Origin of the sequence: Paenibacillus hebaui (assembly GCF_051934385.1) — a bacterium.
GTDB lineage: Bacteria > Bacillota > Bacilli > Paenibacillales > Paenibacillaceae > Paenibacillus.
Genome location: NZ_CP196836.1, coordinates 3,690,975 through 3,748,645, shown reverse-complemented (window position 1 = coordinate 3,748,645; position 57,671 = coordinate 3,690,975). Strand labels below are relative to the sequence as shown.

Annotated in this window: 43 protein-coding genes and 2 pseudogenes (1 of these 45 only partly in view); 4 read left to right on the top strand and 41 right to left on the bottom strand. The window is 43.1% G+C overall.

The genetic code is table 11. The features are described 5' to 3' along the window. From ACR32F_RS16355 to ACR32F_RS16325, 7 genes are all read right to left on the bottom strand, one after another. Window positions 1-539, bottom strand: the 5' portion of a protein-coding gene (locus ACR32F_RS16355; protein WP_440108751.1) for an ABC transporter ATP-binding protein. Its footprint begins 244 nt before the window's first position; the window shows 539 of its 783 coding nt (coding positions 1-539); its start codon is at window positions 537-539; the stop codon falls past the left edge of the window. A gap of 2 nt (window positions 540-541) precedes the next feature. Next, the gene (locus tag ACR32F_RS16350) at window positions 542-1,393 is read right to left on the bottom strand and encodes an ATP-binding cassette domain-containing protein (protein WP_440108748.1); all 852 of its coding nucleotides are present in this window, start codon (window positions 1,391-1,393) and stop codon (window positions 542-544) included. Beyond that, a complete protein-coding gene (gene nikC / locus ACR32F_RS16345; RefSeq protein ID WP_440108745.1) occupies window positions 1,359-2,201 on the bottom strand; it encodes a nickel transporter permease in 843 nt (280 codons plus the stop codon). The genes ACR32F_RS16350 and nikC overlap by 35 nt, the downstream gene beginning before the upstream one ends. 2 nt (window positions 2,202-2,203) lie before the next feature. Further along, window positions 2,204-3,139, bottom strand: coding sequence for a nickel ABC transporter permease (gene nikB, locus ACR32F_RS16340; RefSeq protein ID WP_440108742.1), 936 nt, complete (start codon window positions 3,137-3,139; stop codon window positions 2,204-2,206). A 2-nt stretch (window positions 3,140-3,141) separates the two neighbouring features. Continuing rightward, a complete protein-coding gene (gene nikA / locus ACR32F_RS16335) occupies window positions 3,142-4,650 on the bottom strand; it encodes a nickel ABC transporter substrate-binding protein (protein ID WP_440119902.1) in 1,509 nt (502 codons plus the stop codon). Between the two features lie 459 nt (window positions 4,651-5,109). Then, window positions 5,110-6,294 carry an MFS transporter gene (locus ACR32F_RS16330; protein ID WP_440108739.1) on the bottom strand — a complete coding sequence of 395 codons (1,185 nt, stop codon included), beginning with the start codon at window positions 6,292-6,294 and terminating at the stop codon, window positions 5,110-5,112. Window positions 6,295-6,451: 157 nt separating this feature from the next. Beyond that, complete coding sequence (locus tag ACR32F_RS16325; protein ID WP_440108736.1) at window positions 6,452-7,216, bottom strand: MBL fold metallo-hydrolase; 765 nt, start codon at window positions 7,214-7,216, stop codon at window positions 6,452-6,454. 508 nt (window positions 7,217-7,724) lie between these two features. Here ACR32F_RS16325 and ACR32F_RS16320 point away from each other — a divergent pair. Continuing rightward, entirely contained in the window at window positions 7,725-8,138 is a 414-nt protein-coding gene (locus tag ACR32F_RS16320) for an Lrp/AsnC family transcriptional regulator (RefSeq protein ID WP_440108734.1), read from the top strand. A 282-nt stretch (window positions 8,139-8,420) separates the two neighbouring features. Here the strand turns inward: ACR32F_RS16320 and ACR32F_RS16315 are convergent, their stop codons facing one another. From ACR32F_RS16315 to ACR32F_RS16240, 16 genes are all read right to left on the bottom strand, one after another. Beyond that, complete coding sequence (locus ACR32F_RS16315; RefSeq protein WP_440108732.1) at window positions 8,421-8,546, bottom strand: hypothetical protein; 126 nt, start codon at window positions 8,544-8,546, stop codon at window positions 8,421-8,423. A 343-nt stretch (window positions 8,547-8,889) separates the two neighbouring features. Beyond that, entirely contained in the window at window positions 8,890-9,156 is a 267-nt protein-coding gene (locus ACR32F_RS16310; RefSeq protein ID WP_440108730.1) for a hypothetical protein, read from the bottom strand. Between the two features lie 352 nt (window positions 9,157-9,508). Continuing rightward, window positions 9,509-9,940: a universal stress protein gene (locus tag ACR32F_RS16305; RefSeq protein ID WP_440108728.1), complete on the bottom strand. Its 432-nt coding sequence runs from the start codon at window positions 9,938-9,940 to the stop codon at window positions 9,509-9,511. A 2-nt stretch (window positions 9,941-9,942) separates the two neighbouring features. Next, a complete protein-coding gene (locus ACR32F_RS16300) occupies window positions 9,943-11,178 on the bottom strand; it encodes a CynX/NimT family MFS transporter (RefSeq protein ID WP_440108726.1) in 1,236 nt (411 codons plus the stop codon). Between the two features lie 211 nt (window positions 11,179-11,389). Then, window positions 11,390-11,956, bottom strand: coding sequence for a helix-turn-helix domain-containing protein (locus ACR32F_RS16295; protein ID WP_440108724.1), 567 nt, complete (start codon window positions 11,954-11,956; stop codon window positions 11,390-11,392). 951 nt (window positions 11,957-12,907) lie between these two features. Further along, window positions 12,908-14,221, bottom strand: a complete 1,314-nt coding sequence (locus ACR32F_RS16290; protein WP_440108722.1) for an ABC transporter substrate-binding protein — start codon at window positions 14,219-14,221, stop codon at window positions 12,908-12,910. Between the two features lie 24 nt (window positions 14,222-14,245). Beyond that, a complete protein-coding gene (locus ACR32F_RS16285) occupies window positions 14,246-15,070 on the bottom strand; it encodes a carbohydrate ABC transporter permease (protein ID WP_440108720.1) in 825 nt (274 codons plus the stop codon). Window positions 15,071-15,089: 19 nt separating this feature from the next. After that, window positions 15,090-15,962: a carbohydrate ABC transporter permease gene (locus ACR32F_RS16280; RefSeq protein WP_440108718.1), complete on the bottom strand. Its 873-nt coding sequence runs from the start codon at window positions 15,960-15,962 to the stop codon at window positions 15,090-15,092. Continuing rightward, complete coding sequence (locus tag ACR32F_RS16275; RefSeq protein WP_440108716.1) at window positions 15,959-17,047, bottom strand: ABC transporter ATP-binding protein; 1,089 nt, start codon at window positions 17,045-17,047, stop codon at window positions 15,959-15,961. Before ACR32F_RS16275 ends, ACR32F_RS16280 begins: the two co-directional genes overlap by 4 nt. Window positions 17,048-17,071: 24 nt before the next feature. Further along, window positions 17,072-17,908, bottom strand: coding sequence for a metallophosphoesterase family protein (locus ACR32F_RS16270; RefSeq protein WP_440108714.1), 837 nt, complete (start codon window positions 17,906-17,908; stop codon window positions 17,072-17,074). A gap of 37 nt (window positions 17,909-17,945) precedes the next feature. Then, window positions 17,946-18,779, bottom strand: a complete 834-nt coding sequence (locus ACR32F_RS16265; RefSeq protein WP_440108712.1) for an HAD-IIA family hydrolase — start codon at window positions 18,777-18,779, stop codon at window positions 17,946-17,948. An 18-nt stretch (window positions 18,780-18,797) separates the two neighbouring features. Continuing rightward, on the bottom strand, window positions 18,798-19,511 hold the full coding sequence (locus ACR32F_RS16260; RefSeq protein WP_440108710.1) for a glycerophosphodiester phosphodiesterase: 714 nt from the start codon (window positions 19,509-19,511) through the stop codon (window positions 18,798-18,800). Window positions 19,512-19,650: 139 nt separating this feature from the next. After that, window positions 19,651-20,190: a glycerol-3-phosphate responsive antiterminator gene (locus tag ACR32F_RS16255; protein WP_440108708.1), complete on the bottom strand. Its 540-nt coding sequence runs from the start codon at window positions 20,188-20,190 to the stop codon at window positions 19,651-19,653. A 1,001-nt stretch (window positions 20,191-21,191) separates the two neighbouring features. Then, a complete protein-coding gene (locus ACR32F_RS16250; RefSeq protein WP_440108706.1) occupies window positions 21,192-21,446 on the bottom strand; it encodes a hypothetical protein in 255 nt (84 codons plus the stop codon). A gap of 30 nt (window positions 21,447-21,476) precedes the next feature. After that, window positions 21,477-21,683 carry a hypothetical protein gene (locus tag ACR32F_RS16245; protein ID WP_440108704.1) on the bottom strand — a complete coding sequence of 69 codons (207 nt, stop codon included), beginning with the start codon at window positions 21,681-21,683 and terminating at the stop codon, window positions 21,477-21,479. Window positions 21,684-22,323: 640 nt separating this feature from the next. Beyond that, on the bottom strand, window positions 22,324-24,063 hold the full coding sequence (locus ACR32F_RS16240; protein WP_440108702.1) for an ABC-F family ATP-binding cassette domain-containing protein: 1,740 nt from the start codon (window positions 24,061-24,063) through the stop codon (window positions 22,324-22,326). A gap of 311 nt (window positions 24,064-24,374) precedes the next feature. Here ACR32F_RS16240 and ACR32F_RS16235 point away from each other — a divergent pair, with 311 nt between their 5' ends. After that, complete coding sequence (locus ACR32F_RS16235) at window positions 24,375-24,707, top strand: hypothetical protein (RefSeq protein WP_440108700.1); 333 nt, start codon at window positions 24,375-24,377, stop codon at window positions 24,705-24,707. Window positions 24,708-25,174: 467 nt separating this feature from the next. On the opposite strand, the gene ACR32F_RS16230 is transcribed toward ACR32F_RS16235, so the two are convergent. The 9 genes from ACR32F_RS16230 to ACR32F_RS16190 form a co-directional block, all read right to left on the bottom strand. Further along, the gene (locus ACR32F_RS16230) at window positions 25,175-26,107 is read right to left on the bottom strand and encodes a hypothetical protein (protein WP_440108698.1); all 933 of its coding nucleotides are present in this window, start codon (window positions 26,105-26,107) and stop codon (window positions 25,175-25,177) included. 331 nt (window positions 26,108-26,438) lie between these two features. Beyond that, on the bottom strand, window positions 26,439-31,502 hold the full coding sequence (locus ACR32F_RS16225) for a golvesin C-terminal-like domain-containing protein (protein ID WP_440108696.1): 5,064 nt from the start codon (window positions 31,500-31,502) through the stop codon (window positions 26,439-26,441). Window positions 31,503-31,774: 272 nt separating this feature from the next. Further along, window positions 31,775-32,986 (bottom strand): GDSL-type esterase/lipase family protein, encoded by a 1,212-nt coding sequence (locus ACR32F_RS16220; RefSeq protein ID WP_440108694.1) that lies wholly within the window; start codon window positions 32,984-32,986, stop codon window positions 31,775-31,777. A 14-nt stretch (window positions 32,987-33,000) separates the two neighbouring features. After that, complete coding sequence (locus ACR32F_RS16215) at window positions 33,001-35,217, bottom strand: FAD-dependent oxidoreductase (RefSeq protein WP_440108692.1); 2,217 nt, start codon at window positions 35,215-35,217, stop codon at window positions 33,001-33,003. A gap of 99 nt (window positions 35,218-35,316) precedes the next feature. After that, window positions 35,317-36,939: a response regulator transcription factor gene (locus ACR32F_RS16210; protein WP_440108690.1), complete on the bottom strand. Its 1,623-nt coding sequence runs from the start codon at window positions 36,937-36,939 to the stop codon at window positions 35,317-35,319. Beyond that, window positions 36,939-38,678 carry a sensor histidine kinase gene (locus ACR32F_RS16205; RefSeq protein ID WP_440108688.1) on the bottom strand — a complete coding sequence of 580 codons (1,740 nt, stop codon included), beginning with the start codon at window positions 38,676-38,678 and terminating at the stop codon, window positions 36,939-36,941. Before ACR32F_RS16205 ends, ACR32F_RS16210 begins: the two co-directional genes overlap by 1 nt. Before the next feature lie 91 nt (window positions 38,679-38,769). Then, window positions 38,770-40,356 (bottom strand): extracellular solute-binding protein, encoded by a 1,587-nt coding sequence (locus ACR32F_RS16200; protein WP_440108685.1) that lies wholly within the window; start codon window positions 40,354-40,356, stop codon window positions 38,770-38,772. Between the two features lie 65 nt (window positions 40,357-40,421). Next, window positions 40,422-41,291, bottom strand: coding sequence for a carbohydrate ABC transporter permease (locus tag ACR32F_RS16195; RefSeq protein WP_091030152.1), 870 nt, complete (start codon window positions 41,289-41,291; stop codon window positions 40,422-40,424). A 13-nt stretch (window positions 41,292-41,304) separates the two neighbouring features. Then, entirely contained in the window at window positions 41,305-42,252 is a 948-nt protein-coding gene (locus ACR32F_RS16190) for an ABC transporter permease (RefSeq protein WP_440108682.1), read from the bottom strand. 941 nt (window positions 42,253-43,193) lie between these two features. Between ACR32F_RS16190 and ACR32F_RS16185 the strand changes: the two are divergent. Then, window positions 43,194-43,598 (top strand): annotated as a pseudogene (locus ACR32F_RS16185) (VOC family protein). Between the two features lie 63 nt (window positions 43,599-43,661). Here the strand turns inward: ACR32F_RS16185 and ACR32F_RS16180 are convergent. The 7 genes from ACR32F_RS16180 to ACR32F_RS16150 all read right to left on the bottom strand — a co-directional run bounded on the left by ACR32F_RS16180 (window position 43,662) and on the right by ACR32F_RS16150 (window position 54,191). Then, the gene (locus tag ACR32F_RS16180; RefSeq protein ID WP_440108680.1) at window positions 43,662-45,329 is read right to left on the bottom strand and encodes a glycoside hydrolase family 13 protein; all 1,668 of its coding nucleotides are present in this window, start codon (window positions 45,327-45,329) and stop codon (window positions 43,662-43,664) included. Between the two features lie 52 nt (window positions 45,330-45,381). Then, window positions 45,382-47,010, bottom strand: a complete 1,629-nt coding sequence (locus tag ACR32F_RS16175; RefSeq protein WP_440108678.1) for a glycoside hydrolase family 13 protein — start codon at window positions 47,008-47,010, stop codon at window positions 45,382-45,384. 69 nt (window positions 47,011-47,079) lie between these two features. Continuing rightward, window positions 47,080-47,973 (bottom strand): carbohydrate ABC transporter permease, encoded by an 894-nt coding sequence (locus ACR32F_RS16170; RefSeq protein WP_440108676.1) that lies wholly within the window; start codon window positions 47,971-47,973, stop codon window positions 47,080-47,082. Between the two features lie 13 nt (window positions 47,974-47,986). Further along, window positions 47,987-48,901, bottom strand: coding sequence for an ABC transporter permease (locus ACR32F_RS16165; RefSeq protein WP_440108674.1), 915 nt, complete (start codon window positions 48,899-48,901; stop codon window positions 47,987-47,989). Window positions 48,902-48,961: 60 nt separating this feature from the next. Further along, entirely contained in the window at window positions 48,962-50,701 is a 1,740-nt protein-coding gene (locus ACR32F_RS16160) for a sugar ABC transporter substrate-binding protein (RefSeq protein ID WP_440108672.1), read from the bottom strand. A 374-nt stretch (window positions 50,702-51,075) separates the two neighbouring features. Next, on the bottom strand, window positions 51,076-52,482 hold the full coding sequence (locus ACR32F_RS16155) for a response regulator transcription factor (RefSeq protein ID WP_440108670.1): 1,407 nt from the start codon (window positions 52,480-52,482) through the stop codon (window positions 51,076-51,078). Continuing rightward, window positions 52,479-54,191 (bottom strand): histidine kinase, encoded by a 1,713-nt coding sequence (locus ACR32F_RS16150; RefSeq protein ID WP_440108668.1) that lies wholly within the window; start codon window positions 54,189-54,191, stop codon window positions 52,479-52,481. Before ACR32F_RS16150 ends, ACR32F_RS16155 begins: the two co-directional genes overlap by 4 nt. A gap of 554 nt (window positions 54,192-54,745) precedes the next feature. On the opposite strand from ACR32F_RS16150, the gene ACR32F_RS16145 reads away from it, so the two are divergent. Continuing rightward, window positions 54,746-56,416: an FAD-dependent oxidoreductase gene (locus ACR32F_RS16145; protein ID WP_440119900.1), complete on the top strand. Its 1,671-nt coding sequence runs from the start codon at window positions 54,746-54,748 to the stop codon at window positions 56,414-56,416. A 386-nt stretch (window positions 56,417-56,802) separates the two neighbouring features. Here the strand turns inward: ACR32F_RS16145 and ACR32F_RS16140 are convergent, their stop codons facing one another. Both ACR32F_RS16140 and ACR32F_RS16135 read right to left on the bottom strand, forming a co-directional pair. Beyond that, a complete protein-coding gene (locus tag ACR32F_RS16140) occupies window positions 56,803-56,928 on the bottom strand; it encodes a family 1 glycosylhydrolase (protein ID WP_440108666.1) in 126 nt (41 codons plus the stop codon). Window positions 56,929-57,317: 389 nt separating this feature from the next. Further along, a pseudogene (locus ACR32F_RS16135) lies at window positions 57,318-57,491 on the bottom strand (RNA chaperone Hfq); the annotation flags it as partial. Window positions 57,492-57,671 lie beyond the last annotated feature (180 nt).

The following is a 57,671-nucleotide window of genomic DNA, read 5'->3' as shown; positions in this document are numbered from 1 at the left end:
TCATCCATGATGATCAGGGCTGGCTCGCTGCTTACCGCTCTGGCAATAGCGACCCGCTGCTTCTGTCCTCCACTCAGCTCATGGGGATACTGATGCAAGATATGCCCTGGCAGATCCACCATATCCAGTAGCCGTTCGGCACACTTCAGCCTGTCCTGTCTGTACTCCTTTAGGATTGCCGGTGTTCGATTCTTGAAGGTATCCAGCGGTTCCATCACGGAATCGATGATCCGTAGCCTGGAATTGAGACTGGACGCGGGATTTTGGAATACGGCCTGAACTTGACCCTGAATGGCTCGGTAGGCGGAATCAGTTCGTGGTTTTAACATCTCTCTTCCCTGAAACCACATTTGTCCGGAGTCCATTTTCTCCATGAGCAAAATACACCGTGCCAGCGTACTCTTGCCGCTCCCGCTTTCTCCAATCAGTCCTAGGCATTCTCCTGGCAGGATGTTGAAGGATATTCCGTTCATCGCACTTATATTTCCAGGATAGGTCTTGTTCAGTTTTTGGACAGCAAGTACAGCTTCTTGTTTCATAACTATTCCCCCCTCATCGTTGGTATTTCAGGTTCAGCATAAGTTAGTACCGACTCTGCTGCCAGAAGCGTTCGTGTATACGGATGTTCAGGCTGCGCTAGCACATTTTCAACTTTGCCTGATTCAAGAATTCGTCCTTCTTTCATAATAACGATCTGATCCGCGTAGCGTCTTGCCAGTTTCAAGTCATGTGTAATGAACATAATAGCGCAACCCGTTTTCTGCCTTAACCGGGTTAACAGGTTTAAGATTTCTGCTCCGCTCATCCAGTCCAGCGCAGATGTTGGCTCGTCCGCTATCAATAGTTTTGGCTCTAGCAGCATGGCCGTCGCGATAGATACACGTTGTAATTGTCCGCCACTCAGCTGAAACGGGTAGCTGAGAACAACCCGTTCTTCAGGCAAGGAAACGTCATTTAGGGACTGTAGGATTCGTTCTTTACGCTCCTTACGTCCCCAGTTATAATGAACCCGAAGTGTCTCATCCATCTGCTTGCCCAATGGAAGGAATGGGCTGAATATACCAGCGTACTCTTGAAATACATAGGAGATTTCTCTCCCCCGTAACCGTTGCATCTTTTTGTTGGAGAGGTCGGATAAAGACTGACCGTTGAACGTTATTTGTCCTGCTATATGGCGGATTCCGTTTGGAAGCAGACGACCGATCGAAAGTCCTGTTATCGTTTTTCCACTCCCACTTTCCCCAATGACAGCCATCCATTCGCCAGAGTCAATAGACAGGTTAATGTCGTGAACGAGGGTCTTCTCTCCTGCCGCAAGGCGGAGTCCGTTCATATTGAGTATAGTCGTCATTCCTTGTTCATCCCCTATTCCGTTTATTATCCATTCGATCACGAATACGATCTCCTAACATGTTGGACCAGAGAACTACAAGCATGATGGCAAGTCCAGGGGCTATCATAAGGTAGGGTACACTATGAAAGTGTACCCGTCCCTCGTTCAGCATCGCCCCCCATTCTGGTGCAGGGGGCTGCGAGCCAAGCCCGATATAGGAGAGCGAGGCAATCATGAGAATGATTTTACCAATATCCAGCGAAGCGATCACAATCACCTGAGACAGCGCATGTGGCAACATATGCTTCCACAAAATCTGATGAGGACGTAATCCGCTCAGGCGGGCAATCGTAACATAGTCCTGATTCTTCTCCGCGATAACGCTATTGCGAACGATCCGGGAATACGTAATCCATTTGACCGAAACGATGGCAATCATCAGGTTGAAGATGCCTGGTCCCATCAGCCCACTGAGCACAATGGCAATGATGAAATCTGGAAATGCAAGAAATGCATCCGATATTCGTTTATAGATTCGGTCTATCCACCCTCCTGCATACCCAGCCATTAATCCTGCGGGAATCCCGATCGCCAGTGCACTCAGGAGCACAATCAGACTGGTTCCTACCGTATTCCTTCCACCGAGCAGCAGACGTGAGAACAGATCTCGACCGAGATCATCGGTCCCTAGCAGATGTTTCATATCTGGGGGCAGAAGCCTTATCGCTAAGTCTACCGCATATGGGTCATGAGGAACAAAATAAGGCGAACAGATCAAAGTCAAGACAACAACTATCATAATGATGATGTGAACTCTATTATTTGATGCTCCAGCAGTAGAGGCAACATGTGATTTAGCCTTAAACATGATTATCGTTCCCCCTTCAGTCGGATCTCAGGGGTTAAATAGTCATTTAGAAGGTCAACCAAAATGTGGATTATCGTAACGATCAGACCCATCAGAACCATATAACCCTGAATAACCGGGTAATCACGACTCTGAATAGCGTCAACAATGAATTTTCCCATACCCGGATAAGCGAACAACACTTCTATCACAACCGTTCCCCCGAGCAAGCTTCCGATACTTACACCAAACATCGTGATGACGGGAGTTAATGCATGTCGAAAGGCGTGTCGAGTGAGTATACTCGCTTCCCCTATTCCTCTGGATCGGGCACCCCGAACAAAATCCTGATCTAAACTTTTCAGCAAACTGGAACGAATGAGACGAACGTAAACGGCTGCCATGGTCAATCCCAGTGTTAACGATGGAAGCACAAGGTGTGCGATGGTCCCCATTCCCATAGAGGGAAACAGATGAGTTCTCACAGAAAAGCCTTCTATAAAAAGAAGCCCCAGCCAGAAGCTAGGGACTGAGGTACCTAATACAGCCAAAAGACGACTGAACCGGTCTATAATGCGATTGGGATATAAAGCAGAAAGCGTACCAAGAGGAATGGCAATGAGCATTAATACTAGCAGCGAAGTACACGTCAGCAGTAATGTTGCAGGTAACTTGCCCAGCAATTCCTCCGTTACGGGACGATTAGTCATGTACGAATTACCCAAATCCAGTCGCACAAGACGCGAAAGCCATTGCCCGTACTGCACGAGCACAGGGTCATTAAACCCCAACGCTTCTCGTTGCTTTTCTATTTCGGAAGTGGTCACGGCCACATCATCCGAACGCAATAATTCCCTTACTGCATCACCAGGAGCTAATTTCACAAAAACAAAGCTTATAAAGGATAGAAGTAAAATAAAGAGGATGAATTCTAAACTTCGTTTCAAAAGCTTGTTCATACCTACTCCACATCCAATTGATTCGTCAGCATGTAATACTCACTTTTGCTGGTTATCCAATTTTTCACACGATCTTTGTACACAACGAGTGTATTAGGATGAACCAAGTAGGAATAATATGTCTCCTGATCAATATGCATCAGAATTTTTTCAATTAATGCATTACGTTTATTGGTATCCACCATCTGATCCAACTGATCAATCCACTGGATTAATTCCGGGTCATTGATTTTGCCGAAATTCAGTGTACCGTCAGGTTTGAAGACTACATTCAGGAAGTAACTTGCATCTCCGCGTGGTGCAATCAATGGACTATATGTGCCCAAATCCCAGTCATCTTTGGTGAGCAGATAATCTTCATAATTATCCACGTACTGAATCGTAATGTTGATGCCGATTTTCTTCGCTTGCGCTTGTAATACTTGAGCAAATAGCGGGAATTCAGCCCGTGATGTATACGTTACAAGTTTCAGGTTGAGCGGCTTTCCGTCTTTACTGACATTGCCTTGTTCCACCTGATACCCAGCCTTTTCAAACCATGTCAATGCTACTTCGGATCCTGTCTTTTTGGCTTCATATGAAGGAATAAATGAGAAACCTGGCATGAATGGCCCCGTTGCAAGCGTAGCCTGTCCACCCATAATCACGTCCTTCAATTCTTCACGATTCACGAGGGCATCGAAGGCTTTTCTTACATATTTGTTTTTGAATTCAGGTTGGTTTGTATTGAAAATAAGCTCGTGTGTCCGCAAGCTTGTGACCGATTCCATATGAAGGGTCGAGTCACTTTTCATTGTGTCCAGGCTCTCGGTTGGCGGACGATACACAATATCGGCATCTCCGGACATTAACGCGGAAAGGCGGGCACTCGGATCTTCATTGAAGTTGAATGAAGCGCGACTGAGCTTGGCAGCCCCACCCCAATATTCATTATAGCGATCCACCTTGAGCGTGCTTCCGGATGTGAAGGACGTGACTTTGAAAGGTCCGGTTCCAACTGGTTTTTTGTCCGGATCAGGCGCGTTTACATCAAGAATCGATGCGTTCGGGTGAACAAGCTCTGACGGAAATTGAGGGAATGCCTTCTCAGTCGTAATGTTAAGTGTCTGGCCTGATGCACTCATTTCCTTGATCTTCAACACCTGCTCTACACCAGGATTAACCTTGATTGCCCTTTCCAAAGATTGTTTCACGGCTTCTGCATCAAGGGTCCGTCCATCCTGAAAGGTTACGTTCTTTTTAATCTCAAATGTCCAGTGCTGTCCATCCGCGGTGTCCCATTTCTCAGCCAACCAGGGCTCGATCTGAAGATCTTCCCCCAGTTTAACAAGGGTTTCTGTAACTCCAGCCCTTAGCGGAGTATAATCCAGATGGGGATCAATCGTCTGGCTTGCAAAGTTGAACAAAAACGTAACTTCCTTGTCTTCAGTTTCTGCAGGTTGCGTTGTTGCATCCTTGGGTGCACTGGAACAAGCAGAAATTAAAAGAATTAAGCATAGAACCAAAATCATCGTTATTTTTCTCTGTGTGTGCAACGTTGTCTAACCTCCACTGATAAAGCTTTCAGATGATATAAAAACAATACGTTTTATATCGTACTTGATGATATGTATATTCGTAATAGCCCCAATGAGCTATTATCGCTAAAAATTGTGACAAAAAACTCAAGCTATTGAAATCAATCGCTTGAGTTAATATTTTTCTACATATGATTTTTGGAACGTAGTAAGGATAAGAATAACGGAGCACCGATCACCCCATGATGATGCCTACTGGAAGTTCGATAAGAGCAAACAGGAGTCTCGCAATGAAATCTGATATTTCCAAATCAATAACTCCCAGCAGTTTGATAAAAATAATAATTCGCTCTGGCTTTTTCCCGTTATCACTCTCTTTCAGTACAGTCTGATCCTCAAAAGATAAATGATGCCACCACGCATCCCGCGGATAATGTAAGTCAATGGTGTTATTTAGTTAATCAATTGTTTTTTACTGTTACGTTCTTTCTTTCCATACAAATAGTGATAAAAAGGAACTGACGCTAGTATAATTAATCCTAATACTACATACAGACCTTTATAGCCTGTAACTGGAATCAATAACCCGATAATAGATGGTCCAAAACCGTTCCCAAGATCATAAAATATAAAAAAAGTCGCAGTTGCTAAACCAATTCTATGGGGTTCAGCTAAACTGATTGCTATAGATTGGGATATCGATGAAATATTCCCAAATCCTAAAGCAACTAATGCACCAGCTATTAAGAGTGAAACACCAGTAGTAACTGAGCTTAAAAGAAGCATGCCTGCTCCGAATATAAGAAGAGCTGGATAGATGATAATGTTTGCACCTTTCCTGTCCATTATTCGTCCTGTAAAAGGTCTTGATATCAATACAAACACTGTATAGACCATAAAGAAGAAACTTGCGGTGTCTAATAATCCGATTTCTGAAGCATAAACATTCAAATATGAAACTATACCCGAGAAAGAAAAAGCCATAATGAACATTAAAGTTGCTATTGGTATCACTTTAGGCTCAATAAAGTCAGAGATTTTCAGTCTCTGTCCTTTTTTTATCTCAGTTATATTGCTTGTAGGAAACTTTATTAAAACTGCAATTATTAAATTAATAATCCCAAGCAAAAGAGAAAATGAAAAAATCATATCAAAGTTTGCGTTTTGGCTCATTTTCAAACCAATTAAAGGGCCAATCCCCGTAGCGAGAGCAGTACTAATTGCAAAATAACTGATTCCTTCACCTTTACGTGAAACAGGAAGGCTAAGTACTGCACTTGTACTAACGACAGTAGTTACTACCCCTACTGTGATACCGTTCAGAAATCGGCTTAATATGAGAAATGCAATATTTAAATGGGTGAAATAAAGTAAAGTTGTGAAAATAAAGAAAAGCAACCAGGTCATCAAAACCTTTTTGGTTAGTATAAGACGTCCTATAAATAAACGCCCTAATAATGAACCGATAATAAAAATACCTGCAATGATCCCAGCTTGGCTGGTAGACGCATTAAATTCATTAATTGCATATAGGATGATTGTTGCATTTAATAAGAAGAAAATTAATGTCATAGTAAAGTTGACTGACGAAAGAGCAATAAAGTTTTTCGTCCACAATTTAGGATTCGTTTGGTTCATAGCCGTTCTCCTGTCTCAGTTAGATTATAACCTCTTGGTGTAACAATCTATATTGCGGGTCTAAGTAACTGTTTGAGTAATCATATATAAAATGAGACCCTTAAGGGTCTCATTACTTGTTAAAATCTTAATAGTGACTTAAGCATCATTTTCATTATTAAAAAGTGTACGACTCGCCATCTTCAGGAATTAATAAACTAGAAGAAAAACCCTTTTCATCTGCATAGCGTTCAAGTTCTTCTCTAGATAAAGTCCAGTGGTTAACAGCTTCCATGTGAACAGCTATAATTTTAGACTTAGGAGCTGCCTTCAATACCTCATAAACATCTTCTTTACCCATAATAAGCGAGCCCATACTTTGCCAAACATTGTTTCCAGCGTTTACAACAATAACGTCAGGAGTGTGTGCATCAATTTCATTTTGGATACCATCATACCAAACGGTGTCTCCAGCTACATATAATGTCTTTTCGCTGCGATGATTGAAAACAATACCACAAACCTCTCCCATAGCCTTTAGTAATTCTTCTCCTCTTCCGTGTTCACCTTGTGTTTTAACTAACTGGATTCCTTCAAAAACTGTATTTTCAGTGAGTACTTCCACTTGTTGAAAACCATCATTCATAACTTGTTTTGCATCCTTTTCATCTTGAACGAAAACTTTAATACTCTTGGGAAGCACTTTTTTTGCTACATCATCATAATGATCCTGGTGCAAGTGAGTTAAAATGATTGCATCGACGTCCTTGATAATATCGTCAACCGACATTGGCAAATCAATTATAGGATTCCTTACGTCTTCTCTGAACCCTGCAGGAAATGGAGAATACGCACCCTTGTCCGCGAGCATTGGATCGACTAGAAATTTTTTCCCTGCATATTGTACATTGATTGTGGCATTTCGAATTTGTTGAATCTTCATTATATATGGATTCCCCTTTGTTTTTGTTTTACAAGATCGATTTTATACCAATCGCACTGTCCATATACATCGATTAAATAAAGCGTTTTGACCGGTTTACTTCATTTATTAAAGAAAGTCATGTTTGCTGGATAAATACAGACAAAAAACAATGTAATTGAAGATATAATAACGCTAACGGCTGCCCCACCAAAATGGTTTATACATTCATTAAGTGGTAAAGGCTACAATCACATTAATGATAATTTCAATTGATGTGGGCAAACTGAATTTAAGAACATGATTTCGTTGTTATCAAACTTTGGAAAAGTTAGTACATACCTCTTTTAGATAACCTGCGCTCTAGTATAGTTTTAATTTACTTATTCGATAGTAATTATTCGTGTAATGTTACGATTCGAACTCTTTTCTTTCATTTAAAGTTAGTTTATATTATGAATAATCATTAAAAGCAGAGACACTTAAGTCTTCCAAACAATGAACTTCATTTTTGAAAGGATACAGATCGATGTTAGATTCCACGGATAAACTTATCATAGATGAACTTTCAATAAACAGCCGAATTACGATGAAGGAATTAGGTAGAAAAGTTCACTTGACTGGTCCAGCCGCAGCAGCTAGAGTGGCAAAACTAGAGGATAGAGGAGTAATTGAAAGGTATACAATCCAAGTAAATCAGAATGAACTCGGTTGTTGGGTACATGCCTGGATTACAATTTTTACAAAAAGCACATCCCATCAGCCTTATCTTTCGCTTATAAAAGAACAAGAAAAATTTGTGTTGAACAACTACAGAATAAGTGGTGATGGTTGTTACCTTTTGGAATGTAAATTCCAGTCTAATGAGGTGTTAGACCAGTTTTTAATAGATTTAAACAAACATGTTAATTATAAGATATCGATTGTAATTAATAAACTTTAAAAAATATTAGAAATACCTTTTTCGGTGGAATAACGAAGCATGTTTTATCTAGTGCCGAAAACCCTTGAATATAGTGGGTTTTCGGAGTTTCTTACATAATCCTATTTGATCGTCGTTGACGGTTCCTAGCTCGTTGCGTCGTAAAAGAAGTGGATCATTCTTTATGGTGAATTGCTAAACGCGAATGAAAACTTGCACATACATAAGACAATACTGCAAATATAGTATCTGCTCTGATGCCTTCTACTGGCTTGAGAAAGAAGCATAGCTCTAGCCAGCCTTCTATATAACAGATGTTTGTAAATAGAATGGGACGGCGAGAATAAAACACACTTCAGAAATCTGAGATATGGATAATAAGATGGATGAATACTGTACCACAAGACTATCTTTAAATTCAGGATCCAAGTACCCTATGTAAAGGACACTTCTAAAAAAACTACATGGCTTGAAGAAGATGATCTCTTTATTCTACAGCGGTCATCCTTTTTAAGTTCCACTGGTATCTGTAGTGGTTTATTAGGTCTACAGGCTTTGGTTTGCAGTTTAACCTCATATGAAGGTTTCGAACGTGTTTCCTACTCGACTCTTAATCCATCATTCTCCCTCCCTTCGAGTTCCGATCCTCAATCAGAAAAAATAAACGACCGTTCCCCGTTAGAATATCGGGAAAAAGTCGCTGCTTGAATTTCGTCTATTTTGTACTGTCTACTTGACAGGGGTGATAGTATCATAATTAAATGTTTGCTTACTAATGGGACAACACATATTGATCGACATATGCTGGACTGTCATTCCAAAAGTTCGTCAATTCCAGATGGATACCGCGTGCAGCTTCTTCGATGGAGATTCCAGTAACAGATTGGACTATATCCACGGGCTTCTCTACGGATTCCTCTGTGAGTTCCTCTTCTGTTTTATTCCGAATACATTCCAGGAATTCTTGTGTGTCCTCATCTCCCGGCTCCAGTCGATCGGCTGCTTCAAAAGCTTCACGCGCGTTCTCGTACTGCTCCAAATAATAATATGCCAGACATATACGGTAATGCCAAAGCGGGTCATCCTGTCCCTCTTCTAAAGTTCCCTACCACAAAATGACTCCTTTTCGACTGTTAGATTTCTTTAATCATCGTTTTAACAAAATCTAAACCCGTTGGACTTTTAGTGCTCGGTAACGCTGGTCACTCTGGGTTTCCCGGACGGTGTTGATCGTTGTGGAGCACCGTTCCTCCCTCCATTCCTCTTCAGCGTCAGCATTTGAGCGCTAAAGGGATATAGAAACAGCGGCATTGTAGGACACAAATATCCTAGAATGCCGCTGTACGTTCCCCGTTTGTATATCAATGCATCATCTCTGCAGTACCGAGGAGTTAATGTACATTTAGGACTGGGCAACTTGATAGCTGTGAAACCTTGTGGCTGACACTCCCAAGCATCATTTCTTTTATGCCCCTTAGCCCACGGCTTCCGATAATAATAAGTTGCTGCTCGGTATCCTTTGCATAATTTAATATTTCATGTGCAGGATCACCCTTAAGATGAACTGTTTCCGTGTTAATCCCCGCAGATTTTAATTTAGATTTGGTTTGTTGCAGCTGTTCCAAACTCGCTTTCTCCATTTCGTTCAATAATTCTTCCAAGAAATTCTCGGGTACATATGTCATGCCATTCGGCACATATTCCTGGCTGACATTAACCAAGGTAACTTGAGTTGGTTTGTTTCGTGCTATTTCAATGGTTGCATCAAGGAGTTTGTTCGTTGTCTCAGCTTTATCAATGGCCACCATAATTTTGTCAAACATATTTATCGTCCTTTCCGTGGTAGTTCGTAACTATTTGGGCAACCTACAAAACGGTTTCTTGCTGCTCCTATACCGACTAAAAAGAGTAAGACCGATGCGCCAAGCAGAATGAAAAGTGGCAGGTTCCAACTATTTGTCGCATCATGCAGATATCCTATAAGGGCAGGACCGATTGCGGCAAGAAGATATCCGATCGATTGCGCCATGCCAGACAGTTCCGCTGCTTGGTGCGCATTTTCAGTACGTAACCCGAAAAACATCATGGCCAAACTAAAGGCGAAGCCTCCACCAATTCCGAGTATTATGATCCACAACAGAATGACATTGGAGCTTCCGTAAAGAAGTCCGAGCGTCCCCGTCAAAAGCAAAATGGTTGTGATGACCACTAACAAACGTTGGCTAGACATACGCCCAGCAATAACGGGGACAATAAAGGTAAATGGAAGCATAGCTAACTGCATGATCGAGAGGTACCATCCAGATTGGTTGGAGTCAATTCCTTGCTGCTTTAAAATTTCAGGCAACCATGCGATCAACACATAGAAAACCATGGACTGTATACCCATAAACATGGTTACTTGCCAGGCAAGCGGGGATCGCCAAACATTCACATCGTTGCTGGCCATCTGTTGACTCGTCGTGGCTGTTTGTTTCGTTTGATTTCTTAATTGGGGTAACCAACAGAGGATCGATACAAAGCTTAGTATCCCCCATATCCCCATTGCTCCCTGCCATTTTAGCCCTGCGTTCATGGCTAGCGGTACACTGATTCCCGATGCGATTGCTCCACATAAATTCATTGAAATGGAGTAAACTCCTGTCATGGAGCCAATTTTATGTGGGAAATCCCGTTTAATTATACTGGGCAATAATACATTACAAACGGCAATTGCGAATCCAAGAACTGCTGTCCCAATAAACAGATTAACTGCGCCAGATAAAGATCGTATTACAATACCAACAGTCAGAAAGATTAGGGCAATCAAAATGATACGCTCAACCCCATACCTTCGTCCTAATTTTGGTACTAGAGGCGATAATAAAGCAAAGGCAAGCAAGGGTACCGTTGTGATCAGGCCTGCTAATGTATTTGAGATATGAACGTCATCCCTTATAAGGCCCACTAAAGGACCAACTGAGGTTAAGGGAGTACGTAAATTAGCAGCAATAACAATAATGCCGAGAATGATCAGCCCTATAGAGGATGGCACGAATTTTTTATTTTGTTTTTTCGGCATTCTTTTTCTCCTTCCTGAATTCATACGTATTATTTGTTTCTATATGACAATAACATCACATCCGCGCGAATAACAAAAGTATATTATAATATATTATAATTAACAATAATTATTTTATAATATACCAAATCTCATCTAAACAACAAAAATACAACTCTGAATTCACGCCATGAATTCGGAGTTGTATTTAATAAGTAGAAATTATCGACTTTTAGAAACCATATTTTAAGGATATATGGAGCACTGTTTCGCTTTCCGTATGGTTGGTATAAGAGTGAGGATAATCTGCTCGAAAACTGATCGTATCATATTGATTCAATGTGTAAATCTCTCCATTGACTTGAATTTCAATGGAGCCAGTCATTACTGTCGCAATTTCAGTTGTATTCACATGATGACCTTCGGGGTGATACGAGCTATTCGGCTGTAAGTAAGCCCGACACATTTCAATATCGTTGCTTGCGTTTTTAAAAACTGGTTCAATGATCCAATTTTTTTGATCATTAGAAAACCGCAGTCCCTCGCCTGCTCGATACAAATTAACAGGGTCTTCTGATTTGAACAAAGCAAATAGCGGTAAAGATATGCCTTTTGAAATTTTCCATATAATCGCCAAAGTTGGATTTGTTTCGCCACGTTCGATATTCCCCAGAGTAAGTTTGCTTACGCCCGTTAATTCCGCTAAGTCGTCTAAGCTCATATTTTTTTCTTTTCTGTACTTTTTCAAGGCACCGCCCATTAGTAATACAATTTGTTTTGATTCATTGACTTCATCCATTTAATATTCACCTCAACAATAAACTGTTATAGCTAGTATATTGATAATCTAGATTCTTTTCCATATAGTATTTTCAACAGAGGCGTAAGCCTGCCTCAACTCTTTCACCATGATCTTTCACTGACGGCCACCTTCACCGGATCCGAATATCGCCCGAAGCTGCCCGTACCTTGATAACGTCCGTCGTCTCTTGCGGGGATTCGGGCGTGTTGCGCCGCCAATTCTTCCATTTCAACAGTATCTCCAGCCTGCCGCCCCGATACAGCCATGCGTAACAGCACCATTTCTTCAGTAAGAACGGTTTAATAGTGACATTAGGCTACACGATTTCTCGCACCACAAACGCCACATCCATCTCGCGCCGCCCAATACTATCAAAAGCTTCCTGAGTACAAGGCTTGTTTCATGCATTTATGTGGTCTCCATTGTTTTATTACAATCTTATGCTATTCTTCTATTAAATATGATAAATGAGGCATGATGTTCTGCGAGCCGTCAGATAGATCACGCCATAGAATGCCTTAACGTGCTACCCAAAACATCCCATGGTAACATGATCCGTTTTTCCAATGCGGGACGTCCTCATTATTCGGATGAATCACAAAATAACTAAGTCAAAAGGCCGCATCGTTGCGGCCTATGTGGAAAAACTGATCCCTTTATGCAGTTGCCCAACCCTCTCCATTTATGCGATGACTCGTTATTTTCTGACAACAGGAATCCACTCGGGAACCTGCACTTTAATTAGATGATTATCTAATCAATAATCGAACCATGTTCTTGTCCCTCGACAACAACTGGAGCCTTCTGGAATAATCTCTAATCCGTTACTCGGGCCTTCGGTCTTTATTCATCAATAACCGAGGTATGTATAGCACAAGCACACCAACAAAACCAAGGAGCTAAGCGGGACATATACCGCCTAGCTCCTTGGTTTTTCAAATTATAATTCTATTTATTCAGCAAGGCATCGGCCTTCTTCGCCGCTTCAGCCACAGCTCCCTCTGCGGAAACGGACGAATCAACCACCGCGCGAAGAATCTCATCCTTGATCATCTCACCAATCTCCGGATAAACCTTCTGCATTGGACGTGGACCCGCATATTCCAGTTGGTCTACCGCCACCTTGAACAGCGGCTTTTCCTCATAAAGCTTCTTCATTTCATCGCTTTCCACCGCACTGATTCGGCTAGGCAAATAACCCGTGAAGGAACTTGCATAAATCGTTTGCTCTTTGGAGGTCATCCACTTAATAAACTTCCACGCCGCCTCCTGCTTTTCTAGAGACAGTCCAGAAGTCATCACCAGGTTGGCACCGCCTGTCGGCACTCCATACGTATCATTTGCAGGCATAAATGTCGTTCCAAGTTCAAAGCCCTGCTCTTCTGCAACCTTCATATTATTGGTCAAGTCTGCAGTTGAAGCGAACAGCATTGCTGAACGTTGATTGTGGAAATCCGTCTTGGCTTGCGTACCCGCATCATCGGTTGTACCGATGCTCATTATGCCTTCATCCTTCATCTTCAGCCACAACTTCACTGGTTCAATTCCGGTTTCATTATTGAATGCCGCACTTTTTCCATCCTCGCTAACCATTGTTCCTCCGCTCTGCCTAACAAAAGCCTCATAGAACCAAATATCAACAGGCATCGAGATACCATAGCGTTGATCCTTAATCGTTAGCTTGCGTGCATAATCTTCAAATTCCGTCCAATTCTTCGGTCCAGCAGGATCAAGTCCCGCCTCCTTCATCATCGTACGATTAAAGTACAGGATTGGTGTACTGCGTAAATAAGGAAGAGCATACAGTTTGTCATTCACGTAGGAATTTCCCATTAGTCCTTGAATGAAATCATCTGTATCAAGCTGATCTTTCTCAACAAAAGAAGTCAACTCCTGCGTCATGCCGGATTCGGCAAATACACCAACCGAAGCAATTTCATTTTGCCATACTTCGGGTGCATTGCCCGCTGCGAAAGCAGCCTGTGCCTTAGAATGCTGATCTGCATACGATCCCTGATATTCCGCCTTCACGATCACTTCATTTTGGGATTCATTAAACATTTTAACCAAGTTCTCATTGTTCTCGGCGATTTTGTCTCCCCATGAGTACCAATATGTAATCTCTATGGGTTTATTGGCTGTGCCATTGGAATTGCTCCCCGAAGCAGCATTATTAGTCGAACCAGCAGAGCTGGAATCAGCGCAAGCAGTCAAAGTAAGTGCAAGCGTTGCCGCTAACAAAATGGATCCAAATTTTTTCATGGTTAAGTCCTCCCATTAAATCGATTATTTTACACCCGAATAGACAAATGCTTTAATAATTTGACGTTGTCCAAATAAGAAAACAATAAGGATCGGAACGACTAGAATCATGTTGCCAGCCATCAAAATATGCCAAGCAGCTCCTCCATCAACTTCGCGCAGCTTAGAAATCCCAATCGGAAGCGTTCTTGCTGCATCCGAGGTTGTCATCACGAGCGGCCAGAAATAATCATTCCAGTGTGCAATGAAGCTGAATAACGCAAAGGTCACCAGCGTTGGGCGGGCCATGGGCACCATGATCTTAAGAATAATCTTCCATTCCGGCGTTTGGTCAAGCCGTGCCGCTTCTATAAGCTCTTGCTGTACTTGCTTGAATGACTGCCTGAGCATGAATATGCCAAAAGCGCTGGAAGAGAAGGGCAGAATGAGTGCCAGCAAGTTGTTAATGAGTCCCCACTTGCTCAACAACAAATACACAGGCAGGAAAATAAGCTGACCAGGAATCATCAAGGTCACCATCGTTATCCCGAATAACAGCTTGTCTCCTTTGAAGGAATACCTCGCAAACGCATAGGCTGCCAAAATAATAGTTGTGAATTGAAGAATGAGTATACTGACTGATACGACAACGCTGTTCATTAGATATTTCAAAAAAGGCCCCGATTCCCACGCCGCTTGAAAATTGCTCCACATCACCTTGGAAGGAATCCACTTGGGTGGAAAGATTACCGTTTCCGGGTAAGACTTCAATGATGTTGAAATCATCCATAGAAAAGGGACTGCAAAAATCGCAACCAATGCTATCGTGGCAGTAACATTCAGGATACGCAGCAATGATTTCCTTGCCATAAAATTCCGCTTCTCCTCTCTATTGGTAGTGAACCTTGCGGCTCAGCAACTTGAAGTAGACTAGTGTAAGCAAACCAACGACAACGAGCAATATAACTCCCGCTGCCGAAGCGTAACCGATTTTGAAGTAGCGGAATCCATACTCGTAGATGTAAAAGACGAGCGTGTTGGTTGAATTGATCGGACCCCCGTTCGTCATAATGGCAATGGTCTCAAACACTTGGAATGAACTGATCAGATTAATGATGATTAAGAAAAACAGGGTCGGCGAAAGCATGGGCAGCGTAATTTTGTAGAACTTCCGCCACCAATTGGCCTCGTCCAGAGCTGAGGCTTCATAGACATCCTTGGGGATGCTCTGGAGACCAGCGATGAAGATGAGAGCGTTGTAGCCCACGCCTTTCCAGACCGAAACAAGTACAAGCGACAGTAATGAACTGTCGGGACTACTCAGCCATTCCAGCTTGGGCAAACCAACCATATCCAGCAGAGCGTTAAGCAAACCGAATTTGGGATCCATCAGCCACATCCACACGAGGGATACAGATACAAGCGAAACAATATGTGGACTGAAAAGTGCGCCCTGGACAAACCCATACCACGCTCCTTCCCGATTCAGCCATATCGCTAGCAGAAGCGAAATCACAATGGATAAGGATACGGAAAGAAGCGTATAGTTCAAGGAGTTGCTCAGCACCTGAAGAAACGCACTATCCTTAAATAACTCGATAAAGTTGTTGAAGCCCACGAACTCCTTGACCGGATTAATGAAATCCCAGTTGTAAAAACTTAAAAAGATCATATAGAAGATTGGATAAATGAAAAAAATGGAGAATATCACGATGGAGGGAGCCACCATGACATAGGGGCGAAACCTGGACCAAACGGTCATGAATAGTTCCCTCCCAGGACAACAAGCTCTCTAGCTTCGGACCGCTCATGATGACGAGCACGCACTCCGTTCCGATCAAAATAGTACAGGTCCTGCATAGACACGGAGATGTACACCTCTGAGGCAGACTCCAAAGGCTTCAAAAAACTCTTCACGGCGACAGGTCCAAGCACGGTATCCAGTTGATAGATAATTTCTGCCCCCAGTGTCTCACGTGTCAGGATACGAGCCGGGAATTGCACATGTCCAGGTTGCAGCCTGTTTTCAAGCATCATCGTCGTTTTCTCTGGACGGAAGCCTATCTGCCCGATTTTGTCATGCAGCTGCCCATTCATAAACGGCAGGATCTGTTCACGATCAATCACATTCATCGGCGGTGTGCCGATAAACTGGGCTGTGAAAACATTATCCGGATCATCGTAGATTTTCATTGGACGATCTGCTTGTTGAATACGCCCTTTATTCATGATGACGATACGATCTCCCATCGACATTGCCTCAACCTGGTCATGAGTAACAAAGACAAAGGTTGCGCCTAGCCGTTTGTGCAGCTGAATTAGCTCTGTTCGCATCTGATGGCGAAGCTTGGCATCCAGATTGGACAATGGCTCGTCCATCAGGAAAACTGCAGGATTTTTAACCATTGCCCGAGCCAAGGCAACCCGCTGACGCTGACCTCCGGACAGAGCCTGGGGCTTCTTATGCAAATACTCGGCTAGGCCGACGACATCGGTGATCTCCTTAACGAGACGCTCTCGCTCGGGCCGAGGCACTTTACGGTTCACTAATCCGAATTCGATGTTCTCCTTGACCGTCATCATTGGATATAATGCATAGTTTTGAAATACCATGGCGACATTGCGCTTGCCCGGCTCCACTCCATTGACACAATGGTCTCCGATCCAAATTTCACCGCCAGACTCCTTATCAAGTCCTGCGATCATGCGGAGTGTCGTCGATTTTCCACAGCCGGACGGGCCGACCAATACCGTAAAGGAACCTTCCTCAATAGTCAGATCGAGACCCTCGATGACTTTATCCTGCTTGAAGTTTTTTTCAATTTGCTTCAATACAATTTGTGCCATGCTATTCCCTCCTTTTTCTTCACATTATTGTGCGGCAGATGCTAACTGAACGGATAAGATAAGGTCGCTTTCTTCTCCCAATGCATCAGCGACAGGTTCAAAGCCCGGCATATCACAACAAAAGCTCTGAATATCATCGATGAGACCAGTCCCCTGTATAAGTCGGTGCGTTATCGCTACTTTTCCCTCATGAACTTCAATAACACGGTATGCTGGCACATCAAGACAAGCTGCGGTCTGTACATAATGCCAGTTACCTTGCTTCACGATGGAGTTCATATGATTATGCCCGCAGAAATAGATGCCTCCCTCTGGCCGACTATTGAATATGCCTTTCAGTTCATCCTCCGGTCGGATGTATAACTTATCGAGCGTCGAGCGTGCAGTCGTATTGAATACTGGATGATGACCGAAAAGGAGCACTTGCTTCCCATGCGAATCAGCAAGCTGGACTTTGAGCCATGCCAGTTGCTCTTCATCTAGCTCCCCTCCCCAATCCTCACGGTTCATTTCCTGGGTAGTATCCAGAAAAATCAGCCTGGCATGAGGCGTAGCAATGACTTGATAGCGCGCCTGACCTGTTAGCGTGGAAATTTCATGCTTTGGCATCGAATATGTATCATGATTGCCCAGCACATGAATGAATTTCCGTTCACTTTTTGCAAGAATGGAGAAAATCGATTGAAGTTCCTGAGCCGTTCCTTCATGCGTTAAATCGCCAATAGAGATATGAAAGTCCGCCTTCTCCTCCAGAAAAGCCTTGAGCATATGCTCGTATGCCCGGACTCTCGCAGCCTTCATTTCTTTGGTCCCATGACTCATGCTTGAATAGTGAAAATCACCAAGTAACGCCAGATGCATAAACGCCACCTCCATCTTTAGTTTGGAAACTTACTGCTCAAGTCCTCTCCACTTGCAACACATTTGAAGGCTTTACATGGATCTGCTGCTCCATGATGCACTCGTTGAAGGAAGGCCATATATAATCCGGAACGATATCTGTCTTTCCGACATCCTCTCTTGAGGAGATGCCCGTAAGTACTAGGGCAGTCTTCATTCCATTCTGCTGTCCAAATAAAATGTCTGTTTCCAGCCGGTCACCGATCATGAGGCATCGGTTGCTATCCACATCCAAAAGCTGAAACACCTTCTCTGCATAGTATCGGGAAGGCTTGCCAATCACGACCGCTGCTTTTTGCTGGCTTGCCGCCTCAATCGAGCTTAGAATGGCACCGGTGTCCGGAATAATGTCCCCTTGGACGGGACAGCAATTGTCTGGATTCGTGGCGAGCAGAGCTGCTCCATGGCGTACTGCTTTTGCCGCTAAATGAAGCTTATCGTAATGAAATTGCCGATCCATTCCGACTAACACATGCGTTGATCGGTACGGGTCCTCGGAAATGACGATCCCCATGGCCTGAAGTTCTTTCCGTAGTGCCTCCTCCCCTACAACCAGCACCCTGGCTTCCGGCGCATGCTCTGTAAAATAAAGTCCCGACACGTAACCTGCAGTCAGAATTTCATCAAGCTGGCACGAAATACCCAAACCCAGCAGCCGATTGTAACAATCCTCTCTGGTATGAACGGGAGTATTTGTAAGGAACAACAGACGCTTGCCTCGTGACCGCAAGCTACTTAAAAAGCTCTTTACACCAGGCAGCCTCATTTGGTCAATATAAATCGTCCCGTCTAAATCGAAGCAGTAAGCATCGTAAGCATATAAATTCTTCATGACCTTACTCCTGCCCGCTCACACTGAGCTGGACAACTCCGATACATCTATGAAGCATTCCAGTTCGTCTGTGCAGACCCATACGGACGGATACTCCTGAAATTTTTTCATGATGGAAGTCTCGTTTATTGTCCAAGCCATAAGTTGAATTCCCGATTTTTGACATTGATGAATGTAATGCTCGGTCACAAAGGCATGGTGCATGGACAAGAAAGTCGCCCCCATCTCTAACGACCAGTTAAGAATAGCCTTCGAACAGCCAAAGGTGATGAGACCGATGCGTACATCGCCAGATCGTTGCCTGATCTTCTCCAGGGCATCAAAATCAAATGACGTAATTACCACCTGATCCAGCATGTTAAATTCCTCGATAACTTCAAGTACCCTTTCCTCCAGCTGAGGATAATACTCTCCCATCTGCTTTAGCTCAATGTTAAGTTGAATCTTACCCTTTAGCGCACGCAGTACCTCTTCAAGGGTTGGAATATGCTCATCTTGCTCCATTTTGAATGATTGCAGCTCTGAAGCTGTATAATCAGCTACCCTCCCTGTTACATTTGTCATGCGATCAAGAGTATGGTCATGAATGACAACAGGAACTCCATCCTTGCTGAGATGAACATCCAGTTCGAGATGTGTGAACCCAAGCTCTACCGCTTTTAAAAAGGAAGACAACGTATTTTCAGGATACTTCTTTGGATAGCCGCGATGAGCAACTGCTTGAATGATCATGCTCTATTACCTCCCGTTGTATTTTTTGGACAACACAAAAAACCCAGCAGCAAATCACCCTCCTTCAACATCAAGGTTGTATTGATTTACTTACCACCGGGTTTTCTCGTCGTCTCCACCCAAGGATAAATGTATGAAATTAAGTCCAGAATTTCTCATGGCCTACCGAAACAAAATCTGCCCCGGCCTTTAATGCTTGCTTTATTTCTTCCTCATGCCGGATAAGGCCTCCCACAATCAATGGCTGCGAGATGCGTTCTTTCAGTTCTTGTATGATTCGAGGCATAAGCCCCGGCATCAGTTCAACTTCATCAGGCTTGTAGCTTTTAATCATCCGAACCGCAGTCTCTATTGCCGCCGTATCAATGGCAAATATGCGCTGAATGCTTAATATGCCCGCTTGCTTTGCTGCAGAAACCGCATTGCTCTTCGTCGTCACGATCCCGTCAACTTTAAACACATCAGCAAGATACTGAATTGCGGAAGCATCTCGTCCAATTCCCGATACCATCTCGGTATGCACATAAGCCTGTTTCCCGCTTTGATGCAGACTTTCTATAATTGTACCAAGATTGGTAATGTTACCTGTCATCAGAATAACTCGTTTCACATCGCTTGCTATAGCTTGTGAAATTTGTTCGTCTACCGTGATGGAGGCTATGATAGGATAATTCTTCATAAGTCAGTCCTCATTTTCTCGTTTGTCATCTTATATATTAAAGTGAAAATATTCGTTTTATATCATCTTCATGTAAACGGGTTGTTAATTTCATCTATCAACATAAACCATCCTCGTCTAACGTAAAAAATGCAAAAAAAGATCAGTGCGTATCTCTTATCGCACTGATCTTTCGATGGAGCCAGCCTGACTCAGTTACGCCTTATATCACGACTTCCTCGTCTTTCAGATACATCGTACAGTCCCACTAACGAACTCGGAAAGGAAAGCATATCAGCGTGGTCACGACTAGCAGCTCATCCAGAGGCGTATCCCATTTTGCTTCCTCTTTCAGGCGAAGAGATTCCTCTTGAAGCCGCTGATCGTCCCATGCCTCCAAATTCCGTTCCCTGAAGAGTTCCACCATAAGCCTACGTACCTATATTGAACTGTGCTCCCTCAAGAGTGTAATTCTTGCGGCTTAACATGTACCACTTTACTATAAATTGCATGTTGAAAGTCTCCTACCCGTTAGTTTACCGCCTTATTAGTCCTTTGTGGAGTTGGAAACTCCACAAATTGAATCTTAAATAGATCCAAAACCGTAATTATAGCCAAAGCGAAACCGCTGTCCCATTCTTCATCAATCCAAATATTACCTAGCCGCCTCTGTTTACCTTTCCTCGAGGCAAGTCTGAATAAATCCAGTATAATCATGATATTTATAATAGTGGTAGTCTTTCCTAATGGTTAAAGTCGCATGAAAATCACTTTGCCTGGCTTCTTTAGTGCATGTTTTTGTTATCTAATAAGCTCTTGGTGCATCCTTAGAAAGATAATAACCACCGATGCTTACAAGTATTCCTAATATTTTTCCACCTGTAGGTCCGCCTATAAAGGAAGCAAGTACACCTACTACTGCAGAGGCAGTGGCATATAATATCTCAGTCGAATTTTCTACTTTTCCTTGCCGGTTTGCAGGTTTTCATACTTTACGTTATTATCATCAACTTTTGTGATTTTTAACTCATCTTTTCCATTGAATCTGTTACAATATAGTAATTGTCATATTGAAATAATGTAGAACCATCTGTAAAAGTGATAGAATTACTGGTTGTGCTTTCAACTAAGTCTAAGAGGCTTTTAGCTTGACCTACTTGTGATACTGGCGAAGAATATGGTGAATTTCCCAGATCCTGAGCGAATGCTGGAATTGAAATAGATGTAGAGAGCAGAACTCCTGCAAAAAATGTTTTAGCAATTTTTGATTCTATCATTTTTATCCTCCATTCATTCCTTCCTTTTTTCTATTTCTTTTTCTTTTTTCTGAAGAAATCGAACTTGATCACATAATCAAAAAGAGACGTAATTACAACAGCTCCAAGTGGAAACAATGAATATACCCATGGCGGATTATTTGGAGCTTCACCAGGGGGGGCATCAGTTAAAAAAACATAAAGGACAACACAATAAATTACGGCCACTACAATACCCGTTATGTTTCTATTTTTCATAGCTGTTTTCCACCTCTTGTTTACACAAATTCAAAGTATTGTATTTTCCACCTAAGAATATTATAATACAGCGCTACTAAAATTGGAGTAATTTCTCTCCCTTATTTAATACTCCGTAATATCGATTGCAAGAAAACTAGATTATGTGAACCCAGATATTCTCACAGAGACGTTTGCTTTCAACCAGTCTATATCGTCAAGATCGATCGAGATGGCTTCTGATATCCGGAGTCCTGATCCAAGAATAAGGCTGATCTCGACTTACATTCGAGGACTCTCGTTCGCGAAATGGCCGTAATCCTTCGTGACCGACACCCTGAAGTCTCAATGATGTTCAACTCAGCAGGTATTATGCGAGCGTTACTTGTGACACGGTTCACCATAACGGACATAACGGCGAAATTTTTGTTTACAATGAAATAAAATAAAAGCAACCCAAGTGAACCACTGACCACGGCAAGAGCTATCAAGAGATCAATGCAGTAAAAAGACACTGATATTCTATTCATCAGTGTCTTTTTTATTGATACTTTTCCACCAACATCATGTTTCATCGTTGAACTCAGACTAATTCACTTTAGCCCTATTCGCTGTGACTGACTTCACTTTCTTGTAATCATTTCAATCAGAGAGTTATAATTTAAAGCAACTTAATCAGCTCTTCTAGCTCATCAACCAAACCTTTTGCAAGTTCAAAATTAGTATCTTTTAAAGCCAATTCTATTTTCATTTCAACTGATTTTTTCTTTTGTTCAGTTTCCAAATAGTCTTTATCAAAATGACTAGCATAAATCATCTCACTAAATTCTTGCATACTCATTTTTCTAATCGTCTGATCGTCAATGATTAAAACATAATTCATACCATTTACAACAGAATAGAAATCATGAGAAATCATGAGAATCGCACCTTTATAGTCTTCAATGGCTTTCTCCAGTGCTATTTGTGTATAGGTGTCTAAGTGGCTTGTCGGTTCATCAAGAAGCAATACGTTTGCTTTACTGGCAGAAACTTTAGCCAATTGAAGCATGTTTTTTTCTCCACCAGATAAAGATTCTATCTTTTGATTAAGGATTTCTCCTTCAAAGCCATAGTTTGAAAGATACGATCTGATCTCATCATAAGTTTTAAACCCAGCCTCGATGAATTCATCTAGTATTGTATTGGAATCCTTTAGCATTTCGCCTTGAACCTGAGATAAATAAGCCACTTTAACATCCGAATTTATTTCAATTGAAGCATGATTATTTTTAAAGATTTCTCGGAGTAAAGTCGTTTTCCCGGTACCGTTTGAACCGATAATGGCTACTTTATCTGTAGATTTTATCTCAAAGTTCACATTTTCCAAAAGCAGCTCGTCAAAAGCAACCCTATAATTTTTGACCTTTACAACAACCGTGTCTTCAATTTCATGATCAAGATCAAAACGAATATTCGGCTGCTTGATATCGACAAAAGGCTCTTTGATTTTACGTGCTTCCAATCTCTCTTGAAACTTGACTCTGGCTTTTAACGCTCTGCCTCTGGAGGCTTCCGAATTATACGTGGCGATCTCTCTAAGATTGTCGATGATGTGATCGTATCTCTCAATTTCTTCAGCTTCAGCAACCGCGATTTCTTGCAGCTCGATCTTAGTCTGAAGCAGCGAGAAGTTATAATCGATATATCGCCCGTCAAATTCTTGGATCTCTGTGTTTTCCAGGTGGATGATTTTGTTGAAGCAATGATTCAACAGATACCGGTTGTGCGTAACGACCAGCAGCATGCCTTTATGGGAATTGATCAACTTTTTAAGGGCATTCAGGTTCTCAAAGTCCAAAAACACATCGGGTTCGTCCATAATCAGCAAATCCGGACGAACGAGCATTTCCTTCATCACTTGAATAAGTTTGAATTCCCCGCCGCTTATAGAGGATACGTTAAGATCTTTTAGCTTCATGAGGTTGGCCAGGTTTAGCTGCTTATTAATGGTGTTTTCGAAGTTATCTCCATCCATCGCCTCGAAAGCGTCCAAAGCCAATTGAACCTTTTCCAGCAGCGAATCCATATCCGATGTGGTTTCCATTTCAGCATAAATCGATGTGATTTCATCTTGTATCTTGATAAATTCTTCTCCGATATATTCAAAGACGGTCATTTCTTTCGTTTTGTCGACTTGCGAGAACTGACTGACATACCCGATTCTGCAATCCGGGTCTATCTCTAACTTGCCCTCAAACAAATATCTTTCCGGATCCATCAGTATATCGATTAGTGTACTTTTCCCACTACCACTTGTTCCTATAAAAGCACAATGTTGTGCCTCTTCAAACGTAAATGAAATGTTTTTATATAGTTCTTTTTGCGGAAATGAGAAGGATAAGTTATCAACTTTTATCATAGTGTTACCTTTCTTTATAACTAAAATGGTGACTATTATTAAATGTACTGTCGAACATAGACTTTTAGAGTAACACTGTTTACCACCAAGTTCAATCCATTTTTAGCCCTTACCCTCACTTCGAAATTCTGATACTTTCTTTAGAATGGTGGCTTGTTGGACGATTTTCAGAATCAACCATTGCTTACGATAATCAAGATCCATCAAAAACGATGGAAGAAGCAGCCTGGACGTTTATCTAATCCCATGAAAATACATCAAACAAAATCATGACAACGATCCACCCTACGCATATTATGGGACCAAGCATTGTGCCTTGGCACAATGCTATGATTTATGCCATGCTTCGCGACGATAGAGCTATGGTAGATTCGCAACTATATGGGGTTGATGTGCGCGACGCAGCGGCAACGAACATTGCGTTGATGAAATCGACTGCAGCAAATGGAAAGCGCCATTTCTCCTCTGCTTTTAAATCAACATACTCTACTCTCTTAAATTTGATTAAAGAACAATTTACAAATGAGCAGATTAAAACCCTGTTAGGTGATGCTGCTCGAATCATTCCTAGAAATGACGCGGCCGATTTATTAGGCCATTGTTATTCAAAGTCATACTATTATGAGAATTTTCCAGGGAAATGAACAAAAAAAGTGTATCCTGCCACAATAGGGAGGCTACACTTTTATTTGTGTAACATGTTATCCTTTGTATTTATCCTTCAACATTTTTTCCATGGCTTGTATGACTGTAGTATTCGGTTCTGTATACTCATACGCGTACGCACATCACTCAATATAGCGCATCAAATAGGTATCATTTTCAACTCGAAATCCTCTTCGCTAATCATTTAGAGCTAAATCAACTAAAGCCTTGAGGCTCCGTGTGACTTAACCCATAAGTTTGCCAAAATACACACTTATGCTTCCAAAAACTCACGGCAAACTTAAACTTCTAATATATCAATCCCACGCGTACATGTTTCCTTAAATGAGGGAAATCTTCTTATCTCCCCCAATAGATCATCGAAAAAGGAGCAGCCTGCTAACCTGCGACTGTTCCCTTTATTTTTTAAGCATTCTTCATCCTGGCCCTTACTCTTTCGCCCAGATCACTTTTCTAAAGGAAGTCTTGAGGTATATTCCGGGCCCATTCGTTCGAACACTCGATCCAATTGTCTGGTTAGGTAAGGCGAAACGACACCAATACCGGCCGTTGCTTCTAACAAGGAAAAGGTTTGTCCACCCCACGGGCCTTGGGGATCAAACACTTGTCTTCCGACTTGTAAGCCTTCTGCTGTCATAGATGTATTCAAGCGTTCCAATCCTTCTCTAAACAGCCAGACCGGTAGCAGTTTGTTCCTACGCCGGGACCATTCTGCCAAGAATGACATGCCGCGCAAAATATCATATTCAAAAAACCTTGGAAAGCAAGGCTTCAGCCATTCCATTTCGATGACGTCCCCATTTTGTTTAGAACATACAAGACGATGTTCAATTAAATAACGTGCACCTTCGTCTAAGAAAACAACTTCCTGTTCAGTAAATTCACGGTCAGTATGCCATAAGATAGCTTCAAGCGGAGGCAATGTTGAAACAATAGAGCTTTTTTTAGAATGAGTATAAGCTTCAGGATCGCAGTTCAGTCCACCATCAGGTAGCTGATGCTTTAAGAACCATTCACGAATCCAAGGTAGTTCCTTGTCCAAATCACAACCATACGCCATTAGAATCATATAGTACACGGCAAGTTCACAATGGCAGCAATCCATCTTCATCTTATCACTTTCACTTGTTGGATGGTCATTGGCGGATATAATGAAAGTTGGCCAGACCTGGGTTTTGAGTAGATGTTTAGCTCTTTCAATAGCGGACTGGGGAATCCTTTTCACCTCTCCCATTTCATAAAGAGCAGCCATATGCCACCAAGCTCCATCCCATTTTCGACGAGTGCACTCGCCGTGAGCCATCGTAAAATGCGGTGCAAATTCAAGAAACTGTATAGATTCTTCGACTGCCAGTCGAATAGTTTGATTAGTTTCCATCTGGTACCTCCTTTTTAAGTACTTCTACCTCACTCAGTTTAGCAAATAACTCACGTCATATTCCTTTCCAAGCTTCAATATTCGATATGTTATTAAACTATCCTGCCCGTTAGCTTAATGAATTAACGGACGTAAATCGATTAGATACATGCCTAATCCGTAATGGGAACATATTTTTGTCCCACGACAAAAAAAAGCCGAATGGATCGTTCTCATCCATTCGGCTCTTAGAGTTACTTTACACGATCACATGAAGTGGTTCCATACAAATTCGATAACTCACATGTATACGTAACTGCTATCATATAAGCCGCCTGTTGCAACACCGCTATTATTCGGAGAGCGTCGGTTGACCTGGCGCCTCATTTGCAAGCAGCTCTGAACTAACGGAATGCCGTTCGAACTTCACTGCATCAACCCTCGTATAGATCATATCCGCAGGAAGCGTTGGCGGGTCTACCGTTGTAGGAGTGACCCTGGTTAACCGAACATACTCGCTACCGTCACCCGTAAAGTCGAACGTTCCGAGATTAACCCAACCCGATGAGCCGACCGTTGCATCCATATAGGTGACCTCGGTATCCGTCTTATGCTTCACTTCCACTTTGACATTATTATCGTTTGCCGTCGTATGGACGAGCTTGTAGATCGAGACCGTATATTTCCCCTCTGGAAACTGGCCTTTCCACGTTGCTGATGATCCTTGAACTGTAGAGTAGCGGGATTTAACCCCAATTTTATATCCGGCTAAATTGCTTTGGCTCCAAGACCCTTCTGTCGTGTATAACCCTGTTGTATTTGTACTGTCCACGATAACTGTCAGGTCCTTGATCGTGATGGTCAAAGGCGGTGTGGTCAAGGTCACTCCGTCAATCGTGACAGTGGCCCATACCTCAATGTGATCCGTGTCCCCATCGAGATTGAGAAGGGTCAACAACCCACTGCTATCCACTTCGGCCAGATCCATACGATCAACGAAATACTGCACATTGGCCTGTGTTAGATCACCGATCAAACCGTTATCCAAATAGCCGGTTACGCTCAGTTGTGCGGTTTGAGTCATCTGCAGTTCGTTCCGATCGGACATGACCACAGCAGACTCCAATTGCGGTATCCTGTTCGGGTCCACCCACATGATTGCATCGGCTACAACCCTGGACTTGTTGGCCTTGTTGGTTAGTTCCACGTACCCGCTATCGCCTGCAGCAAATGGATAATCACCTAAATGCACCCAAGTACCATTCGCTGTTGTCTCATCAACAGTAACCGTCTCGGAGCCTCCGCTATAATACACAGTAAATGAGGCATTCGTTGCCCAATTTTCACTCGCAGCGGTTATTTGGGGAATCTTGTAATACACACTGTAAGTGACACTTTCCGGCAGTTCAGGCCGCCATCTCATTTTGCTTGTCGCTGTGCCAGCCGTAGATTTGGCATATACATAGTTGTCATAATAATAGTCGTTAGCCGTCGTATCCCTTATCCAGACGCCTTCTGTCTCCGCCTCCGTATTATCCACAATGATAGATGAACTATCCTGCCCATCGGGTTTGACTGGAGTTTCCGTTACCTGATCAGGCAGATAAAGTGTACGCTTGTTGGTCTGTTTCCCCTCCGATTCCACATAATACGTAAAGGTTTGGGATAAATCATTCACCCGTATTGACCATTCCATCGGGTATATCGTATCGGGGATAGTCGTATACGTAGCCCCGCCATCCAAGGAATAATGGATTGTCGCTGGTTTCGTCGTTTTTGCCTGTACATAAGCATCATAAACCGTTTCGTCAGGCTTGACGATCAGCATGCCTTTAACCGCATCGATTGGACTGTGGATATCGAAAAAATAGCTTGCATCCGATGTATCAGCCGTTCTGACCTGATGCAGCGGTACATCAATGTTAAGTCCTTCTACAATGATAGCGGTGATGCCCTTGCTTGAAACTGTGGCTTGAATGATTCCGCCGCTCATAACCGCTTGTTCTGGTGTACCATTGTCGCGGATGATCGTTACGGTATAATCTTGTGCAGGGTTGAATCCAATGATATGTTCATTCAATTCGATAGGAGTCTGAACTTCTTCAGATGATGCGTTGCTTAGCCCGATGTAAAATTTATCCCCGCTCTCACCCGTTATCCAATTCAATTGAGGATGATTAGTCTTAATAATCCCCTTGGGCATCCAGAGCCAAACGTCTGAATTACCATAAAATTGACCAGGTTTATTCCCATAAAGATGATATTTGAACCATAAAAAATTCGTTTCGAATACGGAAGGAAACGTAATACTCCCGTTCGATTTCAATGATTGTTCGCTGATCAAATAATCCATCGTTTGCCCGAGTTGCCCCGGTATATGGTGATAATAGATGGATGTAGCTCCGCTTGGGCCTTCCAGAGGAAAATCCGGTTCTAGTTGGCTAACGGCGAAGCCCTTATAGTAATAACCTGGATAACTGGAATATCGACCAATAACCGCATTATGAGCAATATCCTGCAGCAGTTTATCCCCTGTATAGAGCGACAATCTCAGCATGAATGGAGCTTCCTGAGCATTCATCCGATAATAACCTGTTGTACTTCCTGCTTCAAACGTCAATCCGCTCGGTGAAACAAGCCACCTATCCGCTTGTACGCCTCCGGCTACATCTTCTGGTAGCTTGAGCCTAGGATATTGAAATTTACCGCTTTCCGGCCAATGGAACGACTCCGCGTAATTATACGTCTCAGGCTGCGGAATCGTAACGTTACCTTCAGGAACTGGACGAGCAACGAACATGGTTGCATACCGTTTGGCTTCTTTATATGCAGCGTTCAAGTATTTGGGATCCTGAGTTTCCTCGTAAAGCTCCAAAATCTCCATCCACAGCTTACTATAATAATAAATGAACTCATTTTTACTCACATCCACGGATGCAGGTGTATCGATATGCTGCATGATATAGCTGTCGGCTGCATCCTTCGCAGCCTGCAAATACTGCGCATCTCCCGTCATACGATACATCATCAGGGGCTGAATGACAGGCCCACGGTCTTTCTGATCAGGGTCACGCACGAGGTACTCTTCCTGTGCCAGCGCCCCAATTCCTGCCGAAGTGCCCATCATCTGATTAACCGCGGCGACGCTTGAAACATCGAACGGCAGGGTGGCCATTTTCCATAACGAAGGCACACCATATACTTTCTTCTGCGTTGGAGACCACCCGATACCATTTCGGGATACGCCATACTGGACGGACGGCAGTGCTCTCGTATCGTAAAGCTGGTCATCCCCAGTCAAATAGTAAGCCCCCAAAAGAACCGCATTCGAGCTTGTTCGAACGCTATCCTCGTTTTCGATATCAATAAAGCCCTTGGCACGGCTCCACCACCCGCTGGGTGACGGGACATAATTAACAGAGTCGTCCCCTTGCGGCTCAATTTTAAGTAGATCAATCATATTAAACATTGCGTCAGTAAGCGATTTATTTGAAACATTTTCCCGGTATGCTGAATAATCGTACTCATTGCGAAGAATATCCGCGTAGGACTCATACAGATTGCTTTTTTGCGCGATTAGCCCCATATGAAATTGATAGGTGCTTTCTGCGGTCATCTGCGAGTAAGTCCCCAACTGAGGGGCGTAAAGGATTGGCTGTACGCTGCCTTCGTTGTTAACAAGGCTCATACCCAGCCGTTGTTTTGTAACGCCTCCCGTCGGCTCAAATTCAACTGGTAACTCTTCCGAAGGTACAAATACCCCATACGTCAATGGATTTCCCGCACTATCATTCTTCTCAACCAGACTCATCGGAGCGCTCAGCTCCCGCAAGCTTGTTGATTCCACTGTACCTACCATTTTGGCATGCGACCTAAATCCATTTAACACTTCATTGATGCCCGAGACTGCCTCTGTTGTGAAGGACTGATATCCAATCACATAATTGCCATCGCGACGAGGCGTAAAAGCAAAGGAAACATCGGGTTTATCCCCTGCCATGGACCAGTTCACTTCAAAATCGTAATCACTGCCATGCATAGAATCAGTTAATACCGCTGTATGGCTGTCGGGAAAATGAATTCCGTCGAATGTAATCCAGCGTTTGTTCATCGTATCGTAGTAATTGGTTCGGCTGCCCGCATTCCCGTCCAATAAAACCCATTGCTCCTCAAGTCTTTCCGATTCATTATTTATTGGAACCCAGTTCCCCGTCTCCGTGTTTTTGTAGAACATGTCACGAACGATGGATTTGCCTCCATCCCATGCTGCCTCATAGAAAGTTGCCTTATAGTTCGCATTTTCGATGCTGCCTTTTTCGGTGTAACTGAGATTCGCTAAGGTACGGCTTCTTAGTGGGGGCAGCGGCGGTGCTTGTTGACGGATATTCCCCTCGAACTTGACTGCATCGGCCCGCGTAATAATTGTACCCGTCGTAGGTTGCGTTCGAGTCAACCTGACAAATTCGCTATCATCACCACTAAACTCATACTCCCCCAGATCTACCCATCCAACCGATGGACCTGACGAAGGTCTAAGATCCATAAACTTAACATTGGTAATCCCGTTATGAACAATCTCAATTTTCACATTACTATCTGCTTTATCCGCCCAATCCAGCTTATAGAACGATATTCTTGCAGTCCCTGCTTCCAAGCGTGGATTCCAGGTGATGCTTCTACCTACAGCGTCTGTATATTTGGAACTGGAATTATTGTATCCCTTCACTCCTGCACTTGTCGTCCAATAAGGAGCGGAGAATCCGTTACTGACGTTGCCTGAATCAACAGTGACGACATTATCAATTGTGAGGTTTCCATCATCAATGATGATCGTTTTATGTGGCTCTTTCTGCCTTATATTTCCTTCGAACTTGACCGCATCAGCACGTGTAAGGATCGTGTTCGTGGTGCCGGTAGACCGGGTCAATTGAACAAATTCTTCACCAACTCCGGAAAAATAGTACTCTCCCAAATCAACCCACCCTGCTGGATCGCCAGATGAGGGTCTTAGATCCATAAAGACTACATCCGTCGTTCCATTATGAACAATTTCGATTTTCACATTGCTATCTGCTTTATCTGCCCAATCCAGCTTATAGAACGATATTTTCGCCGTTCCTGCTTCCAAGCGTGGATTCCATGTTATCGTTCTGCCTGCTGTACTCGTATATTTGGTGCTGGAAAGATCATACCCCTTCACCCCTGTGCTTGTGGCCCAATTTGGAGCGGAATATCCATTGTTCTCGTTACCCGCATCAGGTGTCACAACATCATTGATCTTGATACTCCCGTCATCGATGATAATCGTCTGATAAGGTAAGGTTTCCGCATAAGCGGCCCTTATTCCGATCAGGCTGGAAGGAACCACGATCGTCAACATGAAAACGATGAAGAAAAACAGCTTCCTTTTGACCATACAATTCACAGCCTCTCCTCAAAATGATAACGCTTCCAAAAAATACATTACCTTTTGCTCAAATAATCGTAAAAAAGCACTTAACCTACCCCTTCTGCCTAATCCCACTCTGTCGTTTTTATCTTAGCATGATACATCGAGGTGAAATTTCTTTCATTTTAAGAATTTCTTATACGATTTTAAGTAAAAAAAGAAACCTACATCCTAATTGATTGCTCAGTTGCAGTCAGATAGAATATAGGTCTTCCAAGTGTTCCAAGAGGACTAATCAATTATAATGGCGGCTGCACCAATAACAACTTTCCAAGCTGAATGACCGTTTGATCATACCAAGCTGGATGCTCCCGAACATGCTCCATACTTCGTTCATTGCCGCTAGCCTCAAACACGGCCGCTTTGTCAGTCTTCTCGTGATCGATCTCAAAGCGAACTGTATGTTTCCCATTTGGTAGCTCCGGCAAGAAAACATACTGATTTCGATTATGATCGTTGTAGGGTGTGAATCGATCGATAAGAAAGGGTTCCCCTCCATCCACTGACACCTTCAATCGGCCAGAATCCGGCCCCCCGATATCAAACAAGCCGATGTGGGTTCCCTCAAACTCCACTGTGATCGTCTCTCCGGGATCAACTGCTCGCCATAGACCGGGGAACAACCAATCGTACTCGCGCACTAAAGGAAAATCATCAGGGGTCATGTAAGACCACCCAGCGGAAAAATGAGTAAGACGATCCAGTGGCAGCATGGTTGCATACTCCCAAGGATTGGCCGAGACCAAAGTGTCTTGCGGCAATTGATGTTCGACTTTTCCCACGTGATCTCGAAGTTCTCTGATTTTCTCAAACGACCGGGTGATTGTATCTGTGTAAATCTGATGTCCTACTGGAATCGTTGGATGGATCGAATCATGTGTAAAAATAACGGCTCCGGGAATGGATACGTCTGCCCTCGAGGTGAAAATAAGCTTTCCGTCCGAAACCAATTGACTGACCGCTACGCCCAGATGAATCGAAGGAATGCCGTAATAGTCGGCGACTTCCTCTTGAATAAGAGCGCCCTTCTGGTACTCGCCGGATTGAAATAAGTTCAAATCCCGCTCCTTAACCGTATATACAAACAGGATATCGGTAAACCGGCTGCGCTTGCGAATCTGTCGGACAATGCCTTCGATCCGCGCCTTGGATTCGGGAACTCCGCCATCGTTTCCAACGAATTCAACAAATACGAGATCAGGCTGATGACGCAGTACATCTGTCTCCAAACGGGCGCAGCCGAGGTCCGATCCTGTCCCATCAATGCCTGCGTTCACAGCGCGGATATCGGCATGGGGATATTGCTCCCGCAGCCAATCCGCCGTCATGACCCTGTATCCTGCCGAACGTGTATTACTACCGCCAAAATAAACGATGGTCACGGGTTCCCCATTTTCCAACTTCTGAATGACATTAGGCAGCCCTCTTCGAGGAAAAAATTCCTTCATCATGACTTCACCCGACCTCACTTAGCGTTTTTAGAAGCAAAAAGTTTTACAGCAAACACTTCATAATAAGGTGAACCATACGTTGCACAGAAATCAAACCGGATTTGGGTTACACCTTTTGCATGCACCTGATGTTTATTTAACGAAAGATAATTCCCACGGACTTTAATGTCACTCTCGGTTCCGTCTTCTAATGTTAAGGTCACATCATAATCCTGGATCAGTGGCTCGATTGGATCATCGAAATGCTCCAAATTCAGCTGTGAATTGAAGACAAGATGGATTTCATCCAGATTTTTGGGGCTTGCAAAACCAAATTCCAACCATTCGTGTCCTTCTGTACGTTCCGACATCCAGCCGTTCGGCAGACCATAAGGTCTGGAGAAGCCGTTGACGACATTCGCGGGTTTATACATATCTTGGGATGGTTTCAGATCCTTGAAGCAAATGCTCTTATTAAACTTCTTCAGCCTGGACGGCTCTTCCGGTCTATAAAGGAAGCTAACCGCTCCCGTCATTTTCTCCTCACTGCTGTGTACGGTAAGGCTCGCCGTACCTTCCAATACGATGTAGATTTTATCGTCTTCTGGCTTCTTGCAGCTGAGGTCCAGTGTAATCCAGTCATCGTGACCAGCTGAAATAAGCAAGCGGTAGTCTTTCAGCTCACTGGTGGGAATATAGTTTTCCTCCCGCTCCCCGCCAAACAGTTTCACTTGCAACGTTTCCGCATGCTCGGCCCTATTTTTAATTTTGATCTGCACGCTTTCAACCACGGATGTCTGAATCGGCAAGACCAAACATAACGCTTTCTCCAAGGAAATCTCTTCGGTTGGATGAAGATGTTCATAGCTTCGCTGAGATGAGGCACGAATCGTTAATCCGTCAGCGAAATAAGGGTCCAACGGCTCTTGAAGCCCTACAATCGTTTGCCCGTCTCGAAGCAGCTGCGCTTGAAGCTCACCCATATGGGCTTTGACGATGGCCGCGGGGTCTGTCTCGTATTTTAAGCATAACGCAGCAGCCGTTCCTACCGCCTGCCCCATACAACCACAGGTTGCCATGACCCTTGTAGATCCGAAAGCCACATGGGTAGCGCTTATATTGCGGCCAGCGAACATGAGATTAGGGATATTTCGTGAAAATAAGCTGCGGAAAGGGATGTTATACAATCCCGGCACGAAATTCCACGCGGTAGCCGGCCCCTCATCGTAGATGCCTTTATTCGCATGCAGATCCATATACCAGCCTCCGACGGATACAGCATCTTCGAAATGAGGTTTTGCTGTAAGATCATTCTGAGACAGCATGTGTTCCCCTATAAACCGCCTCGACTCCCGCTTCCCCGGAATCGGGCATACATAATCCAAGATGAGATTGTCTACATCATCAAACTCGCCGCTATTTTTGATATAATCCCATATCCCGTACACCAATTTCCGCAGTTCCAATGCGATGTCTTCATTATTCTTGATAATATCCATATGTCCGCCGTATTCCAGCCACCACAATCCACCAAGCCCGTTGATTTTCCTTGGAAAAGACCGATGGTTTAAGCCTTTTCTGATACTATCGAAAAAAGCCAACTTTGTAATATCATACGCAAAGCCAGGCCTTTTGTAAGGAACGGAATAGTCTACGTCACGGGCTTGAAACAGAATCGTATCGCCCATGGTGTAATGATCCGCCACTTCAGGAGCCAACTCCTCCTGGTATTCATGCTTCGCCTCTCTTCCCCATCGGAAGTGAGCTCCTGCTTGATATCCAACAATTCCATCGCCGGAGCAATCGATGTAGGTTCGGCTTTCAAAACGAAATTTCCTTTCGGAAGCCAATTGAAGGCCCTCCACCCATTTGATTCTGCCGTTCTCCAAGCCTGTTTCATGCACGCATGTATTCAGGAATAGAGAAATGTTAGGCTCATCATATACCATGTCGAGCAAGACGGTATCCGAAAGCGAAAGCATAAGCTTCTTGTTGTATAACGGATTATAATGAAAGATCTTCAGCTTGAGTTCTTCCACCAACCCGCCCTCGCGAGCATAATAGGATGGACTGTTTCCGAGATATGCCGACCCGTTGATATGAACCCTGACCTCGCTGCTCGCATTTCCCCCAAGAACCGGTCGATCATTAATAAGTGAAACCTGCAGCCCTTGGCGTGCGGCAGCAATGGCAGCGCATATCCCTGCAATCCCTCCGCCTACAACGGTTACATCTGCTTTCATAAGCTCCATTTTGATAACCTCCATGATTAGATGCTTCTATCATGGTAATGGTTTTGGCCCCTTTTTTTTTACAGGATTTCGCGAAAAAATCATACATTTTTTGCATCCTTATTTGGATTCGTACCGCGTCATTTTTATCCGGTATTGCTTAGGCGTATCCCCCGTATATTCTTTAAATAGTTTGCAAAAGTAACCTTCATTGACGATGCCTACTTCCTCGCACAATTCCAATAAAGAATAATCTTGAACATTTAACAACTCAAGAGCTAATTGGATTTTTTTACGGTTGATGTAGCTGATCACGCCTTCGTTCATTGTTTTTTTGAATAAGCTGCTAAAATAGGATGGTGCTAAATTCACTTCCTCGGCAATAGCCTCCAGCGTTAAACGCTGTTTCAGGTTTTTCTCTATAAAATGCATAGCACTCATGATTTCTGCACGATGTAATAGTTGGCCCGCGTGTACGTATTCGAATGTGAAGTCGCCAATATAGGCGAGCTGCTCCTGAAATGCCATAAATTCCATGGGGAATTCAGCTGCTTCCGTGTACAGCTTGTTTCCCGATTTAAACTTCACGGTAATGTCTCTGTACAAATCCCTAATCATTGGCGCCATGATAGACTTGTGGATTTTATGGTCCGTAACAAATTGGTTCAGATCGGCGAGTGCATTCTCCAACTCTTCCTTGGAAATCTTTCGTTTCAGCCGTATAAGAAAATCAGCCAGCTTCTGCTGAAAGTCTGCTTTTTTGTCATTATGGTACTGGAACCGATGCATCGGTGTTTTTACGACTTTCTCTGTATGATAGTAAAAATCCTCACTCACATTTTTTGCTTCCGTATACGCTTGTTTGATTGATTCCCAGCCTCGGTGTGGACCTCCAAAAGCGACGGATACCCTTTGATTCAAATATTGATGCAAATGAGAGACGATCTGCCCTCCCAAGGATAGGCAAGCATATTCCGTTTCCATATCACTGCGATTATTTTCCCAGGATAAAAAGCCAATAAAACGATGATCGGACAGATCCGCAGCTACCCCACTGCTACCATTCATCACCGTTTCTTCGATGATATTTGTAATCGCATACTTCAAGATGTTTTGATCTGCCGCCGCGTATTCGTTGCGGAAACTTTCATACGTATTCATTTCAACGATGAAGCAGCAATAGTTGGCTTGAAAGAAATGAAACTGCATGCGATTGGCAAAATCCGATGCCCGATGAGAAGGAATTTCACCTCGAATCAATTCGTTAAAAAATTGCTTGCGAACTCTATATTTATTTTCAAGTACAGATACGTTTAACGAGTGAAATTCCGCTTCTTTTTTCTCAAACTCATTTAAAATTCCGGCTGCCTTATCCAATGCTCGATTCAAATCGGCTTCCCTCAGTGGAACCTTTACAATGTACTCCAATACGTTGGCTTGAATCGCTCGCTGAGCGTATTCGAAGGATGAATAGGCGGTCAGAAGTATGTACTGGGTATGGGGGAGCTCCGCCTTTAGCTGCTCAATCATGGAGATTCCGTCCATTCGCGGCATGACGATATCGGATATAACGATATCCGGTTTAAGTTTTATGATCTCCTCGATCCCATTCAGGCCATTATTCGCTTTGCCCACTAGAACAAAACGTCTATCCCTATGAGAAAGCTCATTAAAAAACAATTCCAATCGTTGAATGATCAGGTCTTCATCGTCAACAATGAAGCAGGTATAGTCTCTCCCCATTATGCATCTCCTTTTTGCAATTCTGCCGGGAATAAAGCGCGTACACGGGTTATTTCCTTAGGTATGCTAATGATTTGCAGTCCGAATTGATCTCCATAGTGAAGTCTTATACGACCATGAATATTGTTCAGCCCGATTCGTTTTCTTTTCACTTCCTCTTCACTCGGTTCTGAGATTAAAATATGTTTTATTCTATCAGCTGGAATTCCCTCGCCTTGATCAACAACTTCGATGATGACGATGTCGTCCTCCCTGTACGCATGAATCGTAATAGGCCCCTCAATTCCCCCTCCGTTATAACCATGGAAGATACTATTCTCCACAAGGGGCTGCAACAGCATTCGGAAAACTGGAAAATCCATCAGTCCTGCTTCAATATTTTCAATCAAGTTGAAGTTTCGGTTATACCGAATGTTTTGGATCTCGATATAGTCCGCTACATTGCGTAATTCCTGGCGTAGGGAAACCTTCTCTGAAGCATCGTCTATCCCGTACTCCAATAATGAAATGAGCGACCCGATCACCACATCTACTTTCTCTATTTGTCCGAGACGTATCACATTACTGATCGATCCAAGTGTGTTATATAGAAAATGAGGGTTAATTTGAGACTGTAACACCTGGATTTCCAACTTCCGCTCAAGTTCATTATGAAGCTCGGCTCGGCGAATCAGTTCAACAATTTGCTGCAGCATACGATCGAATGCTCGTGAAAGATCGCCAAACTCATCGTTTCGATTAATCGTTATTGTCGTTGTGAGGATGCCTTGTTCCACTTGCTTCATTTTTGTTTTGAGCGTATAGAGTGGTTTTCTTATATATTTGGCAATCAAAAAAGAAATGAACAAACTTAAAAGAAGACCTGCAGCGAGAAGTTCGATATAATAGGTTTCCAATCTGGACAAAGCTGCTTTTAAGCGTGATTCATCGTTGATCGAGATGATGGTCCAGTTGAATTTCTCCGTTGGTTTTTTCAAAAGGGAGACCGGAGTGCCATCGTTGGTATACAGTTGAAGATTTGTTTCTGTCGTATCCAGAATTTCTTCCGCTGACGTCTCTCCGATCGAAAAAGAATGATCTTGAATATTCAGAGGTCCTTTATTTTCAGAAAATCCGGCAATGATCTTACCTGACGCAGTGATCAGAGCCAGATTCATTTGTTCCTGTTTATTAATCTTGAACAACGTTTCTTCAATGGCATTTAGATCCAAATCAACTGCAATGGCCATAGGAAACGGAGCACCGTTCAGATATCGAACCATCGTAACGGTCCAGCCGGAATACTTCGATTGGTAAGGTTCACTAACAAAGGTAGTCCTTCTATTCTTGTCAGCCGCATCAAACAAAGGTTCTCTTTCAGATAAAGGTTCATCGAATATTCGAGTAGGTGTACTTCCACCCAGAATGGATAAATCGCTTTTGATCAAATAAATATTACTGACATAAATACTGTTGAGTTCATACAGCTCCCTTAATTGCTTTTTAATCACTTCGGTATTGTTAATGTTGGCTTTCACTGATGTTTCGACTGAGAAGAGAATCGTCTGGAAGGAGGAAAAATTAACGGTGAAATACTGGTCTACCTTGTCTAGTATTTGATTGGTGTAAAAAATGTCATTGGTTCTTATTTCCTTTTGGACATAGCGATAAGACAATTGGCTTATCAAGATGATGCAGCCTAATACAAAGGCAAACACAATAAAAAATAATTTTAAAGGCAAGCTGATTCTTCTTCGCATCGATCATCTTCCTTTTAGTTCCGTTTTAAACTAAGAATAGCATATGCTAATAAAGAGAGGGCTACGAATAGCCACTCTCTCTTCGTTTATTTTACTTGATAAGGCCGGCTTCTTTAAATTGTTTGATTGCTGTTTCCTTATATTTCTGCATGTCAAACTTGGTATCCAGCGTTTGGAGGAAATTGTCCCAGTTGGAAAGAGGCTCTTTGCCCGTCATAAATTTAACCAAGCTTTCATTAATGAAACGAGTGCGGTCAGCATCCAAGGTATCGCTGGGGTCTGGGGTCAATAAATTTCCGGGCAACGTTGGCCCCACATATTGCTGATTGTCCTTGAAAGCTTCCGCCGTCTTCGGATTCTGGAAACTGAAGTACTCCGCATCATCACCACGGCGCGGCATTCTATAATGATCGACCCACAGGTACTTTTCTTTCATTTCCTTCGATAACTCGGAGGTTTTATTTTTGATCTTGCCGTCTACGACATCCCAATGAATCCCTTTGATTCCGTATGCAAAATTCGGATAGGCTTCTTCGTCTGTAAAGAGATAATTTAGCATGGACAAGATCCGAATGATTTTGTCCTCGTCCGCTTTTGCGGATATGGCCCATGAATTGCCCTGGAATGATTTTCTCTCTACAATTTGATCCCCGTAAGGACCTTTCATTGGAGGTATAACAATCCATTCCGGCACCTCTCCACTAATTTCTTTCATTTTCTGTTGATAATCCGGCTCCAGTCTACGAGCATCTCTGATCATGAAGCCAACTTTACCCTTAAACATCTTTTGGTCCAACAGATCAGGCGAATTCATCGTCACCCAGTCCGGGTCTACGACTTTGGCTGCCATCATTTTATTAATGTAAGCAAGTGCTTCTTTCATTTTGGGATCGATAAATAGAAATACCGGTTCATTATCTTTTATCTCAACGGCCGAAGGAGGATTGACGCCAAACATCCACATCAAGCTATCAAAGCCATAGGTTTGCAGATTACCTTCTTTATTCATACCGCCGATGAATCCGTACGTATCGTTTTTGCCATTCCCGTCCGGGTCTTTCTCTGTAAAGGCTTTCATAACTTCAAACAACTCATCAGGTGTCGTTGGTACCTCCATATTCAGCTTTTTCAGCCAATCGTTGCGGATGAAGAAGCTTCGACTGATACCGTTTACATTATCATAGCCTGGAACTCCAATGGTTTTTCCTTGATAGGACATCGCCTCCCACGAGTCGGTGCCAAACCGTTTCTGTAGTTCAGGGAATTGGTCCATATACGGTGTCAAATCCGCAAGAACACCTTGGTCGTAATATTGAGCGAGATCAGCACGACTTTTTAAGAAGATCAAGTCTGGAATATCACCGCCTGCAATGAGCGTATTCAGTTTGGTTGTTGCTTGACCCGCTTGAGGAATCATCATATCCAAGTCGATGTTCATCTCTTCTTCCAACATTTGGCGTTGAATATCTTCATCACGTGGAGGTACCGGAGCAGCAGCATTAAAAGTGCCTTGGTTAAACATTGAGATTTTCATCTTGGTTGCAAACTGGCCAGACTGGCCTTGCGAATTACTCGAAGCTGTCGATGTAACTTCTTCATTTCCCCCACATCCTGACAATAGCGTTCCCAGTCCTAAGATTGCCGACAGAATAGCAACTGAAATCTTTTTACGCTGCATATTGACCTCTCCTTTGCTTGTATATTATCACGGTTTCCCCGTAATAAGTTAGGTTGGAACACCTTTTAACCTTTAACGGATCCCAGGAGCACACCTTTGGTAAAATGCTTTTGCAAAAATGGATAAACGATCAAAATCGGGACCGTAGTCACGACAACTGTAGCCATTTGCACAGCGAACGTACTGACAGCTCCGGAATTGGCGAGCGAATCAGCGCTTTGAGTTGCGACGTTAAGCAGGATATTGCGCAAAATAACTTGAAGTGGCATGTAGTTGGAATCATTAATATAAACAATGGCATCGAAATAACTGTTCCAATGTCCGACTGCGTAAAATAAGGAAATGGTGGAAAGGACGGGTAAGGACAGGGGTAAAATGATCCGCCATAACGTCTGAAGCTCACTTGCACCGTCTACCCTCGCTGATTCCTCGATTTCACCAGGCAATTGCTCAAAAAAACCTTTAATGATCACCAGATTAAATGCACTAATGAGATTTGGAATAATCAATACCCACGGACTGTTTAACAAGCCCAGAGAACGGATTAGTAGATAAGTCGGAATTAACCCCCCACTGAACATCATGGTAAACACAATGAATAATAAAAACGGACTTCTTCCCGGCAAATATTTTTTGGATAACGGGTATGCCGCAATTACAGTAAAAAACACATTTAACGCAGTGCCTACAATCGTTCGAAACAACGTAATTTTATACGCCTGCCAGATCCCATGAGAAATGAATACTTCTTTATAGGCCAGAAAGGTAAAGGATTCTGGTATAATCACAATCCCTCTCCTTAATACTTCCGATTCTGGCGTCACGGAGACAGCAACCACATATAGAAAGGGGAGCACGCAAAGTAGCGATAAAAAAATAAGAATCACATAAACGACGGTTTGCCAGACTTTTTCTCCGATTGTCAAATGAATCATTCTAATGACCACCTCACCAAATTTGCCCATCGAATTTTTTGGCGAGCTTATTCGCTGCCAACACTAAAACAAATCCGATGACAGCTTTAAACAATCCTACAGCAGTAGCCAAGCCAATCTTAAGACGCTCCAACCCTTCACGGTATACCCATGTGTCGATAATGTCGATCTTCTCTTGGTTAAAGGTGTTGGCAAACATGAATATTTGGTCAAAACCCGCATCCAAAATATGGCTTAATTTAAGAATCAGCATCAGAATAATGACTCCTCGGATGCCGGGTAAAGTGATATGCCAGAGCTGTCTCCATTTGGAAGCACCATCCATTCGAGCTGCTTCATATAAGCTCGGATCGATTCCTGCCAAGGCGGCAAGGTACAAAATCGCCCCCCATCCAATATCCTTCCATACTTCAGATAAGATGATCAGCATTCTCCCCCAGGCAGGTTCCGTTAGAAACGAGATGGGTTCAAAACCAAAATCCTTCAAAATCATGTTAAAGAGACCATCGCCTGGGGCTAGTAATGCTACCATAATTCCATAAACGATGACCCATGACAGAAAATGAGGCAAATAAGTGATTGTCTGTACGATTTTCTTAAACCATTGGCTATAAACTTCATTGAGGAGTAAAGCAAGTACGATGGGCGCGGAGAAACCGAACAATAGCTTATACAACGATATGATGATCGTATTTTTCATGATGTCCCAGAAATAAACGCCGTTCATAAAATCCGTAAAATTTTTGAATCCCACCCATGGGCTATCCCATAGTCCCAAAGCTAGGTTGTAGTTTTTAAAAGCAATCATGATTCCCGCCATAGGAATGTATTTGAATACCGCAAAGTAAATTAAGGCTGGTAATAAGAGAGCATACATGACTTTGTACTTTTGTATCGTCCTTATCCATGTCTTTCGCTTTTTGGAGATGGGAATGGCGTCCGCTGCCAATTTTGCTTGCATTTCATCACCTCGTCTTTGTTTGTATTTGTATAATAGCACCCGCCTATCGGATAAATTTCTGAAATTTCAAGAATTTCTTATAAGATTTTAAGGTAATGGGCCTTGCCTGATCGTATTTATTCGAAGTTTCCGGTATGCGGATTTGGCCTTCTTCCCTACGGACACCACTTTCATATCGGGAAAAAAACTCGAGGCAGTTGTTCCATAAAGATGCGAAAACTTTTATGTATCATGCCCAGTAGTGTACTACTGAGGTTTGAACTACATACGCTTAATATTTAGTATCCATCTAATTGGTAATCGGAAGATGTTCTTGTCCTTGACATGGGACAAGAACTTGTGCCGATAAAATAAAAAAGCCGCTAAAATAGCGACTTTCATTGGGACCATCTTATTGTACTTCTTATGTTCCGCGTCTAGTGAAATAAAAGAGCCTAGTTGCGGATTGTAATTTCGCCCAGTCTCTGCATTGTATCTATAACTAGCATAACGATATGGGTTTTCATCCGCAAGAGATCCGCTTTGATTAACAATATTCCCCCATGCATCATATTCATACTGAGCTACTTCACTAGCTTGATCCGTTAAACTGACGACATCACCATGGCCATTCAAATGGTAATAATAGGATTGCCCATCTTTAGCCGTTGCTACCGGACTTCCACCATCATCCCACGTGTACTCTAGAAGTGTTTTTTATTTCCATCCGTTTCAATATTTAACCTGTTCTTGCTACCCCACGCTATCCTGCCCGTTAGTTCAGTCCTATCACTCTTTTCCTATGGTTTCTTCATAAAACACTACTGACATACTGTTGTCAGTAGTGTTTATATATAGTCAGAGTAATTAATCGTAAAGGAGTAGGAGTAAATGCGAAGTATTTTGGGTCCAAAATGATATATACGGTATTGTATCACTTATTATAGGAAGGATGGTATCTCGTGAATTTTGCTTCTGTACCCATCATTACTGATGACGTGGATCGTCTCGTCGAGTTCTATGAGAAAATCACTGGTGTTTCGGCGGAACGCCCTGCGCCTGTCTTTGCCGAACTTGTTATGCCATCGTGCGCCCTGGCGATCGGCCACTCTCAGACGGTGCAACTGTTCGGCGCTGGTTCCGCTGTGGCGGCCAACAATCACACTGTCATCATCGAGTTCCACGTCCACGATGTCGATGCCGAATACGAGCGCTTGAAGCCGTTTGTCGATTAGTGGGTAAAGGAGCCTACCACAATGCCGTGGGGGAATCGTGCTGTGCTGTTTCGCGATCCTGACGGCAATCTTGTTAACCTCTTCGCGCCGGCGACTGAGGAAGCAATCAAACGGTTCAGTGGTAGGCGTTGAAGGACAGTTGAAGTGTTTAAACCTTTCATAGTTGAGCGCCTGGATTTTTGATACATCTCTGACTTATGCTTTATCGCTTAAACCAACGATTGTTTCGAACGGTCGCAACATCATTGGCAGCTTGCCATTCTCATAGTTGGTAAGCCAGATCTCTGAAAAGTTGAGGCCAAGCTCTTCTTCCCCAAACTCCACGATTCGTTCAGTAAGATTGATTAACACCAGCACCTGTTGATCTGCCAGTGTACGTGTATATGCAAATACACTCGGATGATCCGGCATAAGAAGCTCATAGATACCATAAGTCAACGTATCGTGTTCTTTTCGCAGCTGAATCATTTGTTTATAGAAGTTAAGGATGGAACGTGGTTCCTGGAGTTGTTTCTCTACATTAATATTGACGTAATTGTCATTGACCTCTAGCCATGGAGTAACGGTGGTAAACCCGGCCTGTTTGGCTGAAGACCACTGCATCGGCGTTCTGGAGTTATCGCGACTCGAAGCCCAGATGATGTTCATGATCTGCTCATGCGACATCCCCTCTTCGCGTTTGATCTGATATAAATTCCGATCCGCTATGTCGTTATAATCCTCTATGGAAGGATAAGCCACGTTTGTCATGCCTATCTCTTGCCCCTGGTAAATGAAAGGAGTGCCTTGCATGAAAAAGTACATGGCTCCAAGCGCTGTGGCGCTTTCATACCAATACTCCGCATCATTTCCCCAAGAGGAAACTTTGCGAGGCTGATCGTGATTTTCAATAAACAAAGCATTCCAGCCGATGCCTTCCAGAGATTTTTGCCACTTGGTCAAGACGTTTTTCAATTTGGGAACATCAAGTTGCCTGTCCGTGCTGTTTTTCCACAGGTCAAGGTGTTCGAATTGAAAGACCATATTAAATTTTCCTCTGACTTCACAAATCCAATCATAGAGATCTTCTTGGTCCTCTACCTTTACTCCATTCGCTTCCCCAACAGTCACTACGTCATATTTGGATAGTGTTTCCTCTTTCATTTCTTGCAGATAACGCTGGATACCTTTGACATTCATATGCTTTTCAAAAGAAGAGATGTATTTGACGCCTTCTTTGATTGGCATGTCCAACAGGCCCTCTTCTTTGTGAATATGGCTGATTGCATCAACCCGGAAACCATCAATACCCTTATTCAGCCACCAATTCATCATTTCATAAACGGATTTCCGAACTTCTTCATTTGCCCAATTCAAGTCCGGTTGTTTCTTGGAGAACAGATGGAGATAGTACTGTCCGAAGACTTCATCATATTCCCAAGCAGAACCGCCAAAGATGCTCTCCCAGTTATTCGGTTCGTCTCCGTTCTTCCCATCTCTCCAGATGTACCAATCTCGTTTGGGGTTATCCAGCGAAGCTCTGGATTCCATAAACCACGGGTGTTCGTCGCTTGTATGATTGATCACCAAGTCCATGATGAGTTTCATACCGCGAAGATGAACTTCATTCAGTAATTGATCAAAGTCCGCCATCGTGCCGAATTCATCCATAATGGAACAATAATCGCTGATGTCATAACCATTATCATCGTTGGGTGACTTATACATCGGGCAGATCCATATCAGATCAATACCGAGATTTTGGATATAATCCAGTTTTGTAATGATCCCCCTAATGTCGCCAATCCCATCCCCGTTGGAATCCATAAAGCTTCTCGGATAGATTTGATAAGCTACTGCTTCTTTCCACCATACTCTTTTCATTTGATACAATCCTTCTTTCTTAAGGACTAAACTTTATTTAACGTATTATGCTTTAAGCATGGATAAGGTACATTTTTGCTTCGTATGGACGCAATTCGTTCTCCGTCATATCACCTGTATAATTGGATATCAACAGCTGATTCGACTCTGTCAATTCCTCCTGAAGCGGGAGTTCGGTCGTATTTCCTTGGAAATTGCATACGACAAGAATTTTGGTGCCATTCAACGTTCGGGTATAAGCGAACACGTCTGGATTCTCTGGAAATATCAGCTCATAATCGCCATATACGATGACTTCATGATCTTTCCTTAATTGAATTAACTTCCGGTAATAATGGAATATGGATTCAGGGTCATTCAAACTTTGCTCGGCATGGATATGCTTATAATTCGGATTCACCTTAATCCAAGGTTCCCCTTGTGTAAAACCTGCGTTATCGGAAGCATCCCATTGCATAGGTGTTCGCGCGTTATCGCGCCCCTTGGCGTAGATCGACTCCATAACGTTGCGTTCAGGATAACCTCTCTCCATTCCTTCCTTATAAAAATTGAGCAATTCAATATCCCGATAATCTTCAATAGCATATTGAACATTCGTCATACCCAATTCTTCACCCTGATAAATGTAAGGCGTACCTTGCATACCATGAAGAAGGGTGGCCAACATTTTACCCGATTCAATCCTGAATTCTCCATCATTTCCCCAACGTGAAACGATTCGAGGCAAGTCGTGGTTATTCCAGAACAAACTGTTCCAGGCGTCGCCCTTGAGCTCCGTCTGCCATTTGGACAGCACTTTTTTTAATGCCATAACATCTAAAGGTTTAAGTTCCCACTTTCCTTTGCCTTCTTGTTCATCCAAGCCGATGTGTTCAAATTGGAATACCATTGAAAACTCACTGCCGTCCGGGTTGCTGTACAGTTTGGCGATTTCCGGAGTGGCGCCCCATGTTTCTCCAACCGTTAGCAGGTCTTCCGCTTTTTGAAACGTCGCTTTGCTCAATTCCCTGATATATTTATGCAGATTAGGTCCGTTTCCCGTAATCTTCAAATCCGGTTCTTTGCCGATTAAGTCGATCACATCAAGTCGAAAACCACCAATACCCTTGTCGATCCACCAATTAATCATGTTGTATATCTTCTGCCGGACTTTTGGGTTTTCCCAGTTGAGATCTGGCTGTTTTACAGAAAATAGATGCAAATAATATTGCCCGATCTCAGGCACCCATTCCCAGGCTGAACCACCGAATGTGGACCCCAAGTCGTTCGGAGGCGTTCCTTCCACGCCATCTCTCCAGACGTAGTAGTCATGGTACGGATTGTCTTTGCCTTTTTTGGCTTCTTGAAACCAAGGGTGTTCATCCGACGTATGGTTCAACACTAAATCCATAATGATTCGAATATCTCGTTTCCCGGCTTCATGAATTAACGTTTCCATATCTTCCAAAGACCCAAACATCGGATCGATATCCTGATAATCTGAAATATCATACCCATAATCATCTTGAGGGGACTTGCAAACGGGTGATAACCAAATCGCACCGATGCCGAGTTCTTGCAAATAATCCAATCGGGACACAATGCCCTGCAAGTCGCCGATTCCATCTCCGTTACTATCTTGAAAGCTCCGTGGATATATTTGATATACAACGGTTTCTTTCCACCATTTTTTATTTTCCATATTCCCTTCAACCTCTCTAATACACGAAAACGTGGTTTATTTTTATTTTCACCATCTCACAGCATCTCGTTATTCTTTGACCGAGCCTACGACAATGCCAGTCACAAAGTATTTTTGCAGCAGCGGATAAATCAGCAATAGGGGGATAACAGCGACTACAATTTTGGCTGCGTTCAGGTTTTTGTTCGAAATTTCAGTCAGGTTGCTGAGCTCACTGGAATTCGTGCCGGCTTGAAGCAAATCGGCAATATTCACGTTAAGGGACTGAATATAGGTCATGAGTGGATAATTGCTGACTTTGGTCATATAGATCAAACCGCTGAAGAAGTCATTCCATGTACCCACGATACTGAATAAGGCGACTGTCGCCAGCGCAGGAATGGACACGGGAACATACACTTTGAACAAGACCTGGAGCGGATTCGCTCCATCGATGAATGCTGCTTCTTCAAGCGCTTTAGGTACAGCGGAGAAGAAGTTCATCACGAGGATGACACTGAATATCGGGACAGCGCCTGGCAGAACAAGTGCCCAAATCGTATTCAGCATATCCAGGTTTTTGATCAGCAGGTAACTCGGAATCATGCCTCCACTGAACAACATGGCAAAAATCATAATATTCATATAAATGTTTCTGCCTTTAAAATCCCTTTTTGATTTGGATAACGGATAAGCCATCAAAATAATCAGAATCATGTTAAGCACAAGGGTAAGCACGACACGTAGAACGGATATGCCAAAGGAACGCCAGAACTGTGCATCATCGATAATTTTGGTATACGCTGCTGTTGTAAAATTGACCGGAACGAGACCTACTGCATTCGCTGATACCGCCTCGCTGCTGCTGAATGAAATGGCAACGATATTCCATAACGGAAGAAGGCAGATCAATGCCAGCATGATGACGATGGCATAGATGACAAACTGGCCAATTCGATCTTTAAAGTTTGCAGAATAGGACACAGGTTTGGCCTCCTTAGAATATTTTTCGGTCCGTATATTTTTTGGCCAACTGGTTGGCAGACAAGAGCAGAACAATGCCGATCACGGACTTGAACAAGCCAACAGCCGTACCGAAGCTATACTGTCGCCCAACGAGACCGATCCGGTAGACATAGGTATCCAGAATGTCGCCCGACTCATAGACAACCGGGTTATACAGATTATAGATTTGATCGAAACCGGCGCTCAAAATATTGGTCAGGCTCATTACACCCATGAGCAGAATAATAGGGAGCATGCCTGGCAACGTAATATGCCATACTTTTCTCCACCAACTGGCTCCATCCATTCCTGCCGCTTCATACAGACCGGGATCAATCGACGTAATAGCAGCCAAATAAACGATGGAACTGTAACCAAACTCCTTCCACACGTCTGTTCCTATAATCAGTGGCTGGAACCAGGTGTTGCTGCCAAGGAAATTAATATTTTCCAGGCCAAAGAACGCCAACATTTGATTCACAATTCCGTCCAAACTGAACATGTTGACAACGACGGATGCCAGTACAACCCAGGATAGAAAGTGTGGCAGATAAACAATCGTCTGCACGGATTTTTTTACGTATTTAATACGAATTTCATTTAACAAAACGGAAAAAATGATGGCCATCATCGTTCCGAGCAGAATCTTGCCAATAGCAATCACCAACGTATTGCTGACGACCTGCGCGATATCCGGTAGCTTAAACATATAAATAAAATGCTTCAGCCCTACAAATTCGGAGCCGAACATGCCCTTGGCCGGTATATAGTCCTGAAAAGCCGTAATGATGCCGACCATTGGAACATAGCTGAATACAAGCAAAAACAAAATGCCTGGCAGCATCATCATATGGTACATGGCACCTGCGCCAAGCCGGCCTCTTGCTTTCAATTTCCCCTGTTTCATGGATGAACCCCTTTTCTGAAGAAAGGCTGCGTAACGCAGCCTTGCCAGTATTCATGATGTTTATTGTTTTGATGCGACCTCATCTTCAATTTCCTGAATGATTTGATCACCACCTTGTTTCTTCCAATTGCTGACGAATGTATCGAAGTAATCGAGCGGTTCTGAACCCGTCACGATTTTGATAAACGATTCCTGCTCCAACTTCGTCAGATTGGCCCAAGTCTGTTTCATGCTTGATGTAGTTCCAGAGAAAGCAGGTGTCATCCAAACGAATTTGTTTTCCTGTGTCAGTTTGTCGATCAGTCCAACTCCGTTGATCCGCGAATGATATTTCGACCAAGCAGTCGCGTCATCCGTATCCATGTCGCTCAAATAGGTTTTGATGCTTCCGATATTGTTCTTCGATTCGGTTGTGCGAACCTCATCCAGGCCAATCTCTCCTTTAATCCCACGAACGACGTCAGAGTAATCATCCAGCAGCGATGTAGCCGAGTTGACTTCGATATTAAAAGGTCTCGTAGAACCGTCTACCCCGGTCTCCTGATACTTGGCAGCTTCCGGCATGGTTGCTGCGGCATCTTTATCATTTGCCAGTTTATCGTAGAACAGGTTTACAATCTTAACGGCCAGTTCAGGGTGTTCATATCCTTTTCTCACCACGATAAACTGATTGGATGGATTGGCATGCGCCACGTTAACATTGCCGTCTGCATCCTCCAACGTATACGCCGAGAATTTTGCATTTTTATCCATCTGCTTCACGCTGATCAGTCCCCAGTCAGGGATATGCCACGGTCCAAAAGCGATACCGCTTTGGCCATTGGCGTAGAGTGCAGTAATGTCATCAAACGTGCGGGTCCCAAATTGCGGGTCAATGATGCCATTCTTGAACCAATCCGCCATGATGCCCAGCATTTGCTTGGTATCTTCTGTCGTGGAACCATACACGATTTTGCCATCTTCACCATTCATCCAATATTGTGGGAATGCGCCCTCGGTTGAGGCAACACCCAGCATGGTATAAGCAGAGCCATTATAATCTGTTGTATTCAGCGTGTTCACAAATGGAATACCTACCGGGTTCCCGGATTGGCCAGGATCTCTTTTCAGGAATTCCAGTGCTGTTTTCTCCACTTCATCCAGTGAAAGGGCGCCGTCACCGTCTGCATCCAGTTGAATCCCCAGTAGATCCAGCCAATCTTGACGGACCCAAACCATCGTTGGTGCGGAATCCAGAGAAGTCGCCGGGAGGCCCATCAAACGTCCGTCGATCGTCGCATTGTCTAATGCACGTCCATCATAGGAATCGTACATCTGCTTGATGTTATCCGTAGCATATTGATCGTAAATGGCAGTCAGATCCTCAATCAGATCATTATCCACCAGTTCTTTCAGTTCATCTTTGGAATCGACGCGCATCATGTCAGGCAATTCCCCAGAGGCGATGGCGAGCGAAACTTGACGGCTATAATCTTCGCCATTGGCTTCAAATTGATCAGTAATCTTAGCGTTAAACGTGTCTTTGACCAGCCGGGTATAGGCGTTATTCTCATAGGTATCTCCAGCCGGCAGTTTCGGGTTGGCTGTGGTTACCCGTCCCATGGTTACGGTGATTTCGTCTTTATAGGCACTGAACGGATCTCCCGGCGTTACCTCATATTTGCCTGCTTCCTCTGCAGTAGGAGGAGGATTGGAAGAGTCTCCACATGCCGCGAGGGTTGCAACCATCAAGGCAGACATGGACAGCACTGCCAGACGTTTCGTCAACCGTTTGCTTTTCATGGACCATTTTGTTCTCATCTAATTCGATTCCCCTTTATTCTGATGTTCAATTATGTTTACGCTTTCATTATAAAATGGATTGAAGACCAATCGAGATAGGGATTACACGTCCGTTTGGATAGAGAAATGTATACGGTTTTCAACCGGTGTCATAAAGCATGGGTTAGCTTGTGAGCATATACCCTACCTACTGACTTACATTCGTCTATCTATCCTTATTTCTTGATCAAAAACAAAAGCCGGCAGCTCCTAAAACAGGAAACTGTCGGCCTTCATTTATCAAAAATCGATATAATGTCTCTTGTACATTTATATGACGGCCTACAACGATCATTATGGAATACGGTCACTTTTCTCATTGAATGGATGTTCGGTCATTGGGAAGATGTCCGTTATTTATTTCCTCTGCCTAGCTGCCGATACTCGCTTGGCAGAAGACCTGTCAGTTCGCGAAAAATCCGGCTGAAGTATTTTTCATCTGTATAACCCACTCGCTCCGCAATCCAGAAAATCGTGTTGTTTGTATTAAGCAGATACTCTTTGGACTTCTCTACCCGGATGAACCGGGAATACTCATTAAAGGTTTTCCCCATCAGATCTTTGAAACATTGACTGAAATAGCTTCGGCTGATGTTGAGTTGTTGGGAGAGAGCTAAAGCTGTATAGGCCTGCTCCAAATCATGCTGCACGATCATCACCGCTTTTTTCACGGCATCGATGATTTCCTGTGAATACGAAATCTGTTCATCGACCTTTCGAATGCCTGCAGCAGTCTGCTTGATCCATTCTTCAACCTTGTACCAGGACTCGAAAGAATGGATCATGGAGATTCTTCCAAGCGTAGTTTGGGCAAAAAGGTTGTTCCACTCCATAACGATCGAGTACAGCAATCCCATCAACTGACCTTTATGTAATCGTAATGATATAAACTGGTCAATAAGTTGGTTGTAGTAACTGTCATGGTGGGTCCATGGTGTTTGGAACCAACTTTGCTTAATCCGGTCAAGGTCCTCATCCTGCGGTTCGTTTGAAAATGCGTCTTCCTCATTCATCGAAACGGCAATGACTTGGTTATTGGGGTTGTACGCATAGAATAAAGATGTCTCTGTATAATTCATAATCCAGTTTTTGATTTGCGACCACGTACGCTCTTGTACATCAGACAAAACCAATAACGTACTTTGGGGGATTTGATCCAGGGATTCCTTCAATTGATGAAATAGTTGATCCTCTTCGTACGGTGGTGCAGCCCACATGCAGCTATTTCGCTCTACCTCCCACCTTATCTCATCTTCATGCGCAGTTAGCTCCATTGGCCACATATGTTCTGATTTGCGATCCAGTGAAACAAGTGCATACACTTTTCGATAATGGACATTGATTTCATTCTGCGAAGGCATCTTTCGGTTAGTGTTCGTCAACCCGTCAATTCGGGTATGTATCCGATGCAGAACATGTTCGAATTGCTCTTTCTCCAGCTGGACTTTGGCTATATAGTCGATGGCTCCCAGCCTGAGCGCTTCCTGGATATAATCGAAATCCTGATGCAGTGTTAACACAACGATATGAAGTTCAGGATAGAGCTGCCTCGCCGCTCGCATCAGTTCGATCCCTGACATTACGGGCATCGCAAGATCCGTCAACATCAGATCGACCGGTTGGGATTTCAGGAAATCCAGTGCTTTCACCCCGTTGCTTGCTTCTCCTACAACCTCCATGTTGAACTCGTTCCATGGCATCGCAGAGCTAATGCCTTTACGTACCAGCTTATCATCATCTACAATCAATACCTTAATCATGCCGAGATATCTTCTCCTTTAATAGGCAATACGAGCAGTATGCTTGTCCCTGTTCCCAATTCACTCTCGATCACCAGTTGTGCTTGATCCCCGTACTGTGCCTTCAACATGCGGTGAACGTAATTGAGTCCAATGCCCATCCCTACTTTTTGTTGTTCAGCTTCACGATTGTTCAGCAGATTATGAATGGTTTCCTCGGTCATGCCTGTACCATTATCTTGTATCATAATGTTCAATGTTGCTGTGCATGTCACTTCAATTTGAATAAAACCTTCGTCACTCAATCCATGATATAGCGAATTTTCAACCAGCGGTTGCAGAATAAAGCGGGGCACAGGAATTTGAAGCACTTGTTCATCTGCAGTAATGCGGACGTCAAATTCAAAGTCATATCGAATTTGCTGCAATATCAGATACTGCCTTAACGCATCAATCTCCTCTTCCATCGTGGATACTTGCCCTAATTTGCCCAAATTGTAATAGAGCAGCTTGTTCAATGACTGCACCAGCTTGTCGATCTCCCCTTGTCCGTTCATGACGGCCAGCCAGTGCACCGTATCCAGCGTATTCATCAGAAAGTGCGGGTTAATCTGATAGAGCAGTTTTTCCACTTCCAGGTCTGCACGAATCTTCTCTTTCTGCTGTACTTCCTTGAAAAGGTCACCGATTTGATGCTGCATATTGGAGAATTCACCCAGCAAAAAATCAAATTCGGGAATCTGAGTTCGAGTTCGGTTCCCTGTCGTTTGTGGATTCTTGGACATCCCATTGATTTCGGAATGGAAGAGTCCGAGTGGTTTGTAGACCATCTTCCACAGAAGCCAAGCAAGAAATATTGTAAATCCGAGGAAAAATAAAGCGACCAGCAATATTTGAAGCAACCACTGGTTTTTCTCCTGTTGATATTGAGCCTGCGAAATGATTGATACGATACTCCATTTCTGTGAGGAATCCTCCTTAAACCAGTGATACCCGCGGGATATTCCGTCCTTGGCAGGATCGGCTGTTAAGCTGGAGAAATTCTCCCCGACCTTCATGGCTTCCGGTATTTCACTGTACACAATGTTGCCTTCTCCATCCAGGATCAGATGAGATAAAGCGCTGTTGTATTGATTGTAACCCAAGATATCCTGTGTAAGACGAAAGCCGGATTCTACGTAAATGTACACGTCGTCCCTTTTGGGAAGTTGTACTCTTCGCATAGCAGACAGAACGAGTTGGTCATCGAATCGGTTCATGCTGATATGGGGACCATAGTACTTAATTCCATAGGTTTGGAAGAGCATGGGCAAAGACTCAGGAGAAAAATGATCCTTGATCGGAAAGTTACCGAACTGCGTAGTGCCTTCTTTCTGGAAGTAATATAAGGTCAAACCGATATTTGGATTGGTAAACGTGACAACGCTTAACTCGCTCTTTAATTCGTCCCTGGCCTCGATCAATTCGAAGATATCAGAGGACGGATTTAAGAATTCATCCATCCTTTTGCCTAAAGTGCCACTGTAAGACAATTGCTGCGTAACGTGATTCAGATTGGTGATTGAATTCTCCAATGAGGATGTCACCTGCTGTAAATTGCTACGGATGCCATCATCGATCTTATTTGCGAAAATGGAGTCAAGGGTATAGTAAGAAATCGCAAATATGCTGATAAAGGGGATAAACGCACTGAGAAAGAACAATAAAAAGATTCTTTTTTTAAGTGTCATTTTGACCTATTCTCCTTCTAAAAATGAAACAACAAGCCTCCTACTTATGGAAGCTTGCTGTGAATATACATACAGCTATACCGATTATCGTTTTCCTCATAGCCCTCGGCCAATTTGAAGCTTGTCGGCATTTTAATCCATTCAGTCTGACACAAATCAGGACAATCTGTCTGTGTCCTATCCAAGTCCAATTTCCTTTCATCATTATAGATTGATATTCAAATTAGTCAAACGCTTTCATACTGAACGGTGCCACTATCCTGCTCGTTAGCTTAAAGAAACAGATAACATGTTACAAATCGGACTATGTTCTTGTCCATTTCGGCAATCGGTACAAGTTCTTGTCCTTGATATTATCATTGTAATACTAAACGATCTTTTCTCAACTCCAAAATATGATTTTTTTAGAGATTAACCAGTGCAAAGCCCTTATGTTTCATTTTCTGATTAAGCCATCTGCCCCACTACCTTCACTTCCAAGGAGCAATGAATCTGGTTTCTTTTTTAATAAGCAAATGATAATATGTTTATATAATGATTAAGGAGGATGAATGATGAAGATTGTTATTGTAGGTTCAGTCGCTTCTGGGACATCCGTGGCAGCCAAAGCTAGGCGAAATGATGAATCAGCTGAAATTATTGTTTATGAAAAGGGACCGGATATTTCATACTCCATTTGCGGAATCCCTTATTTCTTAGGCGATGAGGTCTCTGAAATATCTGAACTTATCCCTCGTGATAAAAAATGGTTTGAAGCGCGATACAATGTCCAGATGAATATTAATTACGAAGTCAATTCTATTGATCCGGTGAAACAAACCGTGACTGTCACCGATTTGGCTAGTGGAGTAGTACATGAAGAATCATTCGATAAGCTGGTTCTCGCTACAGGTGCAAATGTAGTCATTCCAGATGTTTTCAATACCCCAAGTTCAAATGTTTTTCCTGTACGAACAATGGAGGATACGCGGCATATTAATACGTTTATTGAAACCAACCAGCCTAAACAAGCCATTATTATTGGTGCAGGCTATATAGGATTGGAAATCGCTGAACAATTTACGAAAAAAGGAATTCAGTCAACCCTCTTACAACGAGGAAGCCAAATCATGTCTTCCTTTGATCCAGAGATTGCTTTCCGCGTACAGGACTATTTGCAACAAAATGGTGTGGAAGTGCATACGAATGAGGAAGTCAGCCACATCCACAAGGATGAATCCAATCATATTTATGCCGTTGAAACGAAAAGTGGTCATCGTTACGATGCCGATATGGTAATCCTGGCGACTGGGGTCCGCCCTAACGTTACACTTGCGAAGCAAGCCGATCTAAAACTGGGTGTGACAGGCGCTATTCAAGTGGATAAGCATATGCGAACAAGCCATGAGAATATTTACGCAGTCGGTGATGCAGCTGAAAGTTATTTGTCGATTACAGGTAAGCCATTTTACCATCCACTTGGCTCCACAGCTAACAAAACAGGCCGAATTGCTGGAGATGTGATTACAGGCGGAGATCTGGAATTCCAAGGAGTTCTGGGAACTGGCATTTTCCGCGTGTTTGAACTGGCCGTTGCCACAACGGGCCTGACTGAAAAAGCAGCATGTGCAGATGGATGGGACATTGAAGTTCTATACAATCTCAAGCCAGCAAAGCCTGAATATATGAACGGCAGTGAACTTTTGATTAAAGCCATAGCTGACCGAGCAAGCGGTCGTCTATTAGGTGCTCAAATCGTTGGTAAAGAAGGAGTCGACAAACGGCTGGATGTGCTGGCGACAGCATTGCATTTCAAAGCTCACGTCAAAGATCTCTTTCATCTGGATTTGGGGTATGCTCCTCCCTTTTCCACAACGAAGGACCCTGTCTTATATACCGGGATGGCGCTAGATAATGCAATTCGTCACGAGCGTTCCCTCTTATCTCCGTCTGAACTGGTGGGTAAAGAAGCGAATTATCAAATTATCGACACACGCTCCAAAAAGCAATTTGAAGCAGGTCACGTTCATGGTGCACAGCATATTCCCCTAAGTGACCTAAGGGAAAGAGCGGGAACATTGGATTCCAAGAAGCCAACCATCACCTACTGTAACAAGGGAACTACCGGGAATGCTGCACAGAACATTCTAATTAACCTGGGGTTTGATAAAGTATATAACCTGTCCGGAGGCAACAAGAATTATCAGCTATACCTTCGTTACTCGAATTCCACAGAAAAGAAATAAATCATTCAGATTGCCATGATAGACGAATAACGGAACTGTATCAATCGATTAACGGCCTAATCGAGAAGCAGAGCCTCAAACGCACATTCGTCAGTATTTCGGAAGATGTTGAGCTTATGAAAAGACTGTTTGCACTATCCTGTGTCGTCATAATTAGAGAGAATACAACAAAATATTTGGTTTTCTATATTGAGACACTACTTAAAAGGAACTGTGAGTTGATTTTTCAGAAGCAAAAACCCGCCTATTCCCTTAGAAGGAAGAAGCGGGTGCAACCTCTCTTTTTTACAACATTAATTTATAGCTCTTCAACATTGGATTCAATGACTTTTTTACACCAGTGGAAACTCTTCTTCGGCTTTCTGCTGAGGTCACCGTTACCATCATTATCCTTGTTGACATGGAATGAAGCCATAACATGTGCTCGGGCCTTTGCTGCCCTTGTTCCATCCACCCTCGAATTGATTCGCGGCCGTTGCACCGCCCCAGTAAAATCCTTCTTTCATTTTCATGACCAGTCCTTCTATAATGAGCCACTTCTAACTGTAACATCAGCAATATTAATACACTGACATCATCTCAAACTCATTTCTTAAATCTGAAAAGAGGGCAATATATTTGAACTTAGTACAACTTTTTGTATTTAGATTTGAAGTGAAGATCAATGAGGATCTGTAGTGAAGGACGTGATAAAGTGTAATGAGTAAGGATCAACAGTGGAAAATGTGAGTGAAAGCTTTATCTTAATGTACGTTCAGGATTTTAAAAACTCACTGATATACAGATATAGGTCTAACACAGGGATTCCATACTTTTATGGATTTGTTAGGAGCACTACCAACCTGCTAAGTTCGATAACTTTACAAAATTAAAACAATTAAACTCATTCCAGAAATACTTATTATTCTTCTGTAACAATGGTGGATATTGCTTTTTTACTTAACAAACTTTTTCTTCCTGCTGATGAAATGATAATAATATCATACCTATCGAAACCTTCAATTATGCCTTTAAGATGAACACCGTTCGTAGTTATAATAGTGCACATTTGGCGTTGATTCTGGAGATTTTGTAGTAGATTATCTTGTGTGTTGTTTTCTAACTCATATTGTTTTTAGACATTCTGCTATCCCTCTCTCTCACTGCTATAACTCAAGGGAAGGAATTCCCGGATTGCTTAATAATTGCGTTTAACTTCGCTTTGTATTTTTAGGTACAAGTTCTTGTATTCAGCTCGGAACAAGAACTTGTACAG

Excerpts from the sequence above, each read along its gene's own strand:
- ACR32F_RS16325 (WP_440108736.1), bottom strand. The coding sequence starts at position 7,216 with ATGAAGATTCAACAAATTCGAAATGCCACAATCAATGTACAATATGCA.
- nikC (WP_440108745.1), bottom strand. The coding sequence starts at position 2,201 with ATGTTTAAGGCTAAATCACATGTTGCCTCTACTGCTGGAGCATCAAAT.
- ACR32F_RS16225 (WP_440108696.1), bottom strand. The coding sequence starts at position 31,502 with ATGGTCAAAAGGAAGCTGTTTTTCTTCATCGTTTTCATGTTGACGATC.
- nikA (WP_440119902.1), bottom strand. The coding sequence starts at position 4,650 with ATGATTTTGGTTCTATGCTTAATTCTTTTAATTTCTGCTTGTTCCAGT.
- ACR32F_RS16260 (WP_440108710.1), bottom strand. The coding sequence starts at position 19,511 with ATGATCATTCAAGCAGTTGCTCATCGCGGCTATCCAAAGAAGTATCCT.
- ACR32F_RS16160 (WP_440108672.1), bottom strand. The coding sequence starts at position 50,701 with ATGAGAACAAAATGGTCCATGAAAAGCAAACGGTTGACGAAACGTCTG.
- ACR32F_RS16220 (WP_440108694.1), bottom strand. The coding sequence starts at position 32,986 with ATGATGAAGGAATTTTTTCCTCGAAGAGGGCTGCCTAATGTCATTCAG.
- ACR32F_RS16205 (WP_440108688.1), bottom strand. The coding sequence starts at position 38,678 with ATGCGAAGAAGAATCAGCTTGCCTTTAAAATTATTTTTTATTGTGTTT.
- ACR32F_RS16175 (WP_440108678.1), bottom strand. The coding sequence starts at position 47,010 with ATGGAAAATAAAAAATGGTGGAAAGAAACCGTTGTATATCAAATATAT.
- ACR32F_RS16200 (WP_440108685.1), bottom strand. The coding sequence starts at position 40,356 with ATGCAGCGTAAAAAGATTTCAGTTGCTATTCTGTCGGCAATCTTAGGA.
- ACR32F_RS16230 (WP_440108698.1), bottom strand. The coding sequence starts at position 26,107 with ATGGAAACTAATCAAACTATTCGACTGGCAGTCGAAGAATCTATACAG.
- ACR32F_RS16195 (WP_091030152.1), bottom strand. The coding sequence starts at position 41,291 with ATGATTCATTTGACAATCGGAGAAAAAGTCTGGCAAACCGTCGTTTAT.
- ACR32F_RS16245 (WP_440108704.1), bottom strand. The coding sequence starts at position 21,683 with ATGAAAAATAGAAACATAACGGGTATTGTAGTGGCCGTAATTTATTGT.
- ACR32F_RS16155 (WP_440108670.1), bottom strand. The coding sequence starts at position 52,482 with ATGATTAAGGTATTGATTGTAGATGATGATAAGCTGGTACGTAAAGGC.
- nikB (WP_440108742.1), bottom strand. The coding sequence starts at position 3,139 with ATGAACAAGCTTTTGAAACGAAGTTTAGAATTCATCCTCTTTATTTTA.
- ACR32F_RS16165 (WP_440108674.1), bottom strand. The coding sequence starts at position 48,901 with ATGAAACAGGGGAAATTGAAAGCAAGAGGCCGGCTTGGCGCAGGTGCC.
- ACR32F_RS16275 (WP_440108716.1), bottom strand. The coding sequence starts at position 17,047 with ATGGCACAAATTGTATTGAAGCAAATTGAAAAAAACTTCAAGCAGGAT.
- ACR32F_RS16145 (WP_440119900.1), top strand. The coding sequence starts at position 54,746 with ATGAAGATTGTTATTGTAGGTTCAGTCGCTTCTGGGACATCCGTGGCA.
- ACR32F_RS16265 (WP_440108712.1), bottom strand. The coding sequence starts at position 18,779 with ATGAAGAATTTATATGCTTACGATGCTTACTGCTTCGATTTAGACGGG.
- ACR32F_RS16290 (WP_440108722.1), bottom strand. The coding sequence starts at position 14,221 with ATGAAAAAATTTGGATCCATTTTGTTAGCGGCAACGCTTGCACTTACT.
- ACR32F_RS16180 (WP_440108680.1), bottom strand. The coding sequence starts at position 45,329 with ATGAAAAGAGTATGGTGGAAAGAAGCAGTAGCTTATCAAATCTATCCG.
- ACR32F_RS16305 (WP_440108728.1), bottom strand. The coding sequence starts at position 9,940 with ATGTTTGACAAAATTATGGTGGCCATTGATAAAGCTGAGACAACGAAC.
- ACR32F_RS16240 (WP_440108702.1), bottom strand. The coding sequence starts at position 24,063 with ATGATAAAAGTTGATAACTTATCCTTCTCATTTCCGCAAAAAGAACTA.
- ACR32F_RS16270 (WP_440108714.1), bottom strand. The coding sequence starts at position 17,908 with ATGCATCTGGCGTTACTTGGTGATTTTCACTATTCAAGCATGAGTCAT.
- ACR32F_RS16285 (WP_440108720.1), bottom strand. The coding sequence starts at position 15,070 with ATGGCAAGGAAATCATTGCTGCGTATCCTGAATGTTACTGCCACGATA.
- ACR32F_RS16300 (WP_440108726.1), bottom strand. The coding sequence starts at position 11,178 with ATGCCGAAAAAACAAAATAAAAAATTCGTGCCATCCTCTATAGGGCTG.
- ACR32F_RS16140 (WP_440108666.1), bottom strand. The coding sequence starts at position 56,928 with ATGAAAATGAAAGAAGGATTTTACTGGGGCGGTGCAACGGCCGCGAAT.
- ACR32F_RS16320 (WP_440108734.1), top strand. The coding sequence starts at position 7,725 with ATGTTAGATTCCACGGATAAACTTATCATAGATGAACTTTCAATAAAC.
- ACR32F_RS16150 (WP_440108668.1), bottom strand. The coding sequence starts at position 54,191 with ATGACACTTAAAAAAAGAATCTTTTTATTGTTCTTTCTCAGTGCGTTT.
- ACR32F_RS16215 (WP_440108692.1), bottom strand. The coding sequence starts at position 35,217 with ATGGAGCTTATGAAAGCAGATGTAACCGTTGTAGGCGGAGGGATTGCA.
- ACR32F_RS16295 (WP_440108724.1), bottom strand. The coding sequence starts at position 11,956 with ATGGATGAAGTCAATGAATCAAAACAAATTGTATTACTAATGGGCGGT.
- ACR32F_RS16255 (WP_440108708.1), bottom strand. The coding sequence starts at position 20,190 with ATGAAGAATTATCCTATCATAGCCTCCATCACGGTAGACGAACAAATT.
- ACR32F_RS16330 (WP_440108739.1), bottom strand. The coding sequence starts at position 6,294 with ATGAACCAAACGAATCCTAAATTGTGGACGAAAAACTTTATTGCTCTT.
- ACR32F_RS16190 (WP_440108682.1), bottom strand. The coding sequence starts at position 42,252 with ATGCAAGCAAAATTGGCAGCGGACGCCATTCCCATCTCCAAAAAGCGA.
- ACR32F_RS16250 (WP_440108706.1), bottom strand. The coding sequence starts at position 21,446 with ATGATAGAATCAAAAATTGCTAAAACATTTTTTGCAGGAGTTCTGCTC.
- ACR32F_RS16210 (WP_440108690.1), bottom strand. The coding sequence starts at position 36,939 with ATGGGGAGAGACTATACCTGCTTCATTGTTGACGATGAAGACCTGATC.
- ACR32F_RS16280 (WP_440108718.1), bottom strand. The coding sequence starts at position 15,962 with ATGACCGTTTGGTCCAGGTTTCGCCCCTATGTCATGGTGGCTCCCTCC.